Below are 57671 nucleotides of genomic sequence, written 5' to 3'. Positions count from 1 at the left end.
CAAACGCAATCATGATGCAGAGCTTGCCGCCCGCATTCTTCAGCATCTTCGCGCTGAAGCCGTAGCCAACGCAAAGAAAGAAGAGGTTCTGGCAAAGGTCCTTCATAATCTTTGCGTCAAAGGTGAATTCCATGATGCCCGCACCCTTGATGCCGGAAATGACCAGCGAGAAGATGAGACCCGAGACAACCGGTGCCGGGATCGCATACTTCTGCAGAGCCTTGGACTTCGACACAAGGAAGCGTCCGAAGAAGATAACCAGCGCCGCAAATCCGAGTGTCGTCAGATACTCGAACTGGAAGCTTGCAAGCTTACCCGCCTCTGCTGCGGCGTACTTGCCAAAGTAACCCATGAGTGTTTCCATAATTTTCCCCTTTCACGTTTGGAAACTGTATCGGTATAATTATAAATTTTCCATAAATTTTTGCAAGCTTTTTTTTACAAAAAACGAAAAGAGCGGATTTCCGTTTCCGGAAACCCGCTCTTTTCACGATTATCGTCCGAATGATTCTGTTTTTTTTATTGGAATTCGCGGTATTGATAGAGAATACCGGGTCTGCCGCCGGTCTGATAATCAATGGTGCTTGTGAGCTCGCCGCGCTCCACGAGGAAACTCACATAGCGGCGCACCGTGATGCGGGACAGACCGATCTGCGTCGCAATCGCCTCGCTCGTAAAGCGCTGTCCGAGGTGATTCCGAAGATATTCGCGCACCAGAGAAAGCGTCTGGCGGTTCATTCCCTTCGGCAGCGGCTCGGAATCCTGCAGTCGCTCGGCGGCGCCGCGCGAGAGCATGCGGTCAATCTCTTCCTGACGCATCCCCGTTCCGGCGTCCTGCAGCACTTCTCTTCTTCTGCGGAAGCGCTCCAGCCCCTCGCGGAAACGGTCGTACTCAAAGGGCTTTACGAGGTAATCACTGATGCCGCGGGACAAGAGCTCCTGCACAATCTCCACGCTGTTAGCCGAAGTCACCATGATGACCTCCGGGCGCATGCCGGTCTCGTGGAGCTTATCCAAGAACTCATCTCCGTTCATGCCGGGCGTGTAGTAGTCCAGCACGACGAGGTCAATTTCCTCGGTCTGAAAGAGTTCCAGTGCTTCCTCTCCGTTTTTACATACAGCGATGACCGTAAAGTCTGCGGTTCTCTCGACATAACTCCGGTCAATGGATGCTACCATCGGGTCATCTTCTACAATCAATACTCGATACATCACTCTACTCCTTTCCGACGCTCTGCGCTCTGTAAAGCGGTCAGGGTTATCGTAAAACAGCTGCCCTCACCGGGCTCTGTCTCGACAGAGACCTCACCGCCGTACTTGTCCGCCACCTGTTTGACCAGATAGAGACCCGTGCCGTGGTTCTTTCCCTTCGTGCTGACACCCCTGATAAAGATACGATCCAGCATTGCGGGGTCTATGCCCCTGCCGCTGTCCTCGCAACTTATCACATTGACCCCCGGCTTGGCAAAAACGCCGAGGTGAATCTCCCCGTTCTTTTCGCCGCTCTCCTTGAGTTCTTCGATGGCGTTTTCCAGCAAGTTTCCTATAACGGTCACATATTCGCCGGGTTCCATCAGAAGATCCCGCTCCATCAGACTGCTGCCGGGCTCGAGGCTCAGGCGTATGCCGCTCTCGGCCGCATGCATCATTTTGCCGATGACCAGCGCACAGACCTCCGACACGCGGAGTGCATTTGCCGTATCCCGGACAGACTGACTGGAGACAAGATTAGAGTTTATGATAAATTCCTTTGCCTTGTCAATTTCTCCCGACTGCAAATAGCCCAGAACGATGTGCAGCTTATTCAGAAACTCGTGGTTAAAGGCGCGCAGCGTATCCATCATATTGTGCGCGCCGGAGAGCTCGTCGGAGAGACGAAGTGCCTCCGTTCTGTCCTGCAGAATGAGGAGCACCCCGCCGGGCTGCTCGCCGCGCTCGGCCACCGGCATCTCATTGATCAGCAGGGTCTGGTCTCCGCTCACATACACCTGATTCATGACGGCAATGCCGTCCTCGAGAATCTGCTCGAAGTGCGTGTCCGGAAACACCTTCTTTAAGGATTTTCCGACCAGTGCGCCGTTTTGCCCCGCGAGCAAGAGCTCCGCCGGCTTGTTGGCAAACAGAATCTTTCCGTTCTGTCCGACCGAGACAATGCCCTCCGCGAGAGAATTGATGACCGCATCCTGTTTCACATAGAGACTCAGAAGTTCCACCGGCTCGTGGCCGAGGAGCATGTTCCGCTGGAACCGGAAAAAGGCGCCGGTCAGCAGAATGCTGAGCAACAACATTGCGAGAAACATCGCGATATAGACCAGCATAATCTGCTGACTTTGTCCCGTGATTTTTGAAACAGCAACCGAAACCATGACGAAACCTTCCGTCACGCCCTCTGCATTCCGAATCGCATGAAAGGCGCAGTGCAACAGGCCGTCCGTACCCTGGACGGTCGTGATGTACGGCGCCGCCCCCGTGAGGGCGCGCGTCTCGTCTCCGTCCACATACATATCGCCTGCCATATGACGACTAGTCTGATAAAAGCGCAAGCCGTTGCGATCTGCAATCAAAATGGAGTCGATGCCTGAGACAAACTCGGTAATCGCCTCAAGCTGTTCGGTCACCTCCGGGTCCGGATATCCCGCTTCGAGCATGTTGTGAACGCCCCGAAGCTCGGCGACATAGGTTGCCGTATCGGTAATCTTACGATCCAACGCCTTCCGCTCTCTGGCGATATCCATCGCAAGGGTAAATCCCAAACTGCAGAGAAGAATCACCGTGACCAAGACTGTCATGGTCAGATAGAGCCGGTGTTCCATGCCTCTTCTGCTACCCTTTTCTCTCATTCTGTTCCACCTTCGCACTATTTTGCTGCTCGTTTCTACGAATTCAGCTGGCAAGTCCCGAAGCCGGACGCAAGGCTTACAGGGTGCTATTTTGTCACAAAACACCAAGGACTGTCAAGTATGACTTCAAAATTTTCACTATTATTTGTTATTTTCCGACAGTTTAGGTATCTGTTTCGTATTTTGTTCGTACGGTTCCTTTTTAACACATTTAGCGCTTATTGGAAAGTATTTGCTGCTGTTTTCATCTCCCGCACATAGCGCGCAATATCCTCGTCGGCCTCGCGCCCTTTTTCCGCCATGATGCGGACAATCGCGGAGCCCACAATCACGCCGTCCGCGACTGCCGCCATGCGCTTGGCCTGTTCCGGTGTCGAAATGCCGAAGCCGATGGCAGCCGGAAGCGACGGGTTTGCCTGTCGCACCGATGTGAGCATGCCCGAGAGGTCTGTGTTAATCTCCTGCCGCACGCCGGTCACGCCGAGCGAAGAGACCACATAGAGGAAACCCTCGGCCGCAGCCGCAATCTCCCGAATGCGCGCCATCGAAGTCGGCGCAATCATCGAGATGAAGTCGATACCGACCGCCCGGAATGCGGGCGCAAACTCCTCCTTCTCCTCGAACGGCACATCGGGGAGGATGACGCCGTCAATGCCGACTTCCGCCGCGCACGCCGCGAAGCGCGCAATGCCGTAGGAAAAGACAACATTCGCATATGTCATGAAGACGAACGGCGTCGTGAGCTCTTCGCGGAGCTCCGCGACCATCCGAAAGACCGCATCGGTCGTGACGCCGCCCGAGAGCGCGCGAAGATTGGCTGCCTGAATCACAGGCCCCTCTGCCGTCGGATCGGAGAACGGGATACCGAGTTCCACGAGGTCCGCACCGGCCGCGACCGCCGCCCGCACATTCCGCTTGGTGCTCTCGAGATCCGGATCCCCGCAGGTGATAAAGGGAATAAACGCCTTGCCGTTTTGAAACGCCTGTCTGATGTTACTCATGGAGATCCTCCCCTCTGTAGCGCGCAATTGCCGCGACATCCTTGTCACCGCGCCCGGAGAGCGTGACGACAATCACCTTGTCTCTGTCCATGGTCGGCGCGAGTTTTCTCGCATAGGCTACCGCGTGGGCACTCTCAATCGCCGGAATAATGCCCTCGGTCCGCGCGAGATATTCAAACGCATCCACCGCCTCATCGTCCGTAACCGGCACATATTCCGCGCGGTGCAGATCGTGGAGGTAGGCGTGCTCCGGCCCGACACCCGGGTAGTCGAGTCCGGCCGAAATGGAGTAGACCGGCGCAATCTGACCGTACTTGTCCTGGCAGAAATAGGACTTCATGCCGTGGAAAATGCCGAGCGAACCCACATTGACGGTTGCTGCCGTCTCTCTCGTATGAATTCCTCTGCCCGCCGCCTCACAGCCGATGAGCCGCACGGACTTGTCGCCGATAAAGTGGTAGAAGGAGCCGATTGCATTGCTGCCGCCGCCCACACAGGCGATCACGACATCCGGGAGGCGCCCCTCTTTCCGCTGCATCTCTTCCTTAATCTCCTTCGAGATAATCGCCTGGAAGTCGCGCACCATGGTCGGGAACGGATGCGGTCCCATGCAGGAGCCGATGCAGTAATGCGTGTCCTCAATCCGCGCGGTCCACTCGCGCATCGCCTCGGAGACCGCGTCCTTTAAGGTTCTGGTTCCGGTCTTCACGGACACAACCTCGGCGCCGAGCAGACGCATGCGGTACACATTGAGTGCCTGGCGCACCGTGTCTTCTTCGCCCATGTAGACGACACACTCCATGTTTAAGAGCGCCGCGACCGTCGCGGTCGCGACACCGTGCTGGCCCGCGCCGGTCTCCGCAATCAGACGCTTCTTGCCCATATACTTGGCGAGCAGCGCCTGGCCGAGCGCATTGTTGATCTTGTGGGCGCCGGTGTGATTCAGGTCCTCGCGCTTGAAATAGATTTTTGCGCCGCCGAGGTCCTCGGTCATGTGCTTCGCATAGTAGAGACGGCTCGGCCGCCCCGCATACTCGTTCAGGAGCTCCGTGAGCTCTGCGTTGAACTTGGGGTCGTCTTTGTAGCGCTTGTAAGCTTCTTCGAGCTCAATCACCGCATTCATCAGGGTTTCCGGGATATACTGTCCGCCGTGGACGCCAAAGCGCCCGTCTCTCTCTGTTTCCTGTGCCATGGTTTTACCTCTCTGTCTCCGAATCCGCTCTGCGGACAGCTTCCGCAAAAGCTCTCATCTTCTCCGGGTCTTTTTGCCCGTCTGTCTCGAGTGCCGAACTCACATCGACCCCGCGCGGCGAAAGTGTTTTGATGGCTTCGCCGACATTTTCTATATCCAAGCCGCCCGCCAGCATATAGGGGCGTGAAAAATCTCTGAGCCACTCCCAGGCGAAGGTCTTACCGCTCCCTTTGCCGCTGTCGAGGAGAATGCCGTCGGCCCCGGTCGCTTCCGCCGCCGTCAGCACCGCGGGCGCCGTAATCTGAAAGGCGCGCCAGACCGTTTTTCCCGTGCGCCGCCGTATCTCTTCGACCGTCGTCTCCGACTCACTGCCATGCAGCTGTATCACATCGAGCGGCACCCTTGCCGCGAGCTCCGCAATGTATGCCGGATCCTGGTCCGCAAAGACGCCGACCGCAAGGATATGCGGATCCGCCTTTGCAAGGAGCTCTCTCGCAAGCTCCGGACTCACGGCGCGTCTTGCGCCCGCTGCGAACACAAAGCCGATGTAGTCCGGCAGGCAGGCATTTGCCGCGAGGACATCCGCCTCCCGCCGCATCCCGCAGAATTTCAGTTCTGTCGCCATCTCAGGCCTCCTCATAGCCTTTCCGGAGTGCCTTCAGTAGTTCCGCCTGATTCTCCGCGCGCATCAGCGCCTCGCCGACCAGAATGCCGTCCGCGCCGACTGTCCGGAGCGCCCGCGTGTCAGCGGGTGTCCGCACGCCGCTCTCTGCGATAAAAATGCAGTTGTCCGGCGCCGCCGCGCGGAGGCGGAGGCTGTTTTCCATATTGACCGAAAAGGTCTTTAAGTCGCGATTGTTGACGCCGATTACGCGCGCCCCGACTTCTGCCGCTCTTCCTACTTCCTCCTCATCGTGCGCTTCGACGAGCGCCGAGAGTCCTAATTCTTCCGCGATGTCGAGATACTCTTCGAGTTCCGAGCGTCCGAGCAGGGCGCAAATGAGGAGCACCGCCGCGGCACCGAGTTCGCGCGCCTCGTAGATGAGATAAGGATCCACCGTGAAATCCTTCCGGATACAGGGAAGCGAAACCGCTGCCGCAATCTCGCGGAGATAGCGGTCATCCCCGAGAAACCACTTCGGCTCGGTCAGCACCGAGATACAGGATGCCCCGGCCGCCTCATAGGCCTTTGCGATTTCGAGATAGGGAAAATGCTCGGCAATCACGCCCTTCGAGGGCGAGGCCTTCTTGACCTCGGCAATCACCGAGAGTCCCGGTTCCCGGAGCGCTGCTTCAAAGGGAAAACCGCTAAGCGCTTCTCTTTCTTCCAGCTGCCGCTTCAATTCCGCGAGCGGCAGCTTTCTCTTCTTCTCTTCGACGCGCTCCCGCGCATGTGCCGCGAGTGCATCCAGAACGGTACCCGTCATTTTGCCGCCTCATTCGAGAGACGGATATACTTCTCATAGGTCTCAAGCACCTTGCCCTCATCAATCAGACGCCCGGCAAGCTGTACGCCCTCTTTGAGGCTCTCGGCCTTGCCGCCGATGTAGAGCGCCGCGCCCGCATTTAAGAGCACTGCCGTGCGGCGCGTGCCGCGTTCCTCACCCGAGAGAATTTCCCGCGCAATCCGCACATTCTCCGCCGGGTTGCCGCCGACCAGCTCTTCTTTTTTGCCGCGCTGCAGCCCGAAATCCTCGGGCTTAATGATAGCTGAGTGAAAGCTGCCGTCACGGAGTTCGCAGACCGTGCTCGCCGCGCTCGCCGAAATCTCGTCCATCTTGTCCTGACCGTAGACCACGAGCGCTCTCTCGACGCCGAGGCGCTTCAAGACATTGGCGAGCGGCCACACAAGGTACTCGTCGTAGACACCGAGCACAAAATACCGCGGGGACGCCGGATTCGTGAGCGGCCCGAGGATATTAAAGACCGTTCGGAAGCCGAGCTCGCGGCGGATTGCGCCGACATACTTCATCGAAGCGTGGTAGTGCTGCGCAAAGAGGAAGCAGATATTGATCTCATCGAGCAGCTTCTTGCAGAGTTCCGGATCCTGGTTGATGTTGATGCCGGAGGCCTCGAGAAAGTCCGCCGAGCCGCAGTCGGAGGACGCCGCGCGGTTGCCGTGCTTTGCGACCTTGATGCCGGCTGCTGCCGCGACCAGCGCGGAAATCGAAGAGATATTAAAGGTCTTGGCGCCGTCGCCGCCTGTGCCGACAATTTCCAAAGTAGGCTTATCGTACGCCACCTTCATTGCATGGGCGCGCATTGCAGCCGCGCAGCCGGAAATCTCATCCGTCGTCTCTGCCTTTGCGCTCTTTGTGGACATGGCTGCCAAAAAGGCCGCGTTCTGCACCTGCGAGCTCTCGCCGCTCATGACCTCGTTCATCACCGCATAGGCTTCGTCGTAGCTCAGATCTTCTTTGTTGACAATTTTGATAATCGCTTCCTTAATCATCGTCTGGGTTCTCCTTTTGCTGTTTTGCTTATGCGAGGATTCTTGCCGCCCGCAGGAAATTTTTGACCATCGTCGTACCCGTCGGCGTGAGAATCGATTCCGGGTGAAACTGCACGCCGTAGACCGGGTAATTCTTGTGTTCAATCGCCATGATTTCGCCGTCTGCCGTCCGTGCCGTCACGCGGAGCACGGACGGCAGCGTCTCCTCGACGGCGGCGAGGCTGTGATAGCGCGCTACCTCGACCTGCTCCGGCAGTCCCCGGAACAAGACACTGTTGGTGTCCAGCACGGTTTTCGACTGCTTGCCGTGCATCAGCTGCTTCGCATAGCCGACTTTGCCGCCGTAGGCGAGGCACATTGCCTGTTCACCGAGGCACACGCCGAGCAGCGGAATCTTTTTGCCGAGTTTCTGTATCACTTCGACTGTGACACCGGCGTCCTCCGGACGGCCGGGCCCCGGCGAGAGAATAATCGCCTCCGGCTGTTTTGCCGCGATTTCTTCGACGGTCAGCGCATCGTTCCGAATGACTTCCATTTCCCCGGTGAGGCTCCCGATTAACTGGTACAGGTTATAGGAAAAGCTGTCATAGTTGTCAATCAAAAGTATCATCTGCCGCCTCCTCAAGGGCTCTCAGCACGGCCGCCGCCTTATTGCGGCACTCCGCATATTCCTTCTCCGGCACCGAATCTGCGACCAGACCCGCGCCGCTTCTCACATAGACCTTGTCCTTCATCCGATAGGCGAGGCGTATGCCGATGCAGGTGTCCAGGTTTCCGTTGAAATCGATATAGCCGATTGCGCCGCCGTAAATGCCGCGCTTCTCCTTCTCCATCTCTGCGATCAGCTCCATCGCGCGATACTTCGGCGCACCGGAGAGCGTCCCCGCCGGGAGCACCGCATCGATTGCATCGAGCGCATCGCAGTCCTCGCGGATTTCACCGCGGACCGCCGAACCGATGTGCATGACATGCGAGAAACGGAGCACTTCCCGAAGCCGCTCAACCGTGACCGTCCCGAAGCGGCTTATTTTTCCGAGGTCGTTTCTGCCGAGATCCACGAGCATATTGTGCTCGGAGAGTTCCTTTTCGTCCGCGAGCAGCTCTTGCTCGAGGGCCGCATCCTCCGCCGCGCTCTTGCCGCGCGGTCTCGTGCCCGCAAGCGGGAAGGTGTGCAGTTCGCCGTCTTCCAGTTTGACCAGCGTTTCCGGCGAAGCGCCCGCAACCTCTAAGGTCGGGCTCGACAGGAAGAAGAGATAGGGCGAGGGATTCAGGGTCCGGAGCGCCCGGTAGGTATTGAATAACGAACCCGAAAAGTTCGCTTCGAGTCGATTACTCAGCACCAGCTGGAAAATGTCACCCTCGCAGATATGATGTCGCGTCTTCTCGACCAGCGCCGCATATTCTTCCGCCGTGAACTGCGGGCGGAAGTCCGAGGTGACATGTCCGCCCGTCTTCTCGACCGGCGGTTCGCTCTGCAAAAGGTTCCGCATCTCCCGCAAGGTCTCGAGCGCCGCCGCATAGTTTTCTTCTAACTTATCGAGCGCCACATTGACAATCAGGATGATTTTCTGCCGGTGGTGGTCAAAGGCGATGATTTTCGTAAAGAGCATGAGGTCCACATCCTGAAAGCCCTCGCGGTCCCCGTCCGCGAGCCGCAAGGTCGGCTCCGCGTATTTCACATAATCGTAAGCAAAGTAGCCGACCAGGCCGCCGGTAAAGGGAGGGAGTTCCGGAATGCGCGGCGCGCGGTACTGATCGAGTAGCGCCCGTATTTCGTTCTTCGGGTGCGCCGTGCGGTGTTTCTCTTCTCTGATTTCAATCTCGCCGTCGAGGCAGCGGATTGTGAGGCCCGGATCGTAGCCGAGAAAGCTGTAGCGCCCCCAGCGCTCCTTATCCTCCGCCGACTCAAAGAGAAAACAGTGGGAACTCTGTCCGCGCAGTATCCGCAGCACCTCGACCGGGGTTCTTAGATCGGCGTAGAGCTCCGTCGCGAGCGCCGCCATCCTGTACTGTCCGCTGTCCCGGTATTCTTTCAGCGTCTCCAGACTCGGAAATGTTTTCATGCTTTGCCTCCTTCTTGGTCCGCGCTGTCCGCCGGCACAAAAAAATCCCCGGCAGACATGCGTCAACATGCTGCCAGGGACGAAATCATAAACTCCGCGGTGCCACCCTGTTTTATGGTAAAACCATACCCTTGTCGGGATACCAACATATCCCCGGCAACTGACGTATGCCCTCACGTCGCAGAATACTTGCCCCATGGCTTTCCCTGCGCCCTCAGCGGTCCATTTGACGACTTGTTTTTCATCTGCATCTCAGCATCGCAGACTCTCTGTAGAAGCATCATCGCCGTTATCTCCGCATCAACGGTTTGTAACTTGATTTTCCGCTATTCTAGTCGAATGTTGTGCGGCTGTCAAGCCGGATTTTCCGTGATAATCCGGTTCAACTCCCGTTTGACCTTAAACGTGTTCAGCCCGTGTACGCGGCAAGCCTCGGCGAGCGTCTCCGCACCGGCTGCTGCGCAACCGAAACAATGCATACCGAGACTCGACAAAAAGTCCTGGGTCTCCGGATACATATTCGCAATTTCTCCGATCAGATCTTCGCTGCCGACCGGTCCCTCTTCGTACTCGAAATCTTCCATATCTCTGTTCCTCTCCGCCGCAGACCTGCCGCGGCTTTTTTCAAAGTATACCCGTAAGGTCATCAAAAGTAAACGCGCAATTCGTCTTTTGCTTGACGACTTTCCCGGTATTAGTGCATAATAACATATCATTAGAAGCAGCTAATAGCAAAGCACAACAAAGGGGGATTTTTCTCATGAGAAAACAGCTTTATCGCGTTCTTCCGGCACTCGCGGCGGCAGCGCTCCTCGCAGCCTGCGGCGGCAAGACGGGTGCGACAACGGCGGCAAGCGCAGACAGCAGCGCAGCTTCGAGCGCAGCGGCAGGTACCGAGGCGGCGGCCGAGGTTCCGGCACTTTCGTCCGACGAATATGTCTTCGTCAAAATGAACGTGCCCTACGCGGACTACTACTACGGCGAGCTGAAAGACATTCAACCGGAGGCGTACGCGAAGGACGCCAAGGCGCAGCTTGACAAGGCGGATGCCGTCGAGGCGGCAGGCTTCCGGAAAGAAGGCGAGTACGACGCGGTCACCTCTCCGACCGTGGGCAAGTACAAGAAATATAAGGGTGCCTTTGCCGAGGAGCAGGGCGAGACCTCTGTCTACAACGGTGTCGCGGACGTCAATGTCGCCATCGCAAAGCCCCTCTACGAGGACGCCAAGAAGGCGATTGCGGAAAAGAAGGAGGCCAAGAACCCGATTCTGACTCTTGTCGGCAATGTGACCGGCGAGGAGAGCGCACAGCCTGCGGAGTACAAGGTTCTGAATTCCGACGGCACGCTCTCGAAGACCTTCGGCAAGGTCACGAAGGCGGCGGATGTCAAGGCTTCGATCACAACCACCTCGAACTACGGCAACTACGAGCTCGACTTAAAGGGTGTCGATGTCGATCCGGACACGCTGCAGGGCGCTGTGCTCGAGACCTCGGACGGCGCAAAATACGGCTTAAAGCACCTCGATAACCTCTGGTTAAAGCCGGAAGAAATTGCCTTCTCCGCGGCAGCCTTCGAGGACAAGGCGCACAAGGCGGCCAAGCAGTATGCGCGTTTCGCCGACATCGGCGGCAAGACCATCAAGAAGGTCACTTATCTCGTGAAGGACGGCGACGATGTCGAGGTCGACACGGATCTCTTCGTGAAGAACCTCGCTCCGGCCGACTACAAGGTCACCGGCGATGAGAAAGTCACCTACACAGCCGACGGCAGCAAGATTCACTACACGCTCAGCACCGGTTCCGACGAGTACAAGCTCTCCCGCGTGATTTACCGCCGTGCGGATTCCGATGTCAAGGTTGACACCGCAACCGCAGGCGTCCTCACGCTTCCGAAGGAGGCAAAGCCGGGCACCTATCAGTTTGTCTTCTCGAATGACAAGCTCTCGGATGTCTCGTTCAGCTGCACGGTGGATTCGGGCCTCACGGCAGATGACTTCAGCTTTGCGGACAACAAGCTCTCGCTGAAAGAGAACGCACAGGGCCTCACCGTCGCGGACTACCTGAATACCACTTCCGCGGCAAAGGTCGGCGAGACCGAGTATAAGGGCGGCAGAGCGAGAAAGTTCGGCGCAACCGCGTTCAACGAGGACGGCAGCGTGAAGCTCGACGCGACGACCGCAGGTGAGAACGGCGATGTCAAGATCTTTGACGGCGCTTCCTCCTACCCGGTCACGCTCTCCGCAGACGGCTATCCGGATCTCAGCTTCACCGTGGAGGCAAAATGAGTTTAGTGCTTTGTCTGGCCGTCACCGGTCTCTGCTTCTCCCTTCTGGAGAAGCAGATCCGGCGCCGGCCGGTTTTTTTCTATCTGTTTTTTGTGTTGCTCTCGCTCCTCAGCATCTTTTTGCCGAAACAGCTGACCATACCGCCGCTTGCCTACCTGGTCAACCGCCTGTTGCGGCGCGGCGTACTCGCGGGGGCGCTGTTCCTCTGGGTCATGTATGCGATTGTGCTGCCGCAAAAGAGCCGTCTGCAGCGCGTCATGATGAGCCTCCGCGCGCAGATTGCGATTGCGGCCTCGATTCTGACCCTCTCGCACAACATTGCCTACGGACAACACTACTTTGTCCTGCTCTTTACAAACGCAGGCAAGTTAAAAAGCTATGAGCTGATTGCGGCCTGTTTCTCGCTCGCAATGATACTCCTCCTTCTGCCGCTCACCGTCACCTCGTTTCAGGTCGTGCGGCGGAAGATGAACGCCAAACGCTGGAAACAGCTGCAGCGGCTCTCCTACCTCTTTTACGGACTGCTCTACCTGCACATCTGCCTCATCTACACCGGCGGTCTTCGCAAGGGAAAGGGCGAGTATCTCGTGCAGTTTGCGCTCTACACGCTGCTCTACGGGATTTATCTCATGCTCCGGCTCACAAAGGCCTTTCTCAAAAAACCGCTGCCGACCGCACCGGACTACGCGGTAAAACGCGCGGCGAGACGGCGCAAAGTGATCTGCCTGCACGGCGGTATCAGCCTTCTGATGTTCCTCGTGCTTCTCTTTGCCTTCCGCACGACACAGACGGAAAGCACTTCCGCTGCCGAAAGCGTGAACGGCGATTCCGCCGCTTCCGCGTCGGCAAGCAAAGCCGAAGACACAGGCACGGCGACCGCAGGCGGCAGCGGCATTGCCGCCGCTGTCCCGGACGGCGCGTACGAGGGCAAAGGCGTCGGCTACAACGGCAATATCAAAGTAAAGGTCACGGTCGCCGGCGGCAAAATTACCGCCATTGAAATTCTGAAGACGGATGACGACGAAGAGTACTTCTACGACGCGAAAAAGAAGGTCATTCAGGAAATTCTGGACCGGCAGACCGCCGAGGTCGACGCCGCAAGCGGTGCGACTTCGAGCTCCGACGGCATCATGAAGGCCGTCAAGAATGCGCTGCAACCGTGACGAACTTTCATGTTCGGAACGCAAAAGAGGACAGGAAATCGTTCCTGTCCTCTTTTCGTACATTCCGTTCTTTCTCACCGTTTTCCGTTTCCGCTTATTTGGACGTGCAGTTGCAGACGCGAATCTTGAATCTCGTCTCGTAGCGCGCGAGCGGCAGCGCATACTTCTGACCGTCGAGCTCCGCCGTGCAGGTGTCCTTGCCCTCATCGAGCACCAGCTCCGCAAAGGCGCGGTAGGTGCCGGGATCCTTCGGCGCTTCGCAGAGTTCCGCACCGCGCTCTCCGTTCTCCTCCGTGAAGTAGCGAATCCGATACGGCACGGCGACTTCTCTGCCGTTCACATAGGTGTGGAAGTGCGGCGTCAGGTCGACCGGCTCGCCGACGGCCGGGAAATCCTCCTTGTAAGCTTGACTCAGCACCGGTGCGTAGTCGTACTCCTCCCACTCGCGGTAGAGCGCCGATAAGAATTCCCGCCGCTGCACGGCTCTCTCCTCCTCCGTCACGGCGCGCACGCCCTCTGGCTTGCCGGACAGATAGTTTAAAAGCTCCATCGCCGCAAAGCGCATGCCCTTCTCATCGGTCGGCGCATAGACAATAAAGCGCTTGTTTGTGACCGTGGTGCCGGTCACATCGTAGACCCCGTTCACGAGCACAATGACCGCCTTATAGAACGAGGTCACGCCGTTGTTTGCCATATACATCGCGGCGCGGGTACCCGCCTCGGTCTGCACCAGCTTGTCCTCATCGCTGCGGCTCACATGATAATAGGTGTTGCTCGGCTCCTTGCCGATGTGTGTGCCCTCGGAGACCGCCTGCACCGTGTAGTAGTTAAAGTACAGATCCGCCTCCTTGTAGAGCGGCAGCGCGCGGAAGTATTCGACAAAGCGTCTCGCATCTTCCTCAAATTTGTCCAGTTCCTCCGCGCGGTAGCCCTCTCCCGTGAAGACGATGGTCTGGTTGTTGTAATAGGGCTGTGCGCCCGGATACTCGAGCGTGTTGTGGTCGGCAATGCAACTCGTGTGCAGCGAAATCTCAAATTCCCGACTCTTCCGGCTCACCAGGCGTCCGCTGCCTTTCTCCGTCGCCGTGACGGTCAGGGTATAGCGGCCCGGCAGCACCGGCGGCTCCTCGCTCTCGTAGAGATGCGTGATTTCCGCCGCATAGGGCATGGTGCCGCGGTAAGAATAGTGAAGGTCCGAGGGCGGCGCGTCGTGAAGCGTCGCCTTCACCACAATCGGCTTGCCGTCGCAGACTTTGTTCTCGACCGTGAGGTCAATGAGATCCGGCGGCTCGATTTCAAAGCTCGTCTCCAGCACAGCGTCACCGTAGACCGCATCGTGAGAAAGCTCTGCGCGCAGGCGGTAAGAGCCCGCAGTGTTCGGCTGCGCCGGGAGCGGCTTGCCGTCCGCATCGAAGAAACGTAAGGTCAGGCGGTCGCCGAGCTCGGTGCCGGTCTCCTTCTTCTCGCATCTCCGGACAATGACATACTGCCTCAAATCGAGCGGCTCTGCGCCCTCCCGCAGGGTGTCGGCGTACTGCTGCCAGAAAAGTTTCGTCACATTCGCATGGGCCGCAAACTGGTCGCGGAGTGCCTCCTTGCAGACCTCGCAGAAGGGGAACTGCCTGCCTAAATAGCGCATCTTGCAGTTCTGGTGCGGCTTATACCAGCCGTCGCCGCCGTTATCGTATTCGTAGACACCGATGCCGTTCTTTCCGATAAAGCGGCTCCAGCGCACCTTCTTCGGGTCCGACTCCGCCGACATGTTGACATACTCGCCGGCATAACTGTTGCCGGCAAAGTACTCGTCGGAAAGGATGCCGATGGTATGGCCGAGCTCATGGAGGAGCATCTCGAGCGACTCGTCGTTCCGGGAGACAATACTGATCTCGCCGCCCGAACCGCCGTAGACCTCGGAGTTCACCATGAGAATCGCGTAGTCCGTCGCCGGGAGCTTCTCTCGATAAATTTGACGAATCTTCTCCTGATCCTCCTCTTTGCACTCTACCAAGCGCTGCATGCCGAGGGTCCAGAAGGAAGCGTGGAAGGCGCTGTCACGGGTGTCCGCATCTGCCTCTGCCTGCGTCCGCGCATGGTCCGCGCGCACGCCGCTCTCATTCGAGTAGACGCCGATCGCATAGATTTTCACCGCGTCCGCATACTCATCCCAGGGGGAAGTTGCCATCATGTACTTCGCCATGCGCTTCGCCTCGGCGAAGAAAAGTTCCTGTTGACTCTCTGTAAATCCATCTCCAAAAAAGGTGAGAAGCAGCGCGTCCTTGTCGTTCAGCTCCGGCTGTCCGTACACCAGACGCGGTTCTCCGTTCAGAATTACCTGCCCAGCTTGATTCATAGAATGCCTCCTTTCGGTGGATGAGACGACGAATGAAAAAGTGCAGGGAATATGCCCTGCACTTTTTTAGATCCCGCAAAAGTGCTCCAATGTCAACGCATTGTCAAAAGCGCTTTTCGCTTACATCTTCGTAAACTTGCCTCTCAGATACTCGAGATAGTACTTCGTGTTGACATCCTCGCCGGTCGCCTTGATGATGGTCTCTCTCGTCGTATAGGTCTGGCCGTAGCTGTGGATGTGCTCCGCAAGCCAGCTGTTGATGTCGGAGATATCGCCCTTTGCGAGCTTCTTCCATGCATCCGGATGCGCTTTCAGAATGCTGTTGCGATACTGGCAGGAGTAGACAAGTCCCAGCGCATAGCCCTGGAAATAGCCGATGAAGCCCGTGCTCCAGTGAACATCCTGCAGAATGCCCTCGGAAGCGCTCTTCGGGGTCACGCCGAGGTACTCCTGATAGCGCGTGTTCCACGCCTCTTCCATATCGTCAATCGTGAGCTTGCCCGAGAAGTAGTCTCTCTCCATCTCATAGCGGAGAATCAGGTGTAACGGCACCGTGAGCTCGTCCGCCTGCATTCTGGACCAGCCCGGGTTCGGCTTGTTCAGTGCTCTGACAACCGTCTCGACCGGGATGTCGCGGAACTTCGGCACTTCCTTCTGGATTTCCGGATAGAAAGCGGTCCAGAACTCGAGTGAGCGGCCGACCTGATCCTCGTAGAACTTAGACTGGGACTCGTGCATGCTGCCGTCGATGCCGCCCCAGAGGCCCGCATCCACGACTTCCTGGGAGGAGCCGTAGTTGTAGATGCCGTGTCCGGTCTCGTGTGCCGCGCCGAGCAGGGTGTAGAACAGGTTTCTCGAGTAGTTGGTCGAAGGACGGGAATCTCTCGGGCCTGCGCAGACGCAGCTCGGATGCTCCTCTTCGTAGAGAATGCCCTGGTTCCAGTTGAAACCGTAGTAGTCCATGAGCTTTCTGACAATCTTCTCCTTCGTCGCTCTGTCGACATCGCAGTCGATGACGGAGGTGTCAATGCTGTCTCTGTAGCTCTCGGTCTTCTTCAGGAGCGAAACAATCTCGGGCTTCACTTCGCCGAAAATCTTGTCGATCTCATCGAGTCTCCAGTCCGGATCCCAGCAGTTCACGAGAACCTGGAACACCGACTCGTTCGGGTTAATCGCCTCTGCGACGCGCTTCTGTACCTCAAGCTGCTTCTGCAGATAGGGCTTGAAGCTCTGGAAGTCGTTGTTCTTCTTGCACTCGTGCCAAGCCTTTCTGCCGTCGTTGTTAATGCGGCCCAGCTCCTCGCCGAGCTCCAGCGGAATCAGCGTTGCGTTCTTGTAGCGGTCACTCAGGTAGCGCACCATGCCGCGGTCAATGTCGCTCTTATACTGGCTCTTATCGAAATCAGCGAAGTCTGCGACCAGCTGCTTCACTTCGTCGTTCTCGACCAGCTGCTGGCTGAGCTCGCTCAGATACATCTCAACATTGGTAGTCTGGTCGAAACCGGCCTCGGGACCTGCGTGCCACTGATCGCAGAACATGATGTTGTTCGCGGTCTCCAGCATGCGGAGTCTCACCATGATTTCGCGGATTCTCTTGATATTCGCATCGTAATTCATTGCTTTTTCCTCCTGTTGTGACTGTTGTATTCAGGATCAGCGTCTTCCGCTGAGGCTTACCGAAGTGAATCAAAACTGTCTCACTGCTTCTCCCGGAAACCCATGCCGATTGCAAGCTTCTTCGAGAGCCGGTAGTAGACGAGCACTGCCATCATGCCATCGTTCGCAATTGCGTTGGTCATGTAGCGGAAACTCGGACACCGATACCCCTCGGACGGCCGAGAAAACTTCGCTCCGCCCGGATTTTTGCCATCGCCTCCTGTTTCTGCGATTCTTCCATAAATCCTCTCCCAAAGGGTCTTATTTTTGCATAAAATGAATGCTGTAAGCACCTTTTTCGTCTATTATTCTAGCATAACAGCCAAGCAAATTCCACCCCGCCCCCTCTCAGCAGTCATTTCTTTTCGATATAACGGCGGCGCACCCTGCCATACAGGGTGCGCCGTCATACTCATTCGCTCGCCGTTTCCGCGCCGAGTCCCATGCCTCTTGCGAGCCGTCGGCTGAAGAGCAACACAAGCAGGCCAACCGCGACGACCGGAATGCCCATGCTCACAAAGTACGGAATCTCCGATCCTTCCTTGTAGAAGTTCGCGACCAGCGCGCAGAGACTTGCGCCGGTCGACTGACCCATGAACCAAATCGTCATCATCTGCGTCGAGAACGCGAGCGGCGCCACCGCGGTTGCCGCCGAAGTACCCGCCGGATAGCAGATGGCCTCACCGACCGTCATCACAACATAGAAGCCGACCAGCCAGAGCGGACTTGCCTTCATGCCCGGCGCATAAATCCGGAAAGGCGCAATCATGATCAGAATCGCAAGGCCGTAGCAGATGGTGCCGATGCCCATTTTGGCCGGTGTCGAGGGCTGTTTCTTGCCGAGCGCCGCCCAGAGCGTTGCCATGACCGTGCCGAGAATCACGGAGCAGACCGCCTGCAAGGTCTGGAAGGCCGCCGGGGTAATTTGGACACCGAAGAGATTCAGGTCAACCGAGGTCTCCGCGTAAATCGAGAGTATGGTCTGACCCTGGTAGCTGATGAGCAGCGTGAAGCAGTAAGCAATGAACATCGGGAGGAGGAAGAGAATATGCTGCTTCTCATCCGGTCTGGTCTTGGGGCTCGTGATCACATAAATGAAATAGACCACGGGCAGGAAGAGCGCAACCGAACTCACACTGTTCGCAAAGCGCGTAATGGTAAGGATTCCGCTGCTGAACAAGAGATAGAGCGTCACCGCCGTAATCACAACGCCGGCAATCAGAATGTAGATGGCACGCTTTCTCGCCGCTTCCGGCATCGGGTCGTCCGGCTCCTCGCCTATGGTGCCGAATACCCTGCGCTCCATGATGAGGTAAAAGGCGGAACCCACAATCGCCGCAGCTGCCGAGAGCGCAAACGCCGCGTGGTAGCCGAACATCAGAGCTACGGTTCCGCTGATACTCGGAATCGCCGCACCGATGTTCGAGATGACATAGACATACGAGAAAGCACCGTCGCGGCGCTCATCTCCCTTTGCATAGAGCTTGCCGGTCAGCGCCGTCATCGCCTGTCCCGCGACCATACTGCCAATCAGATGGATGCCCATCGCCGCCGCATACCCGATCAGGCCGGAGCCCGGAATCGCGAGAATAATGTAGGGAAGAGGGCCTATCGTGACGACGATGCGCAGGGACTTTCGAACGCCGAAGACACGGTCGGACATGTAGCTTCCGACCACGCCGCAGACGACAATCAACGCAAAATAGAGAGACAGAAGCTGCGCTGCCTCCGTCTTTTCGAGACCGAGGCCGCCCTTCGAGACCTCTGTGTAGAGGTAGTAAATCAGAACCGCCGTAAAACCGTAATACGCAAACGAACTGCACAGATTCTTGACACAGACCGTCAATAAGCCTTTCGGGTGCCCGAGAAAACTCTTGTCGCGGTAGAGCGCCTCATTCGGATCGCTGCCGCTGTTCATCGTGCCGCTTCCCATGATTTCTCCTCCTGTATTCTGTTGTTTTCTGCTGTTTTCCGTCAGCCTTCTGACAGAAAAAGGCGGCAATGCCAGCCGCCTTTTCCGATACTTTTCACTGTCGCTCTCTCCGGTTTGTTATCGCAAATTCCGATAACACACGGTTTGTTTCATTTTTGTTATGCCGCCTCGGCCTCTCCGCCTTCCGAGAGTCCCATGCCCTTTGCGAGACGCTTCTCAAAGAACAGGAGGATAAGGCCGGCAAGCGCCGTGCTGAGGCCGATGCCGAGGAAGTAAACGCCCTCCGAACCCTCGTGGTAGAAGTTCGAAACCAGGTTCGCGAGGTTTGCGCCCGCGGTGACCGAGAAGCCCCAGATGGTCATCATCTGCGTGGAGAACGCCGCCGGTGCGAGCTGGGAAGCTGCGGAAGTTCCCGCCGGATACGAAACCGCCTCACCGATGATCATGACAAAGTAGAAGGCGATCATCCAGAAGGGGCTCACCTTGACGCCCGGTGCATAAATCTGGAAGGGAATCACCATGATGAGGGCACCGAGACCGTAGCACATGGTTCCGAAGCCTGCCTTCCACGGGGTGGAGGGCTGTCTTCTGCCGAGCTTGCTCCAGAGACCGGTGCAGATGATGCCGATCACAATAGCCATAATCGCCTGAATCGTCATGAAGACGCTCGGCGGTGCCTGGAAACCGAAGAAATTCAGATTGACCGAGGTCTCCGCATAGATTGCGAGTATGGTTGCGGACTGATACCAGACCATCATCGAGAACGCGCCCGTGATGAACATCGGAATCAGATAGGGCAGGCGCTTCCGCTCGCTGTTGCTGGTCTTCTTACTTCTCAGCATGTAAACAAAGTAGATTGCCGGCAGGCAAAGGGTCACAACGCTGACAATGTTCGAGAAGCTCGAAATGGTCAGAATGTCATTCGTGAACAGGAGGAAGAGCAGACCGCCGAAGGCCAGAACGCCGAGCACAAGGCAGGTAATCGCCTTCTTCTTCTGTGCCGGGGGCAGCGGGTCGTCCGGCTCCATGCCGATGGGGCCGAAAGCACGCTTCTCGAGCGCCAGGTAGACCGCGCTTCCCAGGGCACCGACAATGCCGAGGATGAAGAAGGTCTTCTGATAGCCGACCACCAGGGCAATGGAACCGATGACCACCGGGAACATAGCGCCGATGTTCGAGAGCACATACTGAATCGAGAACGCACCGTCTCGCCTCTTATCTCCCTGGGCATAGAGCTTGCCGAGCAGCGAGTACATGGAGCTGCCGGCGACCATGCTGTTCAGATAGCCGATGCAGCAGTAGAGAACCACGCCGACAATGCCGAGCCTCGGGATTGCGAGCGAAAAATAGAAGAACGGTCCGGTGATGGTACAAAAACGATAGGCCCTTCGATTTCCGAAGACGCGGTCCGCCATGAAGGAACCGACAATCGAGAAGATGGAGGCCAGTGCCGCATCCAGGGTGATAATCTGCGATGCCTGCACCTTCGTGAGTCCGACACCTGCCGGTGCCGCCGCATAGAGGTAATAAATAAAGATGGCTGTCATACCGTAGCCGGTAATCTGGCCCATCATAAACTTGAAGTTCATGACGCCGACGCCAAAGGGATGGCCGATGAAACAGGTTTCATTTTGCAGCTTCTTGATTTGTTCCTGCCGCTCTCTCTCCTTTTCATCGAGCACTGCTGTTGCAACTGCTTCCATAACAAGAACCTCCTATCGAAATGAAAAAGTTACTTCAACAAGCGAATAAGAAACAGACCTCCTTTCCCATCCGATTTTCATCAGCGAAATTGCCGTTGATCTCTTTTTTGGTTCCATGCAACTGGTAATAATTACCTCTCTCTACCCATATTGTAGCACTCTATTGTTTAAAATCAAGGATATTTATCTTATATCTCCCCATATATTTGTCTATAAAATAACAATTCTAAAAAAAGAATAACCCCATACCGTCATTTCGACGATATGGGGTAGATAAGGCTTATGCCGCTTCCGGATTCTCGTTGAGACCCATGCCCTTCGCAAAGCGCTTGGAGAAGATGACCAGAACGAGGCCGACCAGGAGGGTGCTGCCGCCGATGCCGAGGAAGTAGAGGCTCTCCGAACCCTCGTGATAGAAGTTCGAAGCCAAGGTCGAGAGATTTGCTCCCGCTGTGCCGGAGAAGCCCCAGACCGTCATCATCTGCGTCGAGAACGCGACCGGCGCGAGCGCCGAAGCTGCCGCGTTGCCCGACGGATACGAAATCGCCTCACCGATGATTACGATGAGATAAAAACCGACCAGCCAGAACGGATTTACCTTGACGCCGGGCGCATAGAGCTGGAAGGGAAGTATCATGAGCAGCGGACCGAGGCCGTAGCACATGGTTCCGAAGCCCATCTTCCAGGCAGCCGAGGGCTGGTGTCTGCCCATCTTGCTCCAGATACCTGCGCAGAGCGTACCGATTGCAATGGCAAAGATGGCCTGCAGGGTCATGTAGATACTCGGGGCCACGCGATGTCCGAAGAACACCAGATTCACGCTGGTCTCCGCATAAATCGAAAGTATCGTGGTCGCCTGATACCAGACCATCATGGCGAACGCACTCGAGATGTACATGGGAATCAGATAGGGCAGACGCTTTCTCTCCGTATCGCTCGTCTTTTTGCTTCTCAGGATATAGACAAAGTAGATGACCGGAAGAATGAGCGTAAACACGCTTACGATGTTTGCAAAGCTCGTAATTGTGAGGAGCTTGAAGTCAAAGAGCAGGAAGAGAATGCCGCCGAACGCGATAAAAAAAGCAATGAGAAGGGCAACCGCCTTCTTTCTCTGTGCGGGCGGCAGCGGATCGTCCGGTTCCATGCCGAGCGGGCCGAAGGCGCGCTTTTCAAGTATCAGGTAAACGATACTTCCGAGAGCGCCGATCACACCGAGGATGAAGAAGGTGACCTGATAGCCCGCGACCAGGGCAATGCCGCCGATCACAACCGGGCACATGGAGCCGATATTCGAGAGCACATAGATGACCGAGAACGCACCGTCTCTTCTCTTATCGCCCTGGGCATAGAGTTTGCCGAGAAGGGAGTAGAGAGAGCTTCCCGCGACCGCACTGTTCACATAGCCGACGACACAGTAGAGTATCAGGCCGAGCATACCGACGTTCGGAATCGCAAAGGAAAAATAGTACATGGGCGCCGTAATTGCACAGAAGCGATAGGCTCGCCTGTTTCCGAAGACGCGGTCCGCCATGTAGGAACCGATGACGCCGAAGATGGAGCCGAGCGCAATGTCGAGGGTGATGAACTGCGAAGCCTCGAGCTGGGTGAGGCCCAGTCCCTTCGGCGTAGCCGCATAGAGATAATAGATGAAAATCGCGCTGAAGCCGTAGCTTGTGACGCTGCCCATCATATACTTGAAACTGACAATACCGACACCAAAGGGATGGCCGATAAAGCAGGTCTCGTTTTGCAGTTTTTTGATTTCTTCCTGCCGTGCCCTGTCTTTCTCTGCCGTTGCAAGCGCTTCCATACCGAAAACCTCCTGTTCAAAGTTGAATCAATGCCGAACAAAACGCCCGTGAAAAACGAACCTCCTCTCCTCCTTGATGCGCGCCCGGTTTTATGCATAATCCGTGCTGTTTTGCATAAGCGTATCATATCTTTCAGCATTTACAAGTACAACCCCGGCTTTATTTACAGATTTTTGTGTACTATTCCCGAAATATAAAAAAAGAATGTCCGCACACCGGCATTTCGCCGGTGTGCGGACATTCTTACTCTTGTATCTTACTTTGCGGACAGGCTCAGTCCTTCTTGTCGATGCCCATGCCGTGTGCCAGAGGCTTCTGCAGTACCAGGATAATCACAGCTGCCGAGACAACTGCGACACCGATGACCAGGAAATACATGGACTCACTGCCCTCTTTGTAGAAGTTCGCAGCAAGCGCCGAGAGGCTGGCACCGGTCGACTGTCCCATGGACCAGATGGTGAGCATCTGCGTTGCGAAGGCCGCCGGTGCGACGATGGTCGCCGCAGAGGTTCCCGCGGACCAGCAGATTGCCTCGCCGACGGTGTAGACCGCGTAGAAGCTGATGAGCCAGAGTGGACTAGCCTTTTCACCCGGTGCGTAAATCTGGAAGGGCAGGACCATAATCAAAATCGAAATGCCGTAGCAAAGCGTGCCGATGCCCATCTTGCCCGGGGTGGTGGGCTGCTTCTTGCCGAGCTTTGTCCAGAGACCCGTAATCAGAGATCCGAAGAGGATAGAGAAAATCGACTGCAGGGTCACGAAGGAAGCCGGGGTGATCTCCTTGCCGAAGAAGTTCATGTTCACCGAAGTCTCCGCATAGATGCTGAGCACGGTGTTACCCTGGTAAGAGACCAGGTTCGTGAAGCAGTAGGCAATGAAAATCGGAATAATAAAGAGCACGCGGCGCTTCTCTTCCGGCTTGGTTTTCGGACTCGAAATCACGTAAACCAGGTAAATGGCCGGCAGGAAAACCGCGACGGAGCTCACCGTATTTGCAAACTGCTTGATGGTGATGATGCGGTTGCTGAAGAGATAGGTGAGTATCGCCGCGATGATTGCGACGATGCCGGCAAGCACAAAGACCGCCTTCTTTCTAGTCGCCTCCGGGAACGGATCTGCCGGCTCCTCTGCGATGCTGCCGAACACGCGGCGCTCCGTCGAGAGGAAAATCGTGGAACCGACCACAGATGCCGCCGCGCAGAGCGCGAATGCAGCGTGGTAGCTAAACATGAGCGCAATGGTTCCGGTCACGGCCGGAATTGCGGAGCCGATGTTTGCAATGATGTAGATGTACGCGAAGGCGCTGTCTCGCCTCGCATCGCCCTGCTGATAGAGCTTTGCGGTCAGGGTGTTCATGGACTGGCCCGCAATCATGCTGTTGCAGAGCAACAGGCCGGTTGCCGCCGCGTAGCCGATGACACCGGAACCCGGAATCGCAAGTATCATGTAGGGAATCGGCGCTATTATATTCATGATGCGCAGGGCCTTCCGGACACCGAAGACACGGTCCGCCATGTAGGAGCCGACCACACCGCAGATAACCACGAGCGCAAAGTAGAGCGACAGGAGCTGTGCCGCCTCGGTCTTATCGAAGCCCAGGCCAACCGGCGCTTCTTTGTAGAGATAGTAAATCAGGATTGCCGTAAAACCGTAGTAGGAAAAGGAGTTACACAAATACCGCAGACAGATTGTGAGCAAGCCTTTCGGATGCCCGAGGAAGCTTCGATCCCTGTAAATAGCCTCATTGTCAAGTGCCGGTTTCCCTGCCATGACGCGCTCCTTTCTGTAAAAAAGAACGCTGCCGGGCCTGTCCCAAAGGGGGGACAGGCCCGACAGCGCAAGCCACATTGTGAATGTGCCAAAGCCTAAAACACCGTTTATTGTTTCGTCACCGCTGTTTTTTATGCCGCCTGGTTCGAGAGACCCATCTCTTTTGCGAGCTTCTTCGAGATGAGAACGATGACAAGGCCGACCAGCAATGTGCTGCCGCCGATGAGCAGGAAGTAGATCGTCTCGCTGCCTTCCTTGTAGAAGTTCGAAGCGAGGTTCGAAAGGCTTGCGCCTGCGGTCATCGACATGCTCCAGGTCTGCATCATCTGCGTCGCGAAAGCTGCCGGTGCGAGTGCCGAAGCCGATGCGCTACCAGCCGGATAGGAGATTCCCTCACCGATGATAACGACCATGTAGAATGCAACCAGCCAGAACGGGCTGACCTTCACGCCCGGTGCATAGAGCTGGAACGGAAGAATCATGATCAGGGTGCCGACACCGTAGAGCATGGTACCGAAGCCCATCTTCCACGGCGTGGACGGCTGCTTGTCACCGAGCTTACTCCAGAGACCGGTGATGAAGGAACCGAAGACAATCGCCATGATAGCCTGGAGCGTCATGTAGATGGTCGGGGAGACCTCGTGGCCGAAGAAGTTGAGGTCAACGCTGGTCTCCGCATAGATTGCGAGAATCGTGGTAGCCTGATACCAGACCATCATTGCGAAGGAGCTTGCGATGAACATCGGGATGATGAAGAGGAGCTTATGCGCCTCTTCTCTCGTGGTCTTCTTGCTCTTGTACATGAAGACAAAATAAGCAGCCGGCAGGAACAGGGTCAGGGTGCTGACCGTGTTCGAGAAGTTTGCAATCGTTGCGACGCCGCTCAGGAACAGCGCAGCCAGAATACCGCAGAACACCAGGGTTCCGACAATCAGGTAGATGATAGCTTTCTTTCTCTCGGCCGGCGGAAGCGGATCGTCCGGCTCCATGCCGATCGGGCCGAAGGCTCTCTTCTCAAAAATGAGATAGATAAGGGAGCCGAGTGCACCGAGAATACCGAGCACAAAGAAGGTGAAGTGATAGCCTGCAACCTTTGCGAGCGTACCTGCGACGACCGGCGACATAGCACCGATGTTCGAGAGCACGTAGGTGATTGCGAACGCACCGTCACGTCTCTTATCGCCCTTTGCGTAGAGCTTGCCCATCAGCGTGTAGAGCGAGCTTCCGCAGATCATTGCGTTGACGTTTCCGAGTGCATACTGCAGGATAACACCTGTCATGCCGAGACCCGGAATTGCAAGCAGGAAATACAGGAACGGTCCGGTAAAGCAGACGAAGCGGTAAGCTTTTCTGTTACCGAAAACGCGGTCCGACATGTAGGAACCGATGACGCTGAAGATCGAACCGAGTGCCGAGTTCAGGGTGATCATCTGCGACGCCTGAATTTTCGTGAGGCCGAGGCCTTCCGGCGATGTTGCGTAGAAATAGTAAATCAGAATTGCGCTCATACCGTAGCTCGTGAGCGAGGTCATGAAGAACTTAAAGCTCACAATTCCGATACCAAACGGATGCCCGATGAAGCAATGCTCACTCTGAATCTTATCGATCTGAGCCTGCTCCTCCTTTCTCTTTGCATCCAGCTCTGTGTTTACAGCTGCTTCCATAAAATCCTCCTGTCTGAATTAAAACGGTAATTCTGATAGAAAAACAAAAGTAACTGCAAGTATTACTTGCTCCCCCTCCTAGTTACTCCCTGTCATTTTACGGACAGAACCGAGCTCGCACCTCGCTGCCCCACAGGGTTATCTGCCTTGTTCCTCCTCTCTCGAAATATCATATCGCAGGCAGAGAGCGCCGTAGCGCCCTCCGGGCTGCGGATACTGTAAGCTTTAGTTCTCGCCTTCGCGGACAGCGTTGATGCCCATCCCCTTGGCGAGCTTCTTGCTGAAAATCACGACAATCGCACCGCAGAGCGTCACTGCCGCGCCGATGGCGAGGAAGTAGAGGCTCTCGGAACCCTCGCGGTAAAAGTTTACCACGAGCGAACTCAGGCTCGCGCCAGTCGACTGTCCCATGGCCCAGACTGTCATCATCTGCGTAGAGAACGCAGCCGGTGCCACATGCGACGCCGCCGACTCACCGGCCGGGGTCACAATCGCCTCACCGATGGTCATAATCGCGAAGAAGACAACCAGCCACATGGGGCTCACCTTGACATCCGGCGGGAACAGCTTGAACGGAATAATCATGAAGAGAATCGAAATGCCGTAGAGCGCCGTGCCGATGCCCATCTTCGCGGGTGTGGACGGCTGCTTCTTACCGAGCTTTCCCCAGATTCCGGTCAGAACCGCACCGAAGATGACGGCGAAGAACGCATTGAGTGTCCAGTACGCCGCCGGGGTGATTTCAAAACCGAAGAGGTTGCGGTTTACGTTAGTTTCCGCATAAATTGCGAGCACCGTGGTCGCCTGATAGTTCACAAGTAACGTAAAACTAACCGCAATAAACATCGGAATGATGTAAACCAGACGAGCCCGTTCCTCTTTCGTAGTCTTTGAGCTCAACATAATATACAACAAATACGCCACGGGCGCAACCACACCTACACTACTTACCGCATTCGCAAACTGGGTGATGGTGATAATGCGATTTGTGAACAGAAAGCTGAGCAGAGCTGCGACCACCGCGACGCCCGCAATCAGCTTCAGAACCGCCGTGCGACGCTCTGCCGGCGGCAGCGGATCATCCGGCTCGGTGCCGATGATGCCGAAAGATTTCTTTTCGCTCACCACGAAGAAAATCGAACCGATCAGCGAGAAGACCGCGCAGGCGAGGAAAGCGGTGTGATAGCCTGCGACCAGCGCAATGGTTCCGGTGATACCCGGGACGCAGGCGCCGATGTTCGAAATGACATAGGTAATTGCAAACGCACTGTCTTTTCTCGTGTCGCCCTTTTTGTAGAGCTTCGCGGTCAGCGCATCCATGCTGCGGCCGCCGAGCATGCTCGAGAAGAGCATCATGCCCTGTGCGCCCGCATAGCCCACAATGCCGAGGCCCGGAATTGCGAGCAGCAGATAGGCAATCGGCATCACGATGCAGGTGAGTCGGATAGCCATACGCGGTCCGAAGACGCGGTCTGCCATATAGGAGCCGATGACACCGCAGATAATGACCAGTGCATAGTAAAGCGAGAGGAGCTGGGAAGCCTCTGTCTTCGTGAGACCGAGGCCCGCCGGAAGTGCCGCGTACAGATAGTAAATCAGAATCGAGGTGAGGCCGTAATACGAAAACGAATTGCACATGAACTTGAGACCGATTGTGAGGACACCGACCGGGTGTCCCACGAATCTCTTGTCCGCCTGAATCTTTTCAATTTCGAGCTGTTTCTCTTCTGCTGTCAGTACTTTGCTGTCCTGCATTTTTCAAGTTCCCCCTGCGTCCTTTTCTCAGACCTGATGCTCCTTGCACCAAGTTGCCAGCGTGTCGGCAATCTCCTTCATGCTGCCCTCGCCGAACGGGTTCCGGAAACCGGCCTGCTGCAAGAGGTCGGAATAGGTCTCGCCGCCGCCCTTCTTCACGAGCTCCACGTAGCGCTTCCATGCTTCCTTCGGGTCCTTTAAGTGGAGCGCAAAGAACTGGAGCGCCGCGGTTCTCGCGAGGCAGTAGTCGATGAAATAGAACGGGAACTCATAGATGTGCTTCTGTTTCTGCCAAGCGCCGCCGTCCGCATAGAACGGAAGGCCGTCGTTGTCAATCCACGGGCGGTACTTCTTGTCGAGGTCAAGCCAGACCTGATTCCGCTCCGCGGGCGTGAGCTCCGGCTTCTGGTAGACAATGTGCTGGAACTCATCGACCTGGCAGCCGTAGCAGGTTGCGAGCATCGCATCCTCCGCATGCTGTAACTGGTACTTCGCCGTGTCCTTGCCGAAGAACAGGTGATGGAAGGGCGAGGTCAGGAACTCCATCGAAGTCGAGTGAATCTCGCAGGTCTCCATGGCAGGCTCAACGAGCTCCAGGATGAGGCCCATCTTGTTGCCGACATAGGCCTGGAACGCATGGCCCATCTCGTGGGTAATGGTCTCGACGTCAAAGGCGCTGCCGTTCCAGTTTGCGAAGACGAAGGGACCGTAATCGGTCACATTGTACATGTACGCGCCGAGGAGCTTGCCCGGTCTCGTGAGGACATCAAAGCTCTCGTTTTCAAACATCCAGTCGATGAACTCGGCGGTCTCGGGGCTCAGCTCGTCGTACATCTTCTTGCACATGCCGAGCATATAGTCGGTGTTGCCCGCCGGCTCCGGGTTGCCGTCCTTAAAGCAGATGTCGAGGTCGTAGAGCTTCGGATTCTCGATGCCGACGCGCTTCATGCGGAGCTCCATGAGCTGCTTTGCGACCGGAACAATATCGCGTGCCACCTGCTCTCTGTAGTTCTCGATGTCCTTCATGTCATAGCCGATGCGGCCCATGCGGAGGTAGGAGAGCTCGGAGTAATCGCGGAAACCCATGCGGCGTGCCTGCTCGTTGCGGTTTTTGATCATGCGGCTGAAAATATCATCGAGCTGCTTATGGTGCGCGTCAAACCACTTGCCGTCGGTCTCGCGCGCCGCGCGGCGGGTTGCCGCGTCCTTGCCGTCCATCATATAGACCGCGAGCTGCGGAAGCGTGACCTGCTTGCCCTGAAAGTCGACCATGTAGCTCGCATAGAGCTTGTCGTACTCACCGACAAGTGCGTTGTCCTCGCGCTGGAGATCAATGACGCTCTCGTCCGCGGCATTCAGCGCGACCTGCATCTTCTCCAGAATAATCTTGCCGAACTTATCGGCGAGAACCTGCTTCTTCGGGTGCTCGAGGAGCGCCTTGTAGAGCTGATTCATCGTGTTGTAATACTCCGGCGAAACGCTGTCAAAGTAAGCCTTCTCGCCCGCATAAAACTCGTCTTTGACGTTCATGGTATTGCGGATATAGACGGTTCTGTCCGGGAGATTATACTCTCTGCCGAGGCGCTGGTGTGCCTCCCAGATATCCAGAATCTCCTCTTCGGTCTCCGCCTTTTCGGTTCTCTCGACGAGCTCCCTGTAGTCCTTTTGAATGCGCGCGACATCCGGACGGCGATATTCAAGTTCGCTGAATTTCATGCCACTTCTCCTTCCATAAACTGTCTGAAGATTCCCACATTGCTGATGACATCCTTACGCCCTCCGGCCTTTTTCTCATTTTTATACAATGGCACGCAAAATAAGGCTGTAAGATTTAGGCATATTATAGCATTCTTCCCCCCAAAAGCCTAGCCATACTTGCCCGATATGCCGATAACGGATATGGCGATTTACGCTATCTGCTATCGGCGCACGGAATATCCGTTCTAAGTCGGCGCACACTGCCGTTATAACAGCGCAATCCGCGCGCTGTCCTCAGACGAAATTCATATTTCGGGGGCAGCTGTCGCAGGCATAAAAAAAGAGAACCCGAAGGTTCTCTCTTTTGATATTCGAGCCGACAACTGTCAGAAAATCGGAACCACTGCGCCCTGATACTTGTTCTCGATAAACTGCTTAATCTCCGCCGTCGTGAGTGCCTTGACCAGCGCCTTGGTCTTGTCGCTGTTCTCATCGCCCTCTCTGACCGCAATGATGTTCGCATAGGTCTTGGCTGCGACCGAGTCAGCGGACTCTGCCGCGAGCGCATCCGAAACCTTTAAGCCCGCTGCGATGGCAAAGTTGCCGTTGATGACACCGAAGTCCACATCCGGCAGGGAACGCGGAACCTGTGCCGCCTCGACCTCGATAATCTCAATCTTGTGCGGGTTCTCGACGATATCCTGCTTCGTCGCGTTGATGTCGGTGTTGTCCTTCAGCTTGATGAGGCCCTGATCCGCAAGGAGCAGAAGCGCTCTCGCCTCGTTCGTCACATCGTTCGGGACCGCGATCTTCGCGCCGTCCTGAATGTTCTTCAGATCCTTCGATTTGCCGGCATAGATGCCGAACGGCTCGTAGTGAATTGCCGCCACACTGACTAACTTCGTGCCTCTCTCCTTGTTGAAGTTCTCAAGGTAGGGCAGGTGCTGGAAGTAGTTTGCGTCGAGGCTCTTCGACTCGAGCGCGAGGTTCGGCTGCACATAGTCGGTGTATTCTACCACTTTGAGCTCATAGCCCTCTGCCTTCAGCGCATCCTTAGCCGCCGCGAGAATCTCGGCATGCGGGGACGGGGAAGCGCCGACCGTGATGACCTTGTCGCCGGAAGCCGCAGCCGCACTGCTGTCTGCCGCTGCGCTGCTGCCTGCAGCGCTGCTGTCTCCCGCCGCGCTACTCTCCGCCTTCTTCTGGCTGCCGCAAGCCGTGAGCAACGAAAGTCCAAGCAGTGCCGCCGCAAAAAATACCTTTTTCTTCATAATAAGTTACCTCCCTGAAATTCTGTTCTTTTTGATGACCCGCAATTCGCGGGAAAACAAGCTGTTCCGTCAGCGCGCGCGCTTATCCGCGTGCCGCGCCATCCACAAAAAACTCTCCTGAATCAGCTGGACGATGATGACCAGCACCACAACCGTCACGAGCATCACATCGGTCTGATAGCGATAGTAGCCATAGTTGATCGCAAGCGTGCCGAGACCGCCGCCGCCGACAAAACCGGCCATTGTCGAGTAACCGAGTATCGTCGTGATGGAAATCGCCGCGCCCATGAGAAGCGACGGTTTCGCCTCGGGCAGCATGACCTTCCAAACAATCTGGAAATTGCTCGCACCCATTGACTTTGCCGCCTCGACCACCCCCGCGCCGACTTCTTTTAAGGAACTCTCGACCATGCGGGCAATGTAGGGTGCCGCCGCAAGAACGAGCGGCACGACGACCGCCTTCGGGCCGAGCGTAGTCCGCACGATGAAGCGCGTGAGCGGCAGAGCCGCAAGCAGCATGATGATGAACGGCACCGAGCGCATCAGGTTGATGATGACCCCGAGTACGGTATTGATGATGCTGTTCGGCTGAATCCCGTCCTTGTCCGTGACAATCAGGAGTATGCCGAGTGGGATGCCGATCAGATACGAAAGCAGCGAGGAGAGCGCGACCATAAAGACAGTCTCCTCGAGCCCTGTGAGCAGCATCGTAAGAATCTGCGAATCAAAACTCACTGTTCTTCACCTCCTCCAGATTGACACCGTGCTCCCGGAGATAGTGGATGACTTTCATCGCATCCGCCTCGTGCTCGGGTAGCTGCAGAACCATCTGTCCCGCGGCCTGCCCGCCGATCTCCTTGGTCGCCGCGAAGAGAATGTTCACCGGCAGCTGACAGCTGAGAATCATGTTCGCAATCACCGGCTCAAAGGCCGAGCGCCCGTCGAAGGTCACGCGTATCTTTTTCGAAGCACCGAACTGTTCCTGCCGCACATCGCCGCCCAGAATGAGCTCGCGTCCGATCTTCGACTGTGGCGCGGAGAAGATGCGCTGTACCTCTCCCTCCTCGGCGATGCGGCTCTGATCGATAATCGCAACGCGGTCACAGATAGACTCAATCACCGACATCTGGTGCGTGATGATGACCACCGTAATTCCGAGATTCCGGTTGATGTCGCGGAGCAGGCCGAGGATAGACTCCGTCGTGTTCGGGTCCAGGGCCGAGGTTGCCTCGTCGCAGAGCAGAAGTTTCGGCTCGGACGCGATGGCTCTCGCAATCGCGACACGCTGCTTCTGTCCGCCCGAGAGCTGCGAGGGATACGCTTTCTCCCGGTCGGCAAGCCCGACGAGCGTCAAAAGCTGTCTGGCTCTCGCCTCCGCCTCCGTCCGCCGGACGCCGATCAGCTCGAGCGGAAAACAGATGTTTCGAAGTACTGTTCTCTGCTCCAGCAGATTAAACTGCTGGAAAATCATGCCCATCGAGCGGCGCACTTCGCGCCGTTCTCTCTCCTTCATCTCCGAGAGGCTCTGCCCCTCAAAAAACACATCGCCCGAGGTCGGGCGCTCCAGATAATTGATGCAGCGGACCAGGGTTGACTTGCCGGCGCCCGAGAGTCCGATGATACCGTAAATCTCACCGCGGCGTATGCTCAAGTTGACATCGTCGAGCGCGTGGACCGTGCCGCTCGCTGTCTTGAATTCCTTTACAAGGTGGCTGATCCGTATAATTTCGTCTGACATCTCCGCCTCCTCTCCTCAACTGATATGTGGCATTGTAAAAAAATACGCGCGCCCTGTCAACGCGGACGCGCGTATTTCCTCATACCATATCTCTATCCGATTCTATTACTTTTTTTGATAGCTCATTCAGGCGCAGAGATCCACAATGACCTGCGCGAAAATCTTCGCAGAAGTCAGAAGCTCCTCGAGATTTGCCTGCTCATCCGGCGCATGCATCCGCGTGTCGCTGCCCGGGTAAAACGCGCCGAAAGCGACGCCGTTCTTCAAGTCGTGAACATAGGTGCCGCCGCCCATTGCGACTGTGCCGCCCGGCAGACCCGTGTAGGCCTCAAAGACGCGATTTAACTCCTGAACGAAGGGGGAATCCGCCGAAACCGCATGCGGCGCGCGGAGCCGTCTGCCGTCAAAGACGAGGCCGTAGCGCCCGAAGGCTTCCTCGCAGGTCTTCACGAGCTTCTGTCCGTCCATCGTGACCGGATAGCGGCAGTCAAAGAGGCCGTGCAGAGAGGTCTCGTCAATCGAAAGCTTGGAGAAAGCCAGCGTCAGCGGGCCGCTCTCCTTATCCTCAAATGCAATGCCGAGCGACTTGCCGTCGGTCTCGCCGTAGGGCATAAGCGCCACAAGTCCGTGAATGGCCTCCGTGAGCTTGTTCTTGGCAAGCGGCAGCCGGGAGAGGAAGAGAAGAAGCCCGGTCAGAGCGTTCTTGCCGGCTTCCGGCGCGGCCGCGTGGGCGTTTCTGCCGCTGACCTCGACTTTCTGCAGTGTCACATGTCCCTGCTCCTCGGCCGCCGAACCCTCTTTCGCGCCGAGCGCCGAAATTTCGATTTTTAAGCCGGTCTGTTTTCGCACCGTATCCGCGGTCACATCGAGCACCATGCGCGGCACACCCGCGAGCACGGCTGTCGCGCGCGGCGGCACCGCGTTTTCAATGCTACCGCCGGTCAGCGAAATGAGGCGCGCACCGCTCTCCTCCGCCGGAAAGTCGAGAGAAAACTCGCCCGCAAGCCGTCCCTTCTCCATGTTGACCACCGGGTACTCCGCGTCCGGCGAGAAGGTGCAGGGTGCTTCCTTCTCGGTCGCATAGTAGTGCGCAATGCAACCGGAACCGCTCTCCTCATCGGTGCCGAGAATCAGGCGCACGCTTTTTTTGAGCGGAATGCCGAGCTCCTTGACCGCACGGAGCGCATAAATCGCAGCGACCGCCGGACCCTTGTCGTCCGCGACGCCACGCCCGTAGAGAACGCCGTCCTTTTCAATCGGATTGAAAGCCTCGGTCACGGTCCAATCGCCCTGCCCCGGCACCACGTCGAGATGCGCGAGAATATCGAGCTCGCGCTCGCCTTCGCCGAGATCCGTCGCGAGCACATAGTTTTCGTAATTCTTGGTAGAGAGGCCATAGCCCCGAAGCATCTCCTCCGCCGCGCAGAGTGCGCGGTAAGGTCCGTCGCCGAACGGCTTGTCCGGCTCTGCCTCACCTTTACTCGAATCAATACGGCAGAGGGTCTTCACATCCTCCAAATACGCCTCTCTGTGCGCATCCACCCACGCCGAAATCTGTTCCTTGTGATTCATACCAGCCGCCTCCTTCTCTTTGCTTTTCTCTTACTTCTTTAGGATTTGCCGAACTCGAGAAGCTTGAGCCCCGGATTCCGCTCTTCCACCATTCTGACACTCCAGGGGTGTGCAAAGAGCAGCAGGGGTTCTCCCTTCAAATTCTGAATCGCTTTCATGTCGCTGGTGCCCTGAATCTTGTCGACATCCACGGTTTCCGGCTCGTCGATCCAGCGGATGTACTCGTAGGGCAGGGTATCCAGTCTCACCTCTACATTATACTCCGCCTTCAGGCGATAGGTAAGCACCTCAAACTGCAGCACACCGACCGCGCCGACGATGATTTCCTCCATGCCGGTATTGCGCTCCTGGAAAATCTGGATCGCACCCTCCTGCGCAATCTGCTCGATGCCCTTCGTGAACTGCTTTCGCTTCATCGTGTCAATCTGGCGAACGCGCGCAAAGTGCTCCGGCGCGAAGGTCGGAATGCCCTCGAACTCAATCGGCTCTCGCGCATTTTCGAGCGTGTCGCCGATGGCAAAGATACCGGGATCGAAGACGCCGATAATATCGCCCGCATAGGCGGTCTCGACAATCTTCCGCTCGTCCGCCATCATCTGCGTCGACTGGTTCAGGCGTATTTTCCGCTTGCCCTGCACATGCGTGACCTCCATGCCGGCCTGATATTCGCCCGAGCAAATGCGCATAAAGGCAATGCGGTCGCGATGCGCCTTGTTCATATTCGCCTGGATTTTGAAGACAAACGCCGAGAAGAACGGATCTTTCATCGGGTTCACTTCACCGCTCTTGGTCTTCCGCGGAAGCGGCGGCGTGGTCATCTTGAGAAAGTGTTCGAGGAAGGTCTCGACGCCGAAGTTCGTGAGCGCCGAGCCGAAGAACACCGGTGTCAGGTCGCCGCGGGACACGCGCGCCATATCGAGTTCGTCGCTCGCACCGTCGAGAAGTTCGGTCTCTTCCGTGAGCTGCGCGAGATAATCCTCGCCGATTACAGACCCGAGCGCCGGATCCGAGAAATCAATTTCCTTCGTCGCAATTTCCTGCATGCCGGCATGTGCCGCCTGGAAGGTCGTGATTTTCTTCGTATTCCGGTCAAAGACACCCTTAAAGTTCTTGCCGGAGCCGATCGGCCAGTTCACCGGACAGGTGCGTATGCCGAGCAGCTCTTCAATCTCGTCGGTCAGCGAGAACGGATCCCGCGCCTCGCGGTCCATCTTGTTGATAAAGGTGAAAATCGGAATGTGGCGCAGCGTACAGACTTTGAAGAGCTTCCGGGTCTGTGCCTCCACACCCTTCGAGGCATCGATCACCATGACCGCCGAGTCCGCCGCCATCAGGGTGCGGTAGGTGTCTTCCGAGAAGTCCTCGTGTCCCGGCGTGTCCAGAATGTTGATGCAAAAGCCCTCATAGTTGAATTGCAGTACCGAGCTCGTGACCGAGATGCCTCTCTCTTTCTCGATGTCCATCCAGTCACTGACCGCATGCTTGCCTGTCTTTCTTCCCTTAACCGATCCCGCCAGATTAATGGCGCCGCCGTAGAGCAATAATTTCTCGGTCAGCGTCGTCTTTCCCGAGTCCGGATGGCTGATAATTGCGAACGTCCGCCGCTTCTGAATCTCCTCAAATTCGCCTGCCACTTGCGCCTCCTGTCGTTGTTTTTCCCGCCGAACTGTGTTATAAAACCCTAGAATATACTGTTTTTGCGCGGGAAATTATACCATATTTCGGCGCGGAAAGGAAGAAAGCATGATACTCGCCATTGATATGGGCAACTCCAATATCGTCATCGGCGGCATAGACGAGGCCAGTACGCACTTTATGGAGCGCATCACGACCGACACGCGGAAAACGGACCTCGAGTATGCGGTGAGCTTAAAGAGCATTCTGGATCTCCATCACATCGCGGCCGAAGACCTCGAAGGCGCCATTTTGTCGAGCGTGGTTCCCCCGCTGAACGCCGTGATTACCGAGGCGGTCCGCAAGGTCACCGGCCTCTCCTGCAAACTCGTAGGCGCCGGCATGAAGACGGGCATGAATATCCGCATGGACGACCCGAAGCACATCGGCTCCGATCTGATTGTCGACTCGGTTGCCGCGAAGGCGAACTACCCGCTTCCGATTATCGTAATCGATATGGGAACGGCGACCTCAATCACCGCGCTTGACCAAAACGGCGACTATGTAGGCGGCATCATACACCCGGGCCTTCGCGTCTCGCTGAACACCCTGAGCGGCAGCACCGCGCAGCTCCCCTCGATCGATCTCGAGTCCCCCGGCCGGGCGCTCGCAAAGAATACAATCGAAGCCATGCAGAGCGGCATCCTCTACGGCACCGCAGGCATGCTGGACGGCATCATCACCCGCATGGAAGCGGAACTCGGCAGCAAAGCTACCATTGTCGCGACCGGCGGCCTCGCGCGCTTTGTGACGCCGCTCTGCTCCCACCGGATCGAGATTGACGATCTCCTGCTTTTAAAGGGTCTGCTGATTCTGTACCGGAAAAACAGCTGATTGCGCCTGCCCGGCACTTTCCGCAAAACAAAAAGAGAGCCGAAGCTCTCTTTTTTTATGCTCACTTCCGGCTCTTTAAGAAGTCCGGGATATTAATCGACACATTCTTATTCTGACGCGGCTCAAAGCTGTAAGCACCCTGCTGCGGCTGTACCGGCTGCTGCGGCTGCGCTGTCTGCTGGTACTGCGGCTGTGCCTGCTGCTGATACTGCGGCTGCACCTGCTGCTGGAACAGCGGATTCATCGTGCCGTTGTAACCTGCCGTCTGCTGCGGCTGAACCTCCGGCTGCGCCGCTGCCGGCTGCTGTGCGACGTGAATCGGTCCGCTCTGCTTTGCGGTGCCCGCCGTCTGCTGGGTCGCGTTTCTGCGGTACCCGCCCGTGGTCGCCGTGCGCTGCTGTGCGTTCTGGCTCGCCGTCTGATCGAGACCGGTTGCAATGACGGTAATCGAGCACTCATCCTGCGCGTTCTCATCGTACATCGCACCGAAGATGATGTTGGCATCATCGCCCGCCATCTCCTGCACATAGCTCGCCGCTTCATTTGCCTCGATAAGGCTGATGTCACCCGAGATATTGATGATGATATTGCTTGCGCCGTCAATCGTGGTCTCAAGCAGCGGGGACGCGCAGGCAATCTTGACTGCCTCGAGCGCCTTGTCGTCGCCGTGCGCCTTGCCGATGCCGATGTGTGCGATGCCCTTGTCGGTCATGACCGTCTGCACATCCGCAAAGTCGAGGTTGATAAGACCCGGCATATTGATGAGATCCGTGATGCCCTGCACTGCCTGCTCGAGCACTTCATCCGCCTTCCCGAAAGCCTCCGGCATCGAGGTGCGGCGATCCACAATCTCAAGGAGCTTGTCGTTCGGAATCACAATCAGCGTGTCGACCGCCTCTTTGAGGTGCTCAATGCCTGCGAGCGCATTGTTCATGCGCTGTCTGCCCTCAAAGTTAAACGGCTTCGTCACGACGCCGACGGTCAGAATCCCGAGTTCCTTCGCGATGCGCGCAATGACCGGTGCCGCACCGGTGCCGGTGCCGCCGCCCATACCGCAGGTCACGAAGACCATGTCCGCATTTTTCAGCGCCTCGGTTAAATCCTCTGTGCTCTCCTCTGCCGCCTTCTCGCCGACCTCCGGCTTTGCGCCGGCACCGAGACCGCGCGTCAGCTTCTCGCCGATCTGCATGACGGTCGAGGCCTTGCAGAACTGGAGAGCCTGCTTATCGGTGTTGATGCCGATAAACTCTACCCCTTCGATGTTCTCGTCGATCATGCGGTTCACTGCATTGTTGCCCGCGCCGCCAACGCCGACTACGATGATCTTTGCAGTATTATCGTCTTCGTTCAGTTTGATCTCTAACAAGGTACCTGCCTCCTGTAACTGCTTATTCACAGATTGTCTCATACTGGATAATATGGTCTATCATACTTATTTTTCCCGAAAAGTGCAAGCAACTTTGCGGATTTTACGGATTCTGCGCCTGCAGCGCATAGGTTCCGTTCGGCGCGCGCTTCCGGATATCCAGTATTCCGGAAGCATTGCCCGCTTTCTTGAGAATGCCCGCGAGGTCTTTGCATCTCTCCTCGGCTTCTTTTTCACCGCCGAAGAGCACGGTGATGCCGCCGCAGCGAAATGTCGCCTGATAGGCCGCGTCAAAGACAATCTGCTCTGTGCGGATATCGTTCTTCCGAAGATTCAGAAGAAGCTGCCGGACTATGGTTCTCCCCTTCGGATCGGCCTCGAGCAGCATCCCGCCGACCGCTATGTCGCCCGTCTGCAGTCCCGCAATCTCCGGATACCCGGAAATCGGTTTCTGGACACTCTCCACGACGCGAAGCTCATCGTCAAAATAAAAGGCCGCGCTCATATAGCGCACATAGCCGAGCACCTGCTTTTCGTGCAACACGAGTTCCACCGAAAAGGGCGAGGTGAAGCGTATGTCATAGCCGGTCAGAAAAGCGAGTTGCTTCTTTTTGCCGCGCCACAGCCGGAACAGAAGCACGGCGCTGCGCTCGCCCTCCGCCTGCGGCAGCAGCGCCTTTCGCGCCGCCGCTTCACTGTAAATCCGGTTGCCCTGCACCGTGACGGTTTTGACGCGGATACAGACAAACGCCGCTGCGAGCGAGACCGCCAGCAGCAGCGCCAGAATAATTCCCAGTTTTTTGAGCCGCTTCATGTCAGTCGCTCCGGGCGCATGCCCCTGGAAACCGCAAGAACCAACCCGATTTCCCCCATGAAACTCACGAGAGAGGTACCGCCGCTGCTGATAAAGGGCAGCGTGACGCCGGTATTCGGCATCAGGCCCGTGACCACGGCGACATGCATCGCAATATGCAGCAGGATGTGAACCGCCACGCCGCCGCAGAGCAGGGCGCCGTAGCGATCCGGCGCGCGAAGCGCAATCCGGAGGATGCAAAAGAGCAGCATCGCGTAGAGCAGGAGCAATACGACCATGCCGACCATGCCGAGCTCCTCGCCGATAACCGGAAAGATAAAGTCGGTCGAAGGCTCCGGCAGACCGTTCTGCTTGACCACACCTCTGCCGAACCCGGCGCCGAACCAGCCGCCCGCACTGATGGCATACTTGCCGAGTCGCACCTGAAACCCGCTGCCGTTCGCATTGGCCTCGGGGTTCAGCCAGGACTCAATGCGCGCAATCTGATAGGGATGCAAAAACGGAAACTTCTTGTAATAGTGCACGGCGAGGAAAAAGAGCAGCGCTACCACCATCGCAATCCCCAGATGCGCTCGATTGTCTTTCACGCCGAGCAGTGTAATCAGGAAGACCATGGCACCGAGCAAAAGGCCGGTGCTGAGATTCTGAAGGGCAATCAGCACCGCCGGGATGCCGCCGAAAATTGCCATCATCCGGAAAACGCGCCCGGGACCCTCTGACAGCCGACGGTAATAGTTGACCAGATAGACCGCAAAAAACAGCACCAGAGCTGTCTTCATGAGCTCCGAGGGCTGAAAGCTCACGGGGCCGAGGCGAATCCAGCGGGTTCTGCCGTGCGAGCTCCGCCCGAACGCGAGCGTTGCGACCAGCAGGAAAGTGCTGAGCGCATAGAGCTGGCACCAGCTCAGGCAGAGCAGTCTGTGATAATCGAGGCGGGACAGGAGCAGCATCGCGCCCAGCCCGACCAGCGCAAAAACCGCCTGCTTCTTCACGCCCGAGAGCGGATCATCGCCCGCAAAGGACGTGGTCGAGTAGACCATCGCGAGACCGAACAGCACCAGTATGACCGTGACCCAGAAGACATAGCCGTTCATGCGCCGCTGATTCCGCTTCCACTGCTCTTTCCCGACACAGGGCACAGCCTCGAATATCAGATTCCACCAACCGCGCACATTTCTCTTTTGCCGCGGATAGAGCGGCTCTACTTTGCCGCCTGCCGTTCGCCCTGTCCGTCTGACGCGCGGCTCTCTCTGCTGCGCGCCACTTGTCTCTTTTCTCCTTGGCATTCTCGCCGTCATAGTGCGCGCACGCACTCCTTAAAGACTTTGCCGCGCACCTCGTAGTTCGGAAACATACCCCAACTTGCACAGGCGGGAGAGAGCAGCACATAGTCGCCCGCGTTGGCGTAAGAAGCGCAGACCTTGACCGCCTCCTGCATATCCTCCGCGAACATGATGTTGGTAAAGCCGTGGCGCTTTGCGCAGTCCGAAATCGCATCCCGGGTCTGCCCGAGCAACACGAGATAGCGCACCTTGCCGCCGAAGGCGTCAATCCACTCGTCGTAAGAGGAACCTTTGTCATAGCCGCCGCCGATTAAGAGAGTCGGCCCCGGCATTGCCTTGATGGCCTGAATCGCCGCGTCCGGGTTGGTGCCCTTCGAGTCATTGTAGTATTTGACGCCGTAGCGCTCCGCAACAAATTCAATGCGGTGCTCCACCGCTCGGAACTTGCGAACCGCATCCAGAATCGCATCCATCGGTGCCTTCATGCAGACAGCCATTGCAATCGCCGTCATGACATTTTCAAAGTTGTGACGGCCGAGCAGCTGCAGTTCGTCCGTCCGAATCAGCTCTGTCTTCTCTCCCTTTTCCTTGCGGCAGATGACGCCGTCCTCGAGGTCATAGCCGTCATCGAGCAGCTGGGTGCTCGAGAAGAAGACCACTTTCGGCTTCAAATCCTTCCGCTCACCGAAGGCGCGGAGCACCTCGTCGTCGTAGTTCAGCACGAGGAAATCATCAACCGTCTGGTTCGAGCTGATATCCTCCTTGATCCGGATATAGTTCTCCATCGTATGATGGCGGTTCAGATGATCCGGCGTGATGTTTGTGATTGCGGCGACATGCGGGTGGAAGCGGATGATGGTCTCGAGCTGAAAACTCGACGCCTCGAGCACCGTGATCGACTTCTCCGTGGTCTTCAGCGCGACTTCCGTATAGGGGAGGCCGATGTTGCCGACCGTAAAGCTGTTCCCGAACGCGCGCTGCATGATGGCGCCGGTCAGCGCCGTGGTCGTGGTCTTGCCGTTCGTGCCGGTAATGGCCAGAAGCTGTCCCTTCGCAACCTGGAACCCGAGCTCAATCTCCGACCAGAGTTGAATCTTCTTGTCGGTCAGCTTCCTCACAAAAGGCGTCTCGAGGTCAATGCCGGGGCTCATCACGCAAATCTGAATCCCGGTGAGCAGTGTCTCGTCCAGTTCGCCGAGGCAGATTGTGAGGCGCGCATTCTCCGGGAAGTTTTCCCGGATTTTCTCCTCCGAGAGCGCTTCATTGCCGTCATAGAGCAGCACTTCGCCGCCCGTCTCCAGGATCAGCTTTGTTGCCGCGATACCGCTCTTGCCGGCACCTGCAACCATAACCTTTTCATTCATGAGAGTCTCCCCTTTCATTCCCCGAGTCCTATCCAGGCCGCGAGTGACAAAATGACTGTGCATATCGTAAAGACCGTGACGACGCGCGTCTCGGACCAGCCACCCAATTCAAAATGATGGTGCAGCGGAGCCATCCGGAACAGCCGCTTTCCCTTGGTCGCCTTGAAATAGCCGACCTGCAACATGACCGAAATCACTTCCAGCATGTAGATGATGCCGACCAGCATCAGGAAGAGCGGCATGCGGAGCACCAGCGCAACGGCCGCCGCATAGCCGCCGAGCGCGAGGGCACCGGTATCGCCCATGAAGACTTTGGCCGGATAGCAGTTGAACAGCAAAAAGCCGAGCAGCGCACCGATGACCGCCCCGCTGACCGGCGCGGCGCCGGGTGCAAAGCGGCAGGCGACCGCCGCAAAAAAGAGCGCCACGACTGCCGTCACGGACGAGCAGAGCCCGTCGAGTCCGTCGGTAAAATTGACGCCGTTGTCCGTGCCGAGCACAACCAGAAAAACAAAGGGCACAAAGAATCCGCCGAGCGGCAACAGAATGCCGGTCTCAAAACTTCCGCTGAACGGCAGCAGAATATCGCCGTAGTTTCCCGTTCGGAACAGCCGATATGCGAGAACTCCGGTCGCGATGAGCTGCAGCGAAAATTTCTGCCAGGCTTTCAGCCCCTCCGACTGCTTCCGGTGAATCTTCAAAAAGTCATCGAGAAAGCCGATAAACCCGAACGCGAGCGTAAACCCCATGACCGGCAGGGTCTCCGGCGCCTTTTTGAGAAACGGCAGACAGCCGAGTGCAATCGCAAGGACAATCATGATGCCGCCCATGGTCGGCGTTCCGCTTTTTTTCAGGTGTGACTGCGGGCCGTCGTCCCGGACCTGCTGCCCGAACTTCATGCGGTGCAGGATGGGAATCATGATCGGGCACAGCGCCGCACAGGCGAAAAAAGCAATAAAAAGCGCCAATATGGTGTCAGTCAGCATGTATCGCGCCTCCTGTTGTCTGTATAGTTATGGGCCTCTTTACAGTATACCCTTGCCAAAAGTCTTGCGCAAGCCTAGTGCCGCGGCTTGCCGCCCCGCGCGGGCTTACTTCTTCTTCGACGAAGAGCCGCTCTTTGAACTCTTGCCGCTCTTGGTGGCGTTCTTTGCGGAATTTCCGCTCTTCGTGCTCTTCGAAGTCTTGCTGCTCTTTGATGAAGAGCCGCTCTTCGTACTCTTCGAAGTTTTACCGCTCTTCGACGAAGCGCCGCTCTTTGCGGCCGCCGTGCTGCTCTTTTGCGCCGCCGTCCGGCTTTCCGCGGCGGTCTCTGTCTCCTGCGCGGCCGGACTTCCGGCTGCCGCCGTACTCGCCGCGGCCGCCGCACTGTCCGAAGCCGCTGTGCTCTCCGCAGCTGCCGCACTGTCCGAAGCCGCAGTGCTCTCCGAAGCCCCGGCACTCTCCGCAGTCGCCGTGCTCTCCGCGGCATTGGCGCTCTCGCCGCCTTCCTCTCGGCCGGAGGCAATCCCGGCATTGATGCCCTCCAGTAACGGCGTCGCCGTTGTGCCCGGTGCATCGCCCGGAACCACATTGAGAGAGGGCAGAATGTCAGCCATGATATTCTGAAACAGCACCGAGGCGAAGGTGCTGTGCGCCTGGTCTTTCACATGCGGCTGATCGACCACGACATAGCAGAGCACCTGCGGGTTGTTTGCCGGCGCATAACCGCAGAACGAGAGCAGGTAATTCTTCTTGTTTCGCGGCAGCTTCTCCGAAGTACCGGTCTTTCCGGCAATCTCATACCCCGGCACCTCCGCCGCCGCACCCGTGCCCTCGGTCACAACACCGCGCAAAGCCTTGCGAAGAAAGAGCGCGGTCTCCTGGGAACAGGTTTCCCGCACGATTTCGCCGCTGTAGTCGCGAATCACGGTGCCTTGCGGGTTTAATATCTGCTTTACCACATGCGGCCGGTAGTACGAGCCGCCGTTGATGACCGAAGAAAAGGCTGCCGCAAGCTGCACCATATTGCAGCCGAAGCCCTGACCGAAGCTGTCGGTCGCGAGTTCGACCGGGCCGAGTCTGCGGTTTGCCGCATCGTCCGGCGGGTTCAGAATGTGCACCTGCGTCGAGGTGTCCGGCTCGCCGGGCAAATCAATGCCGCTGCTCACGCCGAACCCGTAGAGGTTCTGTGTTTTCTCAAACTCCTCCCGCCCGAGCGCCTGTGCAATGCGCACCAGCGCCACGTTGCAGGACTGCTCGAGGGCGCCGGTCACATTGAGTCTGCCGTGGCCGGTCCGCTTGACGCAGTGAATCAGGGTTCCCTGTACATCCACCTCGCCCGTGCAGGTATATTCCTCCTGCCCGGTGATCTTTCCGTTTTCGAGCGCACCCGCGATTGTAAAGACCTTTGCCGTGGATCCTGGCTCGTAGACCGTGCTCACGCAGAAGTTGTTCCAGAGTTTCTGCGTCGCCTCCTCGCTGGTCATCTGCTTCAGTTCATTGGCGCTGTAATACTTCTGCAGGTTTCCGGGGTCGTTTAGGTCGAACGAGTGATTGGTCGCCATCGCAAGAATCTCCCCGCTGTTCGGATCCATCACAATGACGCCGATATTTTCCGCGCCCGTGGTATTCATGAAGTCCTTGATGTGCCGCTCGACACTCTGCTGTACCTTGACATCAATCGTGCTCACGACGGAGTTACCGTCCTGCGGCTCCCGGGTCACATCCTGCGCCTCCCGGTCGGCGTCCATATAGCTGTACCGCTGGCCGTCCGTGCCGGAGAGCACCTCGTTATAGGATTGCTCTATGCCCGTCGTGCCGACCCGCTGATCGTCGTAACTCCGGTAGAAGCCGAGCACATTGCACGCGAGCTCGCCGTACGGATACTCGCGCTGGTAGTATTCCTGCAGATTGACCGCGCCGAGACGCCCGCGGTAGCGCTCCCGCTGTTCCTGACTAAAGCCCTCGTAGGTCTTGTCCTCCGCCCGCTTCTTCGCCTCATAGCGGTCGGGATTGTTGACGTGCTCCTGAAAATCCAGGAAGCGCAGCTTGTCGGGTGCCGTCAGCGGCTCTCCGACTTTCAGATTCTGACTCGTCGAATTCTCTTCGATTTGCTTTCGAAGTTCATTTTCATCCATGCCGAGAAAGTCCGCGAGCGCATGCACGGTACAGTCGTAATAGAGATCGCGGCTGTCCTCCTTGAGCAGCGACTTGGGCGACACAATCAGCTGGTAGCGCTTTTCGGTCGCCGTCAGATAGGTGCCGTTCCGGTCCATAATCTCGCCGCGGCGATAGGGGATCACTTCCGGCTGCCGCAGTTCCTTGCTCCGCGTGAATGTGCGCGCGACCGCGGCATTACTCTTCTGCACGCCGTACACCTGATACACGAGACCGCCGAGCGCAAGCACCGTGAGCCCCATGAGCAGTCCGAGTTTGCCCTGCAACTGTCCCTTGACGTCGTAGTTCGTTGTCTTATTTACCAGACTTGGTCTCTTTGGGGATTTCTTCATACTGCCTCACATAGCCTTGTTCCGTCCGATCGTAGTATATCACCTGGCCGGGTTCCGGCTGTACCATGCCGTAACGGTTGATCGCCAGATCCCGGATGTGTTCCAAATCCTGCTTCCGGTTCAGTTCCACCTGCAGTGCGTCGTTTACTTCTTTCTGCTCATCGAGCTTCCGCTGCATCTCGTTCCGCGCGAGCTCGGCCTGCCGCACACGCCGCTCGCTCCGCACATAGAAGCCGAGCAACATAGCGGCACAGGCAATGCAGACCGTCAGCGCGACCACGCGCCGGAACACATCGCCGAGCGAGCGCTTCGGCGTAGGCGCGCGGCGCGGCTGTTTTCCGGGCGGCCTTTTGGCTACCCTCCGGTTGCGCGGTTTCTCTTCCGGCTCCAGCTTCGGCGCGGCGCTGCCATAGGTATAAGGCTGTCTGCTCACAGTATGCCTCCTCTCTCAAACACCCGGAGTTTCGCGCTCCGGGATCTCGGATTCGCCGCCACTTCCTCTGCGGTCGGTACAATCGGTTTTCCGGTCACGACCCTGCCGCGACTCTTCTTCCCACAGACACAAATCGGAAAATCCGGCGGACAGGTGCAGGGCGAGGCATTTCGCCGAAACCCCTCTTTGACAATTCTGTCCTCCAGCGAGTGGAAAGTGATGATTGACAGACGCCCGCCGGGCTGTAAGCGCAATATCATCTCGTCAATCGCCTGCTCCAAAACCGTGAGCTCACCGTTCAGCGCAATGCGAAGTGCCTGAAAAGTGCGCATGGCCGGATGACCGCCCGTCTTCTGCAGCCGCATTGGAATCACCCGTTTCACGAGAGCCGCGAGTTCTCCGGTTGTCTCAATCGGCTTCTTTGCGCGCGTCTCGATGATGCGGCGCGCAATCTGATTCGAAAAGCGGTCCTCGCCGTAGACGCGGATGATGCGGGCGAGTTCCGCCTCACTCTCCTCGTTCACAAGATCGGCCGCCGTCCGTGCGCTGCGCCTGTCCATCCGCATGTCGAGCGGCGCATCTTCCATATAGCTGAATCCCCGCTCCGCGTTGTCCAGCTGGTACGAGGAGACGCCGAGATCCAGATAAATGCCGTCCGCGCGCGATATGCCGAGGTTATCGAGCACCGTCGGCAGATTCACGTAGTTGTCGCGGACAACGGTCACCTTGTCCCCGAACGGTTTCAGCCGCTCTCCGGCCGCCCGGATGGCGTCCGCATCCTGGTCGATGCCGATCAGCCGTCCGCCTTCCCCGAGTTTTGCGGCGACCAGCGACGCATGACCGCCGCCGCCGAGAGTTCCGTCCACATAGATCCCGTCCGGCCGGATGTTCAGGCTGTCAATGGTCTCCCGCGGGAGCACTGAGATGTGATGAAAGTCCATATGCTGTCCTCCGCTGCCCACAGCTCTGCTATATCTTGTCACAATCGATACTCATTTGGATGAATCATACCAAAATAAACAGCATTTTTCCAGCGTACGGGCGCATTCCGTCAGTTTTTCCGCTCGCGCGCCGCAAGCCGCCGGCCGGTCAGAATGCAGAGCAGGGCGACCAGAACACAGACGCCCGCGAGCGCCTGCGAAACCGCGATTCCCGTGCCCGGCACCAGCAGCGAATCCGTGCGGAGTCCCTCGATCCAGACTCTGCCGAGTCCGTAGCCGCCGAGATACAGAAAGAAAATCTCCCCGGTAAAGCGCTTCTTCGCGCGATACCGAAGCAGGAACAGCAGGAGGCAGAGGTTCCAGACGGACTCATAGAGAAAGGTCGGGTGTACCTGGATATAGTCGACGCCGTTCACCCGAACCAGGTGTTGCAACAGCGCGGAATTAATCATAATCGGATTCACGATGTCCCGACGAAGCTGCATCGCAAACAGACTGTCCGTATAGCGCCCGAAGGCCTCGGCGTTGAAAAAATTGCCCCAGCGCCCCAGAATCTGCCCGACCAGAACGCCGAGAATTAAGGAGTCCGCGAGATTCAGAAAATTCCGCTTCTTCCGCCTGCAGTAAACCATAAGACTCAGAATGCCGCCGATCACACCGCCGTAAATCGCAAGTCCGCCGGCCCGGAGGTTCAGAATCTCGAGCAGGTTCCCGCGGTAATTGTCCCACTGGAAAAAGACATAGTAGAGACGGGCGCCGATTACGCCGAAAACTATGCCGAGCAGCGCAAAGTCGTATATCGTGTCCTCGCCGATGCCGCGTTTCTCGGCGTCCCGCGCGGCGAGCGTAATACCGAGCAGCATGCCGATGCCGATGATAATGCCGTAAAAGGCAATCGAAAAGCCGAAAATCGTGATGTGGTTTTGCAAATGTTCAATCGTGATGCCGAGATGCACGAAGCGCAAATCATATCCCATAAGTTCTGTCTCCCTTCCGAAATTCCAGACCCGAGCATAGCAAAAAGCACAGGCATTTTCCATGCAAATCTTTCGCCGCGCGCTGTCCCTGCCCCGGTACTTGAGAGCGCCGCGGCTCTCTGCTACAATGAAGCCCAAACGGGCTCTGCGTTTGCAGCGCCTTCACTCGCAAAACATCAAAGGAGATTCCTGTCTATGAAACTCGGTATTGTCGGACTTCCGAATGTCGGAAAAAGTACGCTTTTTAACTCCCTGACCAAGGCCGGTGCCCAGGCCGCCAACTATCCGTTCTGCACCATCGACCCGAATGTCGGCGTGGTTGCGGTGCCGGATGCGCGCATCAAGACACTCGGCGAGATGCACCACTCGAAAAAAGTGACGCCCGCCGTCATTGAGTTTGTCGACATCGCGGGACTGGTGCGCGGCGCAAGCAAGGGCGAGGGGCTCGGCAACCAGTTCCTCGCAAACATCCGCGAGTGCGACGCGATTGTCCATGTGGTGCGCTGCTTTGAGGACGAAAATGTGATTCATGTCGACGGCTCGGTGGATCCGGTCCGTGACATCGAAACCATCAACCTCGAGCTCATCTTCGCAGACCTCGAAGTGCTGGAGCGCCGCATTGCGAAGACCCAGAAATCCGCAAACAACGACAAGAGCTTAAAGAAGGAGCTCGAGATTCTGAAAGAACTGAAAGTTCTGCTCGAGGACGGCAAGCCTGCCTCCGTCTTTGAGACGGAGGATGCTGATGTCGCAGCCTTTGTCGCTTCCCTCTGCCTGCTGACCGCAAAGCCCGTCATCTACGCGGCCAACGTCAAAGAAGACGATCTCGCGGACGACGGCGCTTCCAATCCGCATGTCGCCGCTGTCCGTGCCTACGCGGCCGCACATCAGAGCAAAGTCTTCTGCGTCTCCGCACAGATTGAAGAGGAAATCGCCGCGCTCGACGAGAGCGAAAAGGCAGACTACCTCGAGGCGCTCGGCATCTCTGTCTCCGGCCTCGACAAGCTGATTGCCGCAAGCTACGAGCTTCTCGGCCTCATCAGCTTCCTGACAACCGGCGAGGACGAGACCCGCGCCTGGACCATCAAGAAGGGCTCGAAGGCCCCGCAGGCCGCCGGCAAAATCCACACCGACTTTGAGCGCGGCTTTATCCGCGCCGAGGTCATCAGCTATGACGACTTTGTGCGCTGCGGCTCTTCGGCGGCGGCAAAAGAAAAGGGCCTCATGCGCCTCGAGGGCAAGGACTATGTCGTGCAGGACGGCGACGTGATTCTGTTCCGCTTTAACGTCTGATTTCCTTTTCATCATGTATCGCGGTCACAAAAGTGTCATGGGATAAAACGAGTTGCAGAAAACCCCGCAGCGCTGACGGAAGCAAGCGCTGCGGGGTTTTTGTTTTCTTTCGGGCAAGAGAACGGGGTTGCAAACTAACATGCCCCGCCGGGGGCAGGACTTTTCGCCTGTCTCTCCGGCGGGGCATATTAGTTGCCTCTCCGCTGCCGCTTCAGGGCAACCAGTCCGTCCCTGTGTTGCCGTGATACCAGCCGTCATTCCAACCGCCGTACCGGTTGTCGTTCGGATTCGGCGGCAGGTCCCGGGTGTCGTCCCAAGATGTCTCGGTCGGTGCCGTCTCTGTCGGCGCGACCGTCGGAGCAATCGTCTCTGTCTCCCGCGCGGTCGTGCTCTCCCGGGTCGGCGCCGCCGTACTTTCACGCGTCGCTTCCTGTGTCGTCGGTGCCGCCGTCGAACTCTCCTCCGGCTTGGTCGGTCTTGCGGGCAAGGTATCGCTCGCCGAGGTCTCCTGTCTGCCGCCGCGGTGACGGGTACCGCCCGGCTTCGTGATATAGCGGACGCTGCGCTTCTTGGTCTCCGTCTCCGTGCTGCTCTCGGCCTCGCTGCCGCTCTCCTCCGTTGTCGCAGCCGCTGCGCTCTCGGTCGGATCCGGTCTTGCTCTGACCGTCTGTGTCTCTGTCGGCGTGACAGTGCGCGTCTCTTTGCTGCTCTCACGCTGCGCGGTCGAGCTCTGACTCTCTGCGCGCCGACTGCTCTCGGCCTCCGTTACGGTCTCACTCTGTGCGGCCGTCGTCCACGCCGCGCTTGTCGGTGCGGTCGTTGCCTGTGTCGTTGTCTGTGCCTCTGTCGTGAACTCCTGGGACACATCCTGCGTCATCTCTGTCTTATCGCTCTCCGTAATCCGGATCTGCGTCGGATAGAGGAGGCGCAGCTGACACTGCAACTCCAGTCCGTCGCGCGCCGTCGATGCCTCCGTCGCCTGAAACTGTGTCGTATAGCGGTACAAAACTTCCACGCCGTCATTGCCGGGCTCTGCTTCGCCGAGTTTTTTGAGACCGTTCAGCTGCTCCCGCGCGAGCGAGAGTTCCTCCGGCATCCGACTTAAAAACACACTGTTCTGCGGCGTCAGATACAAATTCGCCGTATACTTGCCGTCCTCCCGCTCCTCCACACTGCGGTACAGAAGACAGGCGAGTCCTGTTCGAAATACCTGCGGCAGTGTGTCGTACTGATAGCGCGCACCCGAAACAGTGAGGGCGGTCTGCCCGCTCTGAAAGCTGACCGCCTCTCCGTCACCGCGCAGGTTCGGCTGCTGCAGCAGCACTGCGCTGCCGTTTGCGCTGAGCGGATAGGAGAGCCGCAGATAGCTTCCCTTTCCGAGTAGCGCCGCCGGGATACTGTCCCGGATGCTGAGTTCCACGCGTTTTCCGTTCCGGCTGCGCTTGACATCGACCGCAAAGTTCTGCAAGGTCTCGCCGCTCTGATTGACGAGCTCGGCGGTATAGCGCTCTTCCTTGGACTGCTGATAGCCGTGACTCATGTCCGTCGCTTTCAGCACCATGCGTGTTTCTTCCGCTCCTCCTGTATATTGTTTTCCGAATTCCCAAAAACCCAGAACCAGCACCGCCGCCGCAATCCAGACGCGCGCCTGCCTGAGTGCTCGTATTATTTTCATCCTCTCACCATATCTCTACTCCAGTTTGCCTGCTTATACTATGACAGAGAACGAAGAAAAATACCAGCATTTTAGAAGAATTTCTTAATTTCCCCGATTTATTTCTTATTTCCACACAAAAACGCGCCCTTTTTGGGGCGCGTTCCTGTTCTGTCGGCCTTCAGTCCTCGTTCTCGCCGTCCTCTTCGCCTTCCATGAGCTCCTTGAACTCCTCTTCGTCCAGAATCTCGTCGAAGGCATCGCTCACGATCTCATACTCCTCATCGCTCTCGATGTTGGTGAGATCCGGCTGACCGTCCTCGGTCTCCGCATAACGGTATAAAAATACATTTCCGTCTTCGTCTTCGCCGCTTTCCGGCATCAGTGCGATGTACTCCTTGCCGCCCGCCTCAAAAATCGTGAGCACCACGCACTCCAGCAGCTCGCCGTCATCCAGGGTCAGCGTGACCGTCGTGTCACCGCCGTCAAACAAACCCTCATGCTTTACTTCATCATAATCGCTCATCCGCTTTTCCTCACTCTCAGAAAGGTTTGAATATCTCTGTCCTGCTACTATAGCGGACAGTTGCCCGCTCTGTCAATGCGACTCGTACTCCCGCACAAAGCGGCTCTCCTCCGCCTTCCGGTGAAAACGGGTCTTACAGGTCAGAATCCTCAGTTCATCTCTGGCGCGCGTCATCGCGACATAGAACATGCGCCGCTCCTCTTCCAGTTCCTCCCGGCTGTTCGCCTTGCGGTGCGGCACGATACCCTCGTTCACATCGAGGAGAAACACAGTCGGAAATTCGAGCCCCTTGGAGGCATGGTAGGTCATGAGCTGCACTTCGTCGCCCGCTTCCGCCCGCTTGCTCCGCGCCTTACAAGCCGCCGAAAATGCCGTTCCGTCTGCCTGCCAGGCGCTGACCGTCGGAAACCCTTCTGCGGAGGCCTCGATTTCCTCCAGAATATCAAAGAGCTCCTCGGCCTCGATCTCCCGCTCCTCTGCATACTGCTTTAAAAAGTTATCGTAGCCGATTTCCGTGCGAATGTAGGCGATGGCCTCGGACGGGCGCATGCGCCCGAGTCGCCGGAGTTCCCCCGCAAACTTTCCGAGCCGCTCGTCCATCCAGTGCTCGCCGCTTTTTTCGTAGTGGCGCCTTACCCCCGCGAGACTCTCGCCCTCCATGCGCACGGCCTCGCGGCGGATGTAGCGGTTCGGCCGGTTCATGATGCGGAGCAGGTCGCCGGGTTCCGCTCGGTCGCCGGCGAGGCGCAGATAGGCGAGAAGGTCCCGCGCAATCCAGTGCTCGTTCAGATCCGGCAACATCTCCCGCATGCGAAACGGGATATTCTCCTGGTAGAGACGCCGCGCGAGAAGGCGCGGCTGCAGGTTCGTCCGGTAGAGGACCGCGATGCTGTCGTAACGCGCGCCGCCGCGCACCAGTTCCCGGATTTCTCTGATCAGATAGTCGGCCTCCGCGCGCGGCGTCGGACAGACAACGGTATTCACCGGCTTGCCGGACGGGCGCGCCGCCGTGATTTCCTTCGGAAAGCGGGTCTTGTTCCGCTGAATCAGCCGCCCTGCCGTCTTCACAATTTCCGGCGTCGAGCGGTAATTGACATTTAGAACAACCCGGGACGCCTTCGGATAATCCCTCTCAAAATGGAGCATAATCTCCGGCGCCGCGCCGCGAAAGCGGTAAATCGACTGGTCATCGTCGCCGACAATCATCAGATTCTCCCGTTTTCCGGCGAGCATGCGAACCACTTCGTACTGCAGGCGGTTGATGTCCTGAAACTCATCCACCAGAATCCAGGCGTAGCGCCCGGAGAGAGCCTCGCGGATATCCGCCCGCTCTTTGAGAAGCTCGTAGCACATTCGGAGCATGTCCTCGTAGTCTATTTTCCGGAGTTCCGCGAGCCCGCGCTCATAGGCGCGGTACACTTCCCGAAACTGTTCTGCCGGACAGCTCACCGAATAGTAGTGCGAAAGTTCGGCTCTCTCTTCCTTGACGAGTGCAATTTCCGAGAGCACATTCTGCACCAGACTGCGAAAATCCCCGCTCTCCGTCTTTTTCTGCCGGAGCACGGTAGAGACCAGAGCGCGCTGCTCTTCCTCGCCGATGACCTGATCTGCCTGATAGCCGTAGGCGGTGCGCAGAATGCGGAAAAAGAAGGCGTGAAAGGTCCCGAACGAGACACCCGTCCGCTCCCTGCCGCATAACTTCCGGTAGCGCTCCTCCATCTCCCGCGCCGCGGCGCGCGAAAAAGTGAGAACCAGCACGGACTGCGGCGCCACGCCGCGCTCTTCGGTCAGATAGCGGACACGCTGTGTGAGCACAAAGGTCTTTCCCGATCCCGGCCCCGCAATGACAAGAAGCGGTCCCTCCCCGTGGGTGACCGCTTCTCGCTGCGCAGGATTTAAATTGTCATGCTTCGCTGCTGCCAAGTTTCTTCTGTCCCTCTCTGAGCCGCGCAAGCGACTCCTCTTTGCCGAGTACATCCATAATTTCGGTTGCGCCCGCCGGTGTCATGAGCTTGCCGGAAAGTGCAATGCGGAGCGGCCACATCACGAGGCCGGTCTTATAGCCTTTCTCCTCGCCGTAAGCCTTTAAGAGGGCAAAGAGCGTGTCGTTATTCCAGTCCGGAAGTGCTTCGAGACGCGGCAACACTTCCGCGAGAATCTCGCGCGAGCTGTCCTCGGTCGACTTTGACTTTTTATTCACAAAGAGCTCGGTCTCATAAGCCGGAACGGCATTGAAGAAGTCTACCATCTCCCGGATATCGAGGAAGGTCTCGACGCGCGTTCTGACCATCTCCGCGATTTTCTTTAAGTCCAGGGGCTTCGTCACATACTCTTTGAGATACTTTTCCGCGCGCCGGTAGAACTCCTCCGGTGCCATTGCCTTAAAGTATTCGCCGTTCATCCAGCGGAGCTTGGTCATATCAAAGACCGCCGGCGACTTCGAGATGCGACCGTAATCGAAGACCTTCGCGAGCTCTTCGAGGCTGAAAATCTCCCTGTCTCCCTCCGGCGACCAGCCGAGCAGCGCGACAAAATTCACGACCGCCTCGCTCACAAAGCCCTGTTCGATCAGATCCTCAAACGACGCATGGCCGCTCCGCTTCGAGAGCTTCTGGTGCTGCTCGTTCGTAATGGTCGGGCAGTGTACATAGACCGGCACCTCCCAGCCGAAGGCCTCGTAGAGGCGGTTGTACTTCGGCGAGGACGAGAGATATTCCTGCCCGCGCACCACATGCGTGATTTCCATCAGATGGTCATCGACGACATTCGCAAAATTGTAGGTCGGGAAGCCGTCGGACTTGATTAAGACCATGTCGTCGAGCTCCGCATTGTCCACCGTAATATCGCCGTAAATTTCATCGTGGAAGGTCGTGGTGCCGGTCCGCGGATTGTTCTGGCGAATCACAAAGGGCTCGCCCGCCGCAAGCCGCCGCTCCACCTCTTCTTTCGGCAGCGAGAGGCAATGCTTGTCATACTGCATGATGACTTCGCCGTTCACGGTCTTTTTCAGAGAGTCCAGACGCGCCTGGTCGCAGAAGCAGTAGTAGGCCTCGCCCTTCTCGACGAGCTGCTTCGCGTACTGCATATAAATGCCCGCGCGCATGCGCTCACTCTGCACATATGGGCCGTAGCCCTTGTCCTTATCAGGTCCCTCATCGTGCAAAAGACCGGTTTCCTCGAGCGTGCGGTAAATAATCTCAGTCGCTCCCTCGACAAATCTGCCCTGATCGGTGTCCTCGATGCGGAGAATGAAGGTACCGTCCGCGTGCTTGGCAATGAGATACGCATAGAGTGCTGTCCGCAAGTTTCCGACATGCATGCGCCCGGTGGGACTCGGCGCATATCTGGTTCTGATTTTCATGTTGAACTCTCCCTTCGCTCTGCTCGGCGCAGCTTTTCACTTATTTTAGCACGCTGTGTTTCCCCCCGCAATCGGTCTTACGCCCGCTTTGCCGAGCGCCCGCAGTAAACCCTCGCAACCCGCCGTAATCTGATCGGCGCAAGTGACAAAATCACCGGTATACCAGGGATCCGCAATTTCCGCCTTTTCTCCCGCTTTCTCTGCAAAGGAGAGCAGGAGTCTCAGCTTTTTCTCCGGATCTTTGCCGAGGATGCGCGCCGCATCCCGCAGATTTCTCTGCTCCATACAAATCAAATAATCGTAATTCGCGTAGTCCGCTCTCTTTAACAGAACCGCCCGCTTCTCTCCGCAGGGAATGCCGCGCCGCTTTAATTCCGCCTTTGCGGCCGGATACATCGGATTTCCGATGTCGTAGATAATTTCCTCGCTGCTTGTCGCGGCGGAAGCGCACAGAACCTGCTCCTCGACCCTGGCTTTTTTCACGAGATCCCGCATAATAAATTCCGCCATAGGGCTGCGGCATATATTTCCCAGACAGATAAATAAAATCCTCTTCATAACACACTCCAAACTACAGGCAGACCTTGTTCCGCGCCAAAAAATCGAGTATGATTCTATCATAGGAACAGTGTAAGAATTGTTAAGTTTCCACCGCATTTTTTTGAAAGGAGTCCTGAATATGAAGAAAAAATTAATCCTCGTTCTGACGCTCTCTCTCTCCCTCTTCGCAGTCGCCTGCGGCGGCAAAAAAGAGTCCGGCCCTGCGGAGAGCGGCGCGGTCTCTTCGGCAGCCAACAGTTCCGCGGCGGCAAATTCCGAAGCGGGGAGCGAAAGCGGCGCTACCGCCGCGTCCGGCGCAGCAGACGGCAGTCAGGCGGTCACTGTGACGCCGGATGCGGCCATGGCGACCGCCTTTCGCGCGCTCAAGAAAGATATGAGCTACGCAGAGGTCGAAAAGCTCTTCGGCCGCGCCGGAACCGCGGGTGCCGCAAAGGGCAGCTATACCTGGACAAGCGAGGACGGCGCCGGCATTGTCACCGTCGCATTTGAAAGTGACCATCTGACCAATTACTCCCAGGTCGGCGTCATTGTCGACAAGACAGCGAAAGCGACCATGGAAGCTTACAACCAGCTGAAGCCCGAGATGAGCTATGACGAGGCCAAGGAGCTGCTTGGCGGCGACGGCGTCCCGGTCAGCACGAGTTACATTGCCGGTCAAGTCATTTCGTCTTACACCTGGACCGATCCGGACGGCCTCTCCTTTGCGCTGACCTTCTCGAACGACAAGCTCTCCGCAATGAACACCAACCGCTCACAGTAAAGATGGCGCGAGCGGAATCTGAATTTCCGAGACCTGCCCCTTTGCAATGAGCAGTGCGATTTCAACGCGCGGCGGCTTCGGCCGGTAGCCGGACACCCGGAACACAGTTTGCTCATCGGGCGGTCCGAAGACCACACCGGACTGTGCCTCCTTTAATAACTTGCTCACACCGTCGTAACTGCTGAACCGGGGGCTCGCGGCCGCCGCGACAATCGCAATGCCGACTTCCATTGCCGCGCGGAGCAAATTCTCCCACCAGGCTGTCTTCGACTGGCAGAGGACCGAAAACCGCTCGGCTCCGTCAATCCAGAGCGCAAGCTCCTTTTCCTGTCTGAAATACTCCCGCATGCGCAGGGTCTTCCCACTGTTTTCGTAGGAAGCCCTGCGCTGTTTGATTTCTTCCTCGAGAAGTTCGCCGAGTGCCACGAGACTCTCGGCATCGTCCGCGTAGTGCGCATCGCCCTCTTTTGCGAGCGGATAGAGATCGCCGCCGCAATCGATCACATAGCTCTGTCCCGCATAGGCCGCATGGAGCAGCAGCAATAGATTGGTCTTTCCGCACTGCGCTCTCCCGAGAATCAGGTTCAGATTGCCGTAGAGGCAGAGGGTGCGCGGCGAAACCTCCGCCGTGTCAAGTCCGACTGCATACGAAAAGGGCTGCCGGACAGCCGCATAGCGCGCCCAAAGCAGATCCGGCGTCAGCACTTCCGGCATCACGGCGAGCGGCGTCGGCCGCCAGCCTATCGTCTTGCGCGCGCAGGCTTCGCAGCGCGCCCGGATGGTCGTGTCATACTCCTTTTTCTCCGCCGTGCTCGCCCGATAGCACTGCAGGAAATGGATGCCGTCTCGCTGTACCAGCGCCCGGCCTTTGATCTCCGGGAGCTTCAAAGGGCTCCGCCCGACCGCCTCGGCCGCCTCGGCGGGATCCAGCAGAAAAAGCGCCATCTTATCCTTGATATGATTTAAGAGCGAATAGCGTAAAGCGCCCGGTCTGGTCGCCGTGAGCGCCATATAAATACCGACCGCCACGCCGTCCCGCGCGAGCTGCATAAAAAAGGGCTCCAGTTCCGGCTCAAGCTCTTTGACCGCGTCGAAATGATCCAGAAAGAGCACAATCGCAGGCTCCTGTCCCGCCGCTTCGCTGAGTTTTCGCCGCTTTACCTCGGCCGCCAAAAGCGCCATGAGCTTTTTTCGCTTTTCCGTCTCATCAAAGTTCAGATAATCCGCGACATGCGGCAAACCTCGCACGAGAGACAGAGCGCCCGCGCCGAAATCCAGAAGATAGAAGTAAACGCGCGACGGCGGGTAGCGCTCCGCGAGCGCAATGGCAGCAGTCTGTAAGACCGTGGTCTTTCCCATTCCGCCCGCGCCGAAGACCGCGAAGTTGCCGTCCCGCCGGAAGTCATGCGTGCAGATTTCCGTCCGCTGTTCCTCCGGAATGTCCGCACAGCCGAGCGGAAACGCGAGACTTTCCGCTTCCTCCGCCGCGCCGCTCTCCGCCGCCGGCAGTTCCAACATGGCCGGGAGCGGCGGCAGCCATAACTTTTCCGGCAACTTCAGCGTTCCGGCAGCGGCAACACGACAAATCTCCCGAAGCACCGCGCCGAGTTCGCTCACTTCTTCGCCCTCCGCCGTCTCGCCGCGCCCTACGCGGCACAGAAGTTCCCGCTGTCCGCGCGCCGTCCGCCGGTAAATCCGCCGGTCGGCCGCCTCGCCTGCGCGCCGGTAGACAGCACCGCTGTAAGCCGACTGGAAGAGTTCGTAGAGCTCATTGTTGCCGACCTGGAGATAAGCCCGGCCCGGCTTGGTGAGTTGCGCGGCATCTCCGGTCTTTAGCATCTCCTTGCTGTCCGCCTCGGTCTGCACCTTGAGCGCTATCTTGCAGCGCGCATTGCTCCAAATCTGCTCGTTGACCACACCCGAGGGCTTCTGTGTCGCAAGAATCAGATGGACGCCGAGGCTTCGCCCGACGCGGGCGGTCGAGATTAGTTCTGCCATAAACTCCGGCTGCTCCGCCTTTAATTCGGCGAACTCATCGGCAATCAGAAAGAGATGCGGCAGCGGCACCCCGGTTCGCCCCGCACGGCAGGCCTCTCCGTAGTCGTCAATGTGGTTGACGCCGAGTTCCCGGAAGAGTCGCTGTCTTCTCGCGAGTTCGCTCTTCACCGCGACCAGCGCGCGGTAGCTGTCGCTCCCGTCCAGATTCGTGATGGTGCCGAGCAAGTGCGGAAGCTCCGCAAAGAGATTTGCCATGCCGCCGCCCTTGTAGTCAATCAGCAGAAAGCCCACTTCCTCCGGTGAGAACTGCAGGGCGAGCGAGAGAATCAGGCTCTGCAAGAGCTCCGACTTGCCGGAGCCCGTGGTGCCGGCGACCAGCGCATGCGGGCCGTGCGCGCTCTCATGGAGATCCAGGCTGACCGTCT

General features: G+C 57.4%; 45 protein-coding genes and 1 other annotated feature (1 of these 46 running past the window's edge). Of the genes, 5 read left to right on the top strand and 40 right to left on the bottom strand.

The window, feature by feature from the left end:
- The 11 genes from ACO4XG_RS02085 to ACO4XG_RS02035 form a co-directional block, all read right to left on the bottom strand.
- Positions 1-364: the start of a sodium/glutamate symporter gene (locus tag ACO4XG_RS02085; RefSeq protein ID WP_308508442.1), read on the bottom strand. The gene continues 887 nt to the left of window position 1, outside the view; the window shows 364 of its 1251 coding nt (coding positions 1-364); the start codon lies at positions 362-364; its stop codon lies beyond the left edge, outside the window.
- Positions 365-519: 155 nt separating this feature from the next.
- Entirely contained in the window at positions 520-1212 is a 693-nt protein-coding gene (locus ACO4XG_RS02080) for a response regulator (protein ID WP_308508441.1), read from the bottom strand.
- The gene (locus ACO4XG_RS02075) at positions 1212-2840 is read right to left on the bottom strand and encodes an ATP-binding protein (RefSeq protein ID WP_308508440.1); all 1629 of its coding nucleotides are present in this window, start codon (positions 2838-2840) and stop codon (positions 1212-1214) included. Before ACO4XG_RS02075 ends, ACO4XG_RS02080 begins: the two co-directional genes overlap by 1 nt.
- Before the next feature lie 218 nt (positions 2841-3058).
- On the bottom strand, positions 3059-3841 hold the full coding sequence (gene trpA, locus ACO4XG_RS02070) for a tryptophan synthase subunit alpha (RefSeq protein WP_308508439.1): 783 nt from the start codon (positions 3839-3841) through the stop codon (positions 3059-3061).
- The gene (gene trpB, locus ACO4XG_RS02065) at positions 3834-5033 is read right to left on the bottom strand and encodes a tryptophan synthase subunit beta (protein ID WP_308508438.1); all 1200 of its coding nucleotides are present in this window, start codon (positions 5031-5033) and stop codon (positions 3834-3836) included. The genes trpA and trpB overlap by 8 nt, the downstream gene beginning before the upstream one ends.
- A gap of 4 nt (positions 5034-5037) precedes the next feature.
- Positions 5038-5658, bottom strand: a complete 621-nt coding sequence (locus ACO4XG_RS02060) for a phosphoribosylanthranilate isomerase (protein ID WP_308508437.1) — start codon at positions 5656-5658, stop codon at positions 5038-5040.
- Between the two features lies 1 nt (position 5659).
- Positions 5660-6460 carry an indole-3-glycerol phosphate synthase TrpC gene (gene trpC, locus ACO4XG_RS02055; protein WP_308508436.1) on the bottom strand — a complete coding sequence of 267 codons (801 nt, stop codon included), beginning with the start codon at positions 6458-6460 and terminating at the stop codon, positions 5660-5662.
- The gene (gene trpD, locus ACO4XG_RS02050; protein ID WP_308508435.1) at positions 6457-7485 is read right to left on the bottom strand and encodes an anthranilate phosphoribosyltransferase; all 1029 of its coding nucleotides are present in this window, start codon (positions 7483-7485) and stop codon (positions 6457-6459) included. The genes trpC and trpD overlap by 4 nt, the downstream gene beginning before the upstream one ends.
- A 28-nt stretch (positions 7486-7513) precedes the next feature.
- Positions 7514-8095, bottom strand: coding sequence for an anthranilate synthase component II (locus ACO4XG_RS02045; protein ID WP_308508434.1), 582 nt, complete (start codon positions 8093-8095; stop codon positions 7514-7516).
- Positions 8079-9548 carry an anthranilate synthase component I family protein gene (locus tag ACO4XG_RS02040; protein WP_308508433.1) on the bottom strand — a complete coding sequence of 490 codons (1470 nt, stop codon included), beginning with the start codon at positions 9546-9548 and terminating at the stop codon, positions 8079-8081. The genes ACO4XG_RS02045 and ACO4XG_RS02040 overlap by 17 nt, the downstream gene beginning before the upstream one ends.
- Before the next feature lie 72 nt (positions 9549-9620).
- Positions 9621-9861, bottom strand: a binding site (T-box leader).
- A gap of 40 nt (positions 9862-9901) precedes the next feature.
- A complete protein-coding gene (locus ACO4XG_RS02035) occupies positions 9902-10132 on the bottom strand; it encodes a DUF1858 domain-containing protein (RefSeq protein WP_009532478.1) in 231 nt (76 codons plus the stop codon).
- Positions 10133-10308: 176 nt separating this feature from the next.
- Here ACO4XG_RS02035 and ACO4XG_RS02030 point away from each other — a divergent pair, with 176 nt between their 5' ends.
- Both ACO4XG_RS02030 and ACO4XG_RS02025 read left to right on the top strand, forming a co-directional pair.
- Complete coding sequence (locus ACO4XG_RS02030) at positions 10309-11832, top strand: hypothetical protein (RefSeq protein WP_308508432.1); 1524 nt, start codon at positions 10309-10311, stop codon at positions 11830-11832.
- On the top strand, positions 11829-12995 hold the full coding sequence (locus ACO4XG_RS02025; protein ID WP_308508431.1) for an FMN-binding protein: 1167 nt from the start codon (positions 11829-11831) through the stop codon (positions 12993-12995). The genes ACO4XG_RS02030 and ACO4XG_RS02025 overlap by 4 nt, the downstream gene beginning before the upstream one ends.
- Positions 12996-13089: 94 nt before the next feature.
- Here the strand turns inward: ACO4XG_RS02025 and ACO4XG_RS02020 are convergent, their stop codons facing one another.
- The 14 genes from ACO4XG_RS02020 to ACO4XG_RS01955 form a co-directional block, all read right to left on the bottom strand.
- A complete protein-coding gene (locus tag ACO4XG_RS02020; RefSeq protein ID WP_308508430.1) occupies positions 13090-15345 on the bottom strand; it encodes a M64 family metallopeptidase in 2256 nt (751 codons plus the stop codon).
- 120 nt (positions 15346-15465) lie between these two features.
- Entirely contained in the window at positions 15466-16962 is a 1497-nt protein-coding gene (locus tag ACO4XG_RS02015; protein WP_308508429.1) for a carboxypeptidase M32, read from the bottom strand.
- Positions 16963-17413: 451 nt separating this feature from the next.
- On the bottom strand, positions 17414-18934 hold the full coding sequence (locus tag ACO4XG_RS02010; protein WP_308508428.1) for a peptide MFS transporter: 1521 nt from the start codon (positions 18932-18934) through the stop codon (positions 17414-17416).
- Between the two features lie 158 nt (positions 18935-19092).
- Positions 19093-20637, bottom strand: a complete 1545-nt coding sequence (locus ACO4XG_RS02005) for a peptide MFS transporter (protein WP_308508427.1) — start codon at positions 20635-20637, stop codon at positions 19093-19095.
- 280 nt (positions 20638-20917) lie between these two features.
- Positions 20918-22447: a peptide MFS transporter gene (locus ACO4XG_RS02000; RefSeq protein WP_308508426.1), complete on the bottom strand. Its 1530-nt coding sequence runs from the start codon at positions 22445-22447 to the stop codon at positions 20918-20920.
- A 274-nt stretch (positions 22448-22721) separates the two neighbouring features.
- Positions 22722-24218, bottom strand: a complete 1497-nt coding sequence (locus ACO4XG_RS01995; protein WP_308508425.1) for a peptide MFS transporter — start codon at positions 24216-24218, stop codon at positions 22722-22724.
- A gap of 131 nt (positions 24219-24349) precedes the next feature.
- On the bottom strand, positions 24350-25882 hold the full coding sequence (locus tag ACO4XG_RS01990) for a peptide MFS transporter (RefSeq protein ID WP_308508424.1): 1533 nt from the start codon (positions 25880-25882) through the stop codon (positions 24350-24352).
- Between the two features lie 225 nt (positions 25883-26107).
- Positions 26108-27637 carry a peptide MFS transporter gene (locus ACO4XG_RS01985; RefSeq protein ID WP_308508423.1) on the bottom strand — a complete coding sequence of 510 codons (1530 nt, stop codon included), beginning with the start codon at positions 27635-27637 and terminating at the stop codon, positions 26108-26110.
- A 27-nt stretch (positions 27638-27664) separates the two neighbouring features.
- Positions 27665-29353: a M3 family oligoendopeptidase gene (locus ACO4XG_RS01980; RefSeq protein WP_308508422.1), complete on the bottom strand. Its 1689-nt coding sequence runs from the start codon at positions 29351-29353 to the stop codon at positions 27665-27667.
- 368 nt (positions 29354-29721) lie between these two features.
- Entirely contained in the window at positions 29722-30606 is an 885-nt protein-coding gene (locus ACO4XG_RS01975; protein WP_308508421.1) for a MetQ/NlpA family ABC transporter substrate-binding protein, read from the bottom strand.
- Positions 30607-30675: 69 nt separating this feature from the next.
- The gene (locus ACO4XG_RS01970) at positions 30676-31314 is read right to left on the bottom strand and encodes a methionine ABC transporter permease (RefSeq protein WP_485129640.1); all 639 of its coding nucleotides are present in this window, start codon (positions 31312-31314) and stop codon (positions 30676-30678) included.
- Positions 31315-31330: 16 nt separating this feature from the next.
- Positions 31331-32344 carry a methionine ABC transporter ATP-binding protein gene (locus ACO4XG_RS01965; RefSeq protein ID WP_308508419.1) on the bottom strand — a complete coding sequence of 338 codons (1014 nt, stop codon included), beginning with the start codon at positions 32342-32344 and terminating at the stop codon, positions 31331-31333.
- Positions 32345-32470: 126 nt separating this feature from the next.
- Entirely contained in the window at positions 32471-33916 is a 1446-nt protein-coding gene (locus tag ACO4XG_RS01960; RefSeq protein ID WP_308508418.1) for a Sapep family Mn(2+)-dependent dipeptidase, read from the bottom strand.
- A gap of 38 nt (positions 33917-33954) precedes the next feature.
- Complete coding sequence (locus tag ACO4XG_RS01955; RefSeq protein ID WP_308508417.1) at positions 33955-35550, bottom strand: peptide chain release factor 3; 1596 nt, start codon at positions 35548-35550, stop codon at positions 33955-33957.
- A 109-nt stretch (positions 35551-35659) separates the two neighbouring features.
- Between ACO4XG_RS01955 and ACO4XG_RS01950 the strand changes: the two genes are divergently transcribed.
- The gene (locus ACO4XG_RS01950) at positions 35660-36424 is read left to right on the top strand and encodes a type III pantothenate kinase (RefSeq protein WP_308508416.1); all 765 of its coding nucleotides are present in this window, start codon (positions 35660-35662) and stop codon (positions 36422-36424) included.
- 61 nt (positions 36425-36485) lie between these two features.
- Here the strand turns inward: ACO4XG_RS01950 and ftsZ are convergent, their stop codons facing one another.
- From ftsZ to lgt, 9 genes are all read right to left on the bottom strand, one after another.
- The gene (ftsZ, locus tag ACO4XG_RS01945) at positions 36486-37790 is read right to left on the bottom strand and encodes a cell division protein FtsZ (RefSeq protein WP_308508415.1); all 1305 of its coding nucleotides are present in this window, start codon (positions 37788-37790) and stop codon (positions 36486-36488) included.
- 103 nt (positions 37791-37893) lie between these two features.
- On the bottom strand, positions 37894-38604 hold the full coding sequence (locus ACO4XG_RS01940) for a cell division protein FtsQ/DivIB (RefSeq protein ID WP_308508414.1): 711 nt from the start codon (positions 38602-38604) through the stop codon (positions 37894-37896).
- Entirely contained in the window at positions 38601-39902 is a 1302-nt protein-coding gene (locus tag ACO4XG_RS01935; protein ID WP_308508413.1) for an FtsW/RodA/SpoVE family cell cycle protein, read from the bottom strand. Before ACO4XG_RS01935 ends, ACO4XG_RS01940 begins: the two co-directional genes overlap by 4 nt.
- Positions 39899-41251 (bottom strand): UDP-N-acetylmuramoyl-L-alanine--D-glutamate ligase, encoded by a 1353-nt coding sequence (gene murD, locus ACO4XG_RS01930; protein ID WP_040799479.1) that lies wholly within the window; start codon positions 41249-41251, stop codon positions 39899-39901. Before murD ends, ACO4XG_RS01935 begins: the two co-directional genes overlap by 4 nt.
- Positions 41252-41265: 14 nt before the next feature.
- Positions 41266-42237, bottom strand: a complete 972-nt coding sequence (gene mraY, locus ACO4XG_RS01925) for a phospho-N-acetylmuramoyl-pentapeptide-transferase (RefSeq protein WP_308508412.1) — start codon at positions 42235-42237, stop codon at positions 41266-41268.
- Positions 42238-42342: 105 nt separating this feature from the next.
- A complete protein-coding gene (locus ACO4XG_RS01920; protein WP_308508411.1) occupies positions 42343-44742 on the bottom strand; it encodes a peptidoglycan D,D-transpeptidase FtsI family protein in 2400 nt (799 codons plus the stop codon).
- Positions 44705-45175, bottom strand: a complete 471-nt coding sequence (locus ACO4XG_RS01915) for an FtsB/FtsL family cell division protein (RefSeq protein WP_308508410.1) — start codon at positions 45173-45175, stop codon at positions 44705-44707. Before ACO4XG_RS01915 ends, ACO4XG_RS01920 begins: the two co-directional genes overlap by 38 nt.
- The gene (gene rsmH / locus ACO4XG_RS01910) at positions 45172-46116 is read right to left on the bottom strand and encodes a 16S rRNA (cytosine(1402)-N(4))-methyltransferase RsmH (protein WP_308508409.1); all 945 of its coding nucleotides are present in this window, start codon (positions 46114-46116) and stop codon (positions 45172-45174) included. The genes ACO4XG_RS01915 and rsmH overlap by 4 nt, the downstream gene beginning before the upstream one ends.
- A gap of 110 nt (positions 46117-46226) precedes the next feature.
- A complete protein-coding gene (gene lgt, locus ACO4XG_RS01905) occupies positions 46227-47093 on the bottom strand; it encodes a prolipoprotein diacylglyceryl transferase (protein ID WP_308508408.1) in 867 nt (288 codons plus the stop codon).
- Between the two features lie 195 nt (positions 47094-47288).
- On the opposite strand from lgt, the gene ychF reads away from it, so the two are divergent.
- Positions 47289-48386: a redox-regulated ATPase YchF gene (gene ychF / locus ACO4XG_RS01900; protein ID WP_308508407.1), complete on the top strand. Its 1098-nt coding sequence runs from the start codon at positions 47289-47291 to the stop codon at positions 48384-48386.
- 211 nt (positions 48387-48597) lie between these two features.
- Here ychF and ACO4XG_RS01895 read toward each other — a convergent pair whose 3' ends face one another.
- The 5 genes from ACO4XG_RS01895 to ACO4XG_RS01875 all read right to left on the bottom strand — a co-directional run bounded on the left by ACO4XG_RS01895 (position 48598) and on the right by ACO4XG_RS01875 (position 54485).
- Positions 48598-50061 carry a hypothetical protein gene (locus tag ACO4XG_RS01895; RefSeq protein ID WP_308508406.1) on the bottom strand — a complete coding sequence of 488 codons (1464 nt, stop codon included), beginning with the start codon at positions 50059-50061 and terminating at the stop codon, positions 48598-48600.
- Positions 50062-50221: 160 nt separating this feature from the next.
- Positions 50222-50566: a DUF1292 domain-containing protein gene (locus ACO4XG_RS01890; protein ID WP_009532508.1), complete on the bottom strand. Its 345-nt coding sequence runs from the start codon at positions 50564-50566 to the stop codon at positions 50222-50224.
- A gap of 72 nt (positions 50567-50638) precedes the next feature.
- Positions 50639-52489 carry an ATP-dependent helicase gene (locus tag ACO4XG_RS01885; RefSeq protein ID WP_308508405.1) on the bottom strand — a complete coding sequence of 617 codons (1851 nt, stop codon included), beginning with the start codon at positions 52487-52489 and terminating at the stop codon, positions 50639-50641.
- The gene (gltX, locus tag ACO4XG_RS01880) at positions 52470-53927 is read right to left on the bottom strand and encodes a glutamate--tRNA ligase (RefSeq protein ID WP_308508404.1); all 1458 of its coding nucleotides are present in this window, start codon (positions 53925-53927) and stop codon (positions 52470-52472) included. The genes ACO4XG_RS01885 and gltX overlap by 20 nt, the downstream gene beginning before the upstream one ends.
- A gap of 45 nt (positions 53928-53972) precedes the next feature.
- Positions 53973-54485, bottom strand: coding sequence for a low molecular weight protein-tyrosine-phosphatase (locus tag ACO4XG_RS01875; protein WP_308508403.1), 513 nt, complete (start codon positions 54483-54485; stop codon positions 53973-53975).
- Positions 54486-54606: 121 nt separating this feature from the next.
- On the opposite strand from ACO4XG_RS01875, the gene ACO4XG_RS01870 reads away from it, so the two are divergent.
- Positions 54607-55248 (top strand): hypothetical protein, encoded by a 642-nt coding sequence (locus tag ACO4XG_RS01870; RefSeq protein ID WP_308508402.1) that lies wholly within the window; start codon positions 54607-54609, stop codon positions 55246-55248.
- On the opposite strand, the gene essC is transcribed toward ACO4XG_RS01870, so the two are convergent.
- A partial coding sequence (essC, locus tag ACO4XG_RS01865) for a type VII secretion protein EssC (protein ID WP_308508401.1) occupies positions 55240-57671 on the bottom strand: 2432 nt, incomplete at its 5' end. The two genes, ACO4XG_RS01870 and essC, sit on opposite strands and share 9 nt — an antisense overlap.

The sequence above is a fragment of the Stomatobaculum sp. genome (genome assembly GCF_057248925.1).
The sequence above is the reverse complement of the archived record's forward strand: the minus strand, read 5'-3'. Positions and strand labels throughout refer to the sequence as shown.

What these genes read in the sequence shown, in the direction of transcription:
- ACO4XG_RS02080 (WP_308508441.1), bottom strand. Translation starts at nt 1,212, where the DNA reads ATGTATCGAGTATTGATTGTAGAAGATGACCCGATGGTAGCATCCATT.
- ACO4XG_RS02075 (WP_308508440.1), bottom strand. Translation starts at nt 2,840, where the DNA reads ATGAGAGAAAAGGGTAGCAGAAGAGGCATGGAACACCGGCTCTATCTG.
- trpA (WP_308508439.1), bottom strand. Translation starts at nt 3,841, where the DNA reads ATGAGTAACATCAGACAGGCGTTTCAAAACGGCAAGGCGTTTATTCCC.
- trpB (WP_308508438.1), bottom strand. Translation starts at nt 5,033, where the DNA reads ATGGCACAGGAAACAGAGAGAGACGGGCGCTTTGGCGTCCACGGCGGA.
- ACO4XG_RS02060 (WP_308508437.1), bottom strand. Translation starts at nt 5,658, where the DNA reads ATGGCGACAGAACTGAAATTCTGCGGGATGCGGCGGGAGGCGGATGTC.
- trpC (WP_308508436.1), bottom strand. Translation starts at nt 6,460, where the DNA reads ATGACGGGTACCGTTCTGGATGCACTCGCGGCACATGCGCGGGAGCGC.
- trpD (WP_308508435.1), bottom strand. Translation starts at nt 7,485, where the DNA reads ATGATTAAGGAAGCGATTATCAAAATTGTCAACAAAGAAGATCTGAGC.
- ACO4XG_RS02045 (WP_308508434.1), bottom strand. Translation starts at nt 8,095, where the DNA reads ATGATACTTTTGATTGACAACTATGACAGCTTTTCCTATAACCTGTAC.
- ACO4XG_RS02040 (WP_308508433.1), bottom strand. Translation starts at nt 9,548, where the DNA reads ATGAAAACATTTCCGAGTCTGGAGACGCTGAAAGAATACCGGGACAGC.
- ACO4XG_RS02035 (WP_009532478.1), bottom strand. Translation starts at nt 10,132, where the DNA reads ATGGAAGATTTCGAGTACGAAGAGGGACCGGTCGGCAGCGAAGATCTG.
- ACO4XG_RS02030 (WP_308508432.1), top strand. Translation starts at nt 10,309, where the DNA reads ATGAGAAAACAGCTTTATCGCGTTCTTCCGGCACTCGCGGCGGCAGCG.
- ACO4XG_RS02025 (WP_308508431.1), top strand. Translation starts at nt 11,829, where the DNA reads ATGAGTTTAGTGCTTTGTCTGGCCGTCACCGGTCTCTGCTTCTCCCTT.
- ACO4XG_RS02020 (WP_308508430.1), bottom strand. Translation starts at nt 15,345, where the DNA reads ATGAATCAAGCTGGGCAGGTAATTCTGAACGGAGAACCGCGTCTGGTG.
- ACO4XG_RS02015 (WP_308508429.1), bottom strand. Translation starts at nt 16,962, where the DNA reads ATGAATTACGATGCGAATATCAAGAGAATCCGCGAAATCATGGTGAGA.
- ACO4XG_RS02010 (WP_308508428.1), bottom strand. Translation starts at nt 18,934, where the DNA reads ATGGGAAGCGGCACGATGAACAGCGGCAGCGATCCGAATGAGGCGCTC.
- ACO4XG_RS02005 (WP_308508427.1), bottom strand. Translation starts at nt 20,637, where the DNA reads ATGGAAGCAGTTGCAACAGCAGTGCTCGATGAAAAGGAGAGAGAGCGG.
- ACO4XG_RS02000 (WP_308508426.1), bottom strand. Translation starts at nt 22,447, where the DNA reads ATGGAAGCGCTTGCAACGGCAGAGAAAGACAGGGCACGGCAGGAAGAA.
- ACO4XG_RS01995 (WP_308508425.1), bottom strand. Translation starts at nt 24,218, where the DNA reads ATGGCAGGGAAACCGGCACTTGACAATGAGGCTATTTACAGGGATCGA.
- ACO4XG_RS01990 (WP_308508424.1), bottom strand. Translation starts at nt 25,882, where the DNA reads ATGGAAGCAGCTGTAAACACAGAGCTGGATGCAAAGAGAAAGGAGGAG.
- ACO4XG_RS01985 (WP_308508423.1), bottom strand. Translation starts at nt 27,637, where the DNA reads ATGCAGGACAGCAAAGTACTGACAGCAGAAGAGAAACAGCTCGAAATT.
- ACO4XG_RS01980 (WP_308508422.1), bottom strand. Translation starts at nt 29,353, where the DNA reads ATGAAATTCAGCGAACTTGAATATCGCCGTCCGGATGTCGCGCGCATT.
- ACO4XG_RS01975 (WP_308508421.1), bottom strand. Translation starts at nt 30,606, where the DNA reads ATGAAGAAAAAGGTATTTTTTGCGGCGGCACTGCTTGGACTTTCGTTG.
- ACO4XG_RS01970 (WP_485129640.1), bottom strand. Translation starts at nt 31,314, where the DNA reads ATGCTGCTCACAGGGCTCGAGGAGACTGTCTTTATGGTCGCGCTCTCC.
- ACO4XG_RS01965 (WP_308508419.1), bottom strand. Translation starts at nt 32,344, where the DNA reads ATGTCAGACGAAATTATACGGATCAGCCACCTTGTAAAGGAATTCAAG.
- ACO4XG_RS01960 (WP_308508418.1), bottom strand. Translation starts at nt 33,916, where the DNA reads ATGAATCACAAGGAACAGATTTCGGCGTGGGTGGATGCGCACAGAGAG.
- ACO4XG_RS01950 (WP_308508416.1), top strand. Translation starts at nt 35,660, where the DNA reads ATGATACTCGCCATTGATATGGGCAACTCCAATATCGTCATCGGCGGC.
- ACO4XG_RS01940 (WP_308508414.1), bottom strand. Translation starts at nt 38,604, where the DNA reads ATGAAGCGGCTCAAAAAACTGGGAATTATTCTGGCGCTGCTGCTGGCG.
- ACO4XG_RS01935 (WP_308508413.1), bottom strand. Translation starts at nt 39,902, where the DNA reads ATGACGGCGAGAATGCCAAGGAGAAAAGAGACAAGTGGCGCGCAGCAG.
- murD (WP_040799479.1), bottom strand. Translation starts at nt 41,251, where the DNA reads ATGAATGAAAAGGTTATGGTTGCAGGTGCCGGCAAGAGCGGTATCGCG.
- mraY (WP_308508412.1), bottom strand. Translation starts at nt 42,237, where the DNA reads ATGCTGACTGACACCATATTGGCGCTTTTTATTGCTTTTTTCGCCTGT.
- ACO4XG_RS01920 (WP_308508411.1), bottom strand. Translation starts at nt 44,742, where the DNA reads ATGAAGAAATCCCCAAAGAGACCAAGTCTGGTAAATAAGACAACGAAC.
- rsmH (WP_308508409.1), bottom strand. Translation starts at nt 46,116, where the DNA reads ATGGACTTTCATCACATCTCAGTGCTCCCGCGGGAGACCATTGACAGC.
- lgt (WP_308508408.1), bottom strand. Translation starts at nt 47,093, where the DNA reads ATGGGATATGATTTGCGCTTCGTGCATCTCGGCATCACGATTGAACAT.
- ychF (WP_308508407.1), top strand. Translation starts at nt 47,289, where the DNA reads ATGAAACTCGGTATTGTCGGACTTCCGAATGTCGGAAAAAGTACGCTT.
- ACO4XG_RS01895 (WP_308508406.1), bottom strand. Translation starts at nt 50,061, where the DNA reads ATGAAAATAATACGAGCACTCAGGCAGGCGCGCGTCTGGATTGCGGCG.
- ACO4XG_RS01890 (WP_009532508.1), bottom strand. Translation starts at nt 50,566, where the DNA reads ATGAGCGATTATGATGAAGTAAAGCATGAGGGTTTGTTTGACGGCGGT.
- gltX (WP_308508404.1), bottom strand. Translation starts at nt 53,927, where the DNA reads ATGAAAATCAGAACCAGATATGCGCCGAGTCCCACCGGGCGCATGCAT.
- ACO4XG_RS01875 (WP_308508403.1), bottom strand. Translation starts at nt 54,485, where the DNA reads ATGAAGAGGATTTTATTTATCTGTCTGGGAAATATATGCCGCAGCCCT.
- ACO4XG_RS01870 (WP_308508402.1), top strand. Translation starts at nt 54,607, where the DNA reads ATGAAGAAAAAATTAATCCTCGTTCTGACGCTCTCTCTCTCCCTCTTC.